The following is a 57,671-nucleotide window of genomic DNA, read 5'->3' as shown; positions in this document are numbered from 1 at the left end:
ATTGATTTTCAAATTCTCATTATAGAAATCTTTGTAGACACCAACTAGGGTATAGTGGCGCCTTTCTGTCGTTTCAAAGCTTTCTTCAGCGGTATAGGTCGACCGGGCATCGATCGCCTCCCCGTCTACCTGACGCTCCCCTAGCTCGATGGCTAGTTCATCGCCTAGGGAAAGGGCTTCCTGCTTAACCAGAGATTCATTCAAAACAATCTCATCCGCCGACTCAGGAAAGCGCCCAGCCAACAAATAAGACTCTTCCCGCATCTGTTTGACCTGAACATCCTGTCCCACCATGGAGATGAGATGGTCCTTGTATTTAGCGCTGTGGGCCCTGGCAGAAGTCCCTCCCGCCAGCTCAATGGCTTCAACTTGGTTGAGTTTCTCGATTTCCTCCTGGGACAGGTCTTCTGACAAGCGGGCATCGTAGAAATTTGTTGCCTTCAGCTGGCGGTTACTTAACGAAATATTGGTATAGCCATAGTAAAAAATCACTGTGAAAAAGAGACTAACAATCAGGAGTGAAATGAAAATCGGTAAATTCTTTTTATTCATTGGGGTCATCTCCTACAATAGCCCCGTCGACCATGGTAATGATCCGCTGGGTCTGAAGAGCCAGGTTTTCATCGTGGGTAATGATCAAGATAGTCTGCTTGAGGGTCTGGTTGAAGTACTTCAAGAGGTCAATGATCTCCTGAGAGTTCTTCCGGTCCAGGTTCCCGGTCGGTTCATCCGCTAAGATGATGGAAGGCCGGTAGATCAGGCTACGGGCCACGGCCACACGCTGCTCCTGACCTCCCGATAGCTCACTCGGAAAGGCCTGCAACTTATCGGATAAGCCCAGCTTAGTCACCAAATCATTAAAGAAGGAGTCATCCACCTGGAGGCCATCTAACTTCAAGGGCAGTTTAATATTATGTGCCACGGTCAGATTGGGGATGAGGTTGTAGAACTGGTAGATCAGCCCCACCTTGCGCCGCCGGAACAGGGCCATTTCCTTAGACGAATAGCTGGCAATATCGGACCCTTCAATGAGTATCTTTCCCTCATTGGGCCGGTCCACCCCGCCAAGCATGTGGAGTAGGGTAGACTTACCCGACCCACTTGGCCCGACAATGGCGATAAGCTCTCTCCGGTTGACGGACAGACTCACCCCATCGACAGCCCGGACTTGCTTCTCTCCTTGGCCATAAATTTTAGTCAAATTGTCAACGCGAAGTATTTCCATAAGATCTCCTCCTAGTTTGACTATAGCCGATGAAAATGACAAGTCGGTGATAAAGCGGATAAAAAGAGAAGAAATGCTCTCCGCGATTACTTCCCCCTCACTTATAGAATTGCAGGATAAATTCTGCCCCTCGGTCGGTATTTCGGCAGCTAATTTGCCCCTGGTGTTTCTCGACAATGCGTTTGGCCATAGCGAGGCCAATCCCAAAGCCCTTAGAATCAGGATCCTTATAGAAACGCTGAAAAATTTTCTTTTGCTTGTCTTTGGCAATCCCTCCGCCATCATCACGTATGGACAGCTCCAGATAAATGGGGTTCTCTCGCGCTGTTAACCAGATTCGATGCGTGCCTTCCTGGTTGATGGCATTCTTCAGGATATTAATGACAGCCTCGCTCAACCAGTTGAAGTGGCCGAGCATAACCGCCTCCCCTATATTGATATCGACAACAATTCCATGGTTCTCAATCTCATCACTTAAGATATCTAAGGCGTAATCCACCACTTCACTTAAGTGGACTGTCGACAGCTTGAAACCCTCAAGGTTATTATCCAGACTGGCCAACTTCAAGAGAGCATTGGACAAGTCATTGAGGCGGTTTAATTGCTGGGAGAAAGTCGCCGGATCCGTCTTATCATTTTCCAAGGCAAAGAGCATGCCCGTAATCGGCGTCTTAATTTGGTAGGCAATGTCTTCGATATTTTGACTCTGACTTTGGGACAAACGATGGACCTTTTCTTTCTCTTCGACCAGCTCAATAAATAACTTATAGATCTGGTCTTCCAACTGGGAGAAATCATCCTGCTTCATGGGAATCTGATAATCTTGCTGGTAGAGTTGGTCGATCAGATCCGTCAGCTCTTGAATCCGCCGGCGCTGGCGGAACTTCAACCAGCAGACTACAGCAAGTATGCTTAGAAGCCACAATATATAAATCATAGCTTCAAGCGGTAGCCGATGCCACGGACGGTTTCAATCAGGTCTTTGGAGGTCTTGTCGCGGATCCGCTTAATGGTGGCGGTCAAGGTATTGTCATTAACATAAGCCTGCCGGGCATCCCAGAAGCGATCCAACAATTGGTCCCGGGTCAAAAGTTGGCCCCGGTGGCGGATAAAATGGGCCAAGAGCCGAAATTCCAAGGCCGTCAAAGCAACCGCCTGCCCCTGATAATAAATCATCCCCTGGTCTTCTTTAAGGACTAAATCGCTGTCCTCTTCCATATGCCCAAAGTCCCTCAAGCAAGCCGCAATCCGGGCCCGCAGGATATTCAAATTAAAGGGCTTAGTGAGATAGTCCGACGCTCCAGCATCGAGAGCCTCCGCAATAAAATCCACATCAGCAACCACAGTAGTAATAATCACTTGGATATTATTCTCTAAAAAGCGCGCCAAAAGATCAAAACCATTCCCATCCGGCAAATTTAAATCGAGAATAGCCAGATCGTAGGATTGCCTAGCTGCTGCTTGTCCTTCAGTGAAATTCCTCGCCAAGCCCACATCAAAACCATGCTTGGTCAAAAAGTCAATAATCTCTTGGCCAATCACGGGATCATCTTCAACTAAAAGCAGAGAATTCATGTCAAACCTCCTCAATTGTTGACAGTCCTTCATATCTTCTTATCCTTCATTCTTATTCTATCAGATAATGGTGTTTTTTCTAACAAACAAGAACGAGCATCTGACACTACAAGAATTGTCAGATGCTCGTTCTTAGCTTTAGCTTTGAAATAAACAATACCTTAATCATACTGGGATAGCAGGAAAATGATGATGAAAAATTCTAAAACACAGGAATGATTTCGAACAAACTACTCTCAACAAGTTTACGCTAGTCTGAATTACTTCAACTTACGCCAAATCTATAGAAAGTGCTTTAATTAGCTAAAAGTGTTGGAAATTACTGTAAGATGCTCCGAACTACTCTTCAACGTTTACACTCACTTAAGAGAGTGTAATATTGTCTAGGATCTCGCTTTGAATTTCCATGCCAACAAAGAACTTCTTTATCAACTAAAGCTCTTAAAAGCTTACGAGCTGTTACATCACTCATTGTTCCAATAACTTGGATTGGCCTAAATAGTCATTGGGATAGCTTGCTAAGAGCCTTCTCGCTGCCTCAGCCAGCTGGTCCTGCTCCACTTGCCCCTCCCGGTATGCCGACAACAAGTTCATAAAATCAACCTTCTCTTGGTCGGTTGCCAACTTTTTAAAGTAGCCCCAGACATGCTGGTAGGCATTGACGACCTGGCCAGGGTCTTCGGGCAAGGCTTTTGCCTCTTCAATATAGGCTTCCAGCACAGCTAATTCTGGCTGGTCGCTTTTTAAATACTCTCGAATTTCTCGGTAGATCTTCTGTGACTTGCTCAATACCAGGTACTTATTTTGTGCCCACAGCTTTTGGCAGGCTTGGACTTGCTTGGTCATTTTTCCCCCTCCTATCAGTCTTTTAAGCCTATGATAAAACAAATACTTGAACTTGTCTTTTAATTTCTTGCATCGCTTTTGGAGGACATAGGGATTCTAGTCAACTTTTTAGGCGCAAGCTATTTATCATTACTACTATATTTTGCGGCGAACCCCCTCATAGAATTGAATAGGATTCTTTTCGAGCAATTGGGCCTTCAAGAGGTCTTCTACTGTGTTTAAGGTCAAGGGGCCGCCTACTTGTTTGAGTAGGTCACGGCTATCGACTTTCTCTTGGATATAGACAAGATCTGGATCTTCAAGGCCTAGGTGTTTAGCTAGAGCCTCCACGCAGTCATTCAGAGAGCCAATCTCATCGACTAGGCCTTTGTGGAAGGCCTGCTGTCCCAGGTAAACTCGGCCGCCAGCTAAGGGCTCCAAGTCGTCTGCCGCTATCTTTCGCGCAGCCGATACCCGGTCCTTAAACTCAGCGTAGACAGCTTCCATACTAGCAACGTAACGGTCTTTCGATTCATCAGACAGGGGCTCGAAGGGGTTCAAAAAATCGGTCCCTTGCCCCTTGCTGACGCTTTCCAGATGGAGATCTAATTTCTCTATGGTCCCAGTAAATTCTGGAAGCATGGCCACCACGCCAATCGACCCTGTTAAGCTATTTCGATTAGCGAATAAGCGCTCTCCTGCACAAGCAATGTAATAGCCCCCACTGGCACAATAATCGCCCATCGAGACATAGGTCGGTAAGTCTAAATGCTTGAATAGTTGATAGATCTTCTCTGCCTCAAGGGCTTCCCCACCTGGACTATCAAGTCGAATCACCAGGCCGCGCACATGGTCCATCTTCTTAATCTGGTCGACCTTATTCTTAACATTCTCGTAAGAAATATGTGTTTTTTGGCCAGGCTTGGATTGAATCGTCCCCGAGAGACAGATAAGGGCTAGCTCGTCTTGGTCGGCCGAGCGACTGGTCCATTTTTTGAGCGGCTTTAGGCCAAGGTGACTTTCCTTATCGCTCAGACACTCATAAGTATCGAATGAAACGGTATGCTCTGAGTCGTGGATATCTAAGTCGTCGTAGCCCAGGTAGCCATCGACCAAGCCCAATGCTAGGGCCTGTTGGCGGTTAGCCAGAACAAGGTCTCCTGCTAAGAGTGCTTCCTCAATATCTAGCCCGCGCTTTTCTTTAAGCAAATCAATGAAATAGGCCAAAGACTCGTGCCCTAGGGCTTGCAGGGATTCTCGCCTCGCTGGACTCATCTGATTATGGTGGTAGGCTTCACCAGCTAGCTTATAGTCTCCAATTGATAAGACATGCATTTTAAGGCCAAACTTAGCCAAGAAATCTTTGAGATAAAGGTCATAATAAGCATAGCCCCGCAACCACAAGCTCGCATTATTGGTATCCAACATATAAATCTTGGGCGCTAATAAGGCCATTTGATAAGTCTGCTGGTCATAAGTTGTGCCATAAGCAAGGACTTCCTTGTGCTTGGCCATTTCTTCGAATAAGGGACGGACTTCTTCAATTTGGGCTAAGCTTAAGTCCATACGGTCAACATTCAGGTAGACCCGCTCGATCTGTGGATCGTCCACTAAGTCTTCTAACTTAGCTAGGAAAGTATAATACGAGTCGTCTGCCTCCCTGGATATCAAAGAACTTGTCTGGTCTTCTTTCAAATCGTCTGTATCAATTACCACTTGTCTGACTGCCTTGGTCATCACTTCCTTAGTCGGTGAAGATTTAGCCTTCAGCTTCTTGTAAACGATCCCAGACAAGATTCCTAGTAAGGCAATAAAAATCACAGCCACTAGCAAACCTTCGATCAAGGCGCGAACAATAAACATGTCATCAGTCCTTTTTTACTTTAAAATTTACCACACCCTTCTCTGCAGCGATGAGGTGGATAGATTCATTGTATAACAGCTAGAAGGCAAAGGGAATATGATAGTTTTTTGTTATATTCTTATAGTTAAAGCTTTGGCCTAGTTAGCTTCTCCCTCAAACAGAAAAGAAGCTCCATCAATGGAACTTCTTCCTTATCTATATCCTACTTCATTGCTTAAACACATTATTCAACAGAAGTCGCAACCTCTCAAGAAGCTCGCTGTAATGCTATTTATGCTCTTTCTCCAACAAGGCCACTGCCTCCACATGCTGGGTATGGGGAAATTGGTCGACGAGTTGAATCTTAGCGAGTTCATAGCCATAGTCTCTGAGCCAGGCCATATCAGTGGCCAGGGTCTTGGGATTGCAGGAGACGTAGATAATCTTATCGGTGCCCAAGCGGCCAATCCGGCGCATGACCTTGCCCCCTGCCCCATTGCGGGGTGGGTCGAGAAGCAAGAGGTCGGCTTGACCCCAATCGTCTTCAATCTCGGTCAAGCCGCGCCGGGCATCGCGGGCCATGAAGTAGGTATTGTCAATCCCATTCTCCCGGGCATTACGCTTGGCGGATTCGATGGACTGGTCGACAATTTCAATACCTGCCAACGCCTTGGCCTGCTTGGCTAAGGGCAGGCTGAAGGTCCCCACCCCGCAGAAGAGGTCGATGACCAGGCTCTGGTCGCTTAGGTCTGCCCAATCAAGAACGAGGTCAATCATCCGCTGGGCCTGGCTAGGGTTGGGCTGGAAGAAGGTATCGAAGTAGAGGCGATAGTGGAAGCCGGCTAGTTCATCACGGATGTAGTCACGGCCAGCTAAGACAGTCACCTGGTCAGCCCCCATCTTATCGGCAATTTCAGTATTTTTAATCCACATCAGGCTCTTAACATCGGTGTAGGCCCCCATCCGCCAGATTAGGTCCGCTACAGCTTCGGGATACTGGCTGCTATCTTCCTTGGCGAATAAGGCCAGCATCACTTCCCCAGTCTTCTGGCCTTGGCGCAGAAGAAGTTGGCGGAGGAGCCCCTGCTTGGACTTCTTATCATAACCCGCTAGTCCCCAATGCTTCTGCCAAGCCTGGATTTCTTCCTTGAGTTGCATAAAGATTTCAGGAGCCAGGATGTTGTCCTGCCAGTCCACAATCTGGTACTGGTCGCCCTGGGCAAAAAATCCCAACGCTCCTTCCTTGGAAAAGCTCAGCTCGATCTTATTGCGGTAGTGGTAGGGATCGTCCATGCCCCAGACCTCCCCCACAAGGTCTGGATCAAAGCCTTGGTCTGCTAGATAGGTCTGGGCCATGGCCTGCTTAAAGGCCAATTGGTCCTCATAGGCCATAAATTCTAACGGCGCTCCACCCACTTGGGCCTGGTCAAGTTCATAGCCGCCAATTCGGCTCGGCGCAGCTTCCAGGATCCGGTCATAAGTTAAGCAAGCCCGGCGCCGTCCCCGAGCATTGGGAACGCTAATCAGGAGCCGGTCTCCGGGCAGGGCCTTGGGGATGCGGAGCTTTAACTTGCGTCCCTTGCCTTCATCTGTATCAGGAAAGCGATAAGTCGCCAGGCCCATCCCTTTATCATCCAGGGCCTTTACTTCCACTTCCAGTTGTTCAGTCGGATAATTTTTCTTAGTCATTAACAACCACCTTCTTTGCGCGTATTATAGAATAATTTTCTTCCAGTTAAGCATATTAAAAGTCTGGGTGCAAGGTTTTTCGCCAGCTTATAAGAGCTTATGCGTGGTTCTAGGCTATACTTATGATAGAATAGTCTTAACGATTATTTAAGAGATAGCCAATTTTCTTGGTAATTGACCATTAGCTAGGTTAAGGAGTTGATTTGATGGCAGCACATTTTGGTTGGAGTCTCCGCATTTTGAGGCGTGTCGTCCGCCTCTTCCTGCCTAAGTATCAGTTTAATTGCGAAGATTTACCGAACCTTGATCAACCGACCATCTTCGTTTCCCACCACGAGAACCTCAAGGGCCCCCTGCGTCTGATGATCTGGACGCCAGTTTTCATGCGGCCTTGGGTCTTCGCCAAACTGACCCAATTCAAAAGCTGCTACAAGCACTTCAGCTCCTACACCTTCTATAAACGTTTTGGCCTGCCCCAAGTCCTAGCCAAATGCGTGGCCTGGCCTGCTGCCCGAATCAGCGTCTTCTTCCTCAAGAGCGCCCGGTCCATCCCTGTCTACCGGCAGAGTAAGAAGATCCGTCTGACTTTCAGAGAATCCGTGGCCAGTCTCCAAGCCGGCCAGCCCATCGCGATCTTCCCCGACATCGACTATCAAAATAGCGACCAAAGCATCGGGGAACTCTATGAGGGTTTCCTAACCATCGACCAGCTCTACTTTAAAAAGTATGGTCAGCGTATCCAATTCATCCCTCTAGTCGCCAATAAGCACAAGCAAGAATTTGAAATCGGCCGCCCCTTGCGCTTCACTGGTCGGATGAAGTTTCGCAAGGAGCGAGAACTGATGGCCCAGGCCCTCCAGGACGAACTCAATCGACTGGCTGATCCTTCCCTTGAACAGCTTGAAGAAAACGAAAGCCAACTCTCCGTAAAATAGGAGTTGGCTTTTTTAGTCTCTAAGTTTCTAAGGAGGAAGCCTGGAAGTGGTCGGGGAGGAAGAAGGCGCAGCGGTCGCTTGCTTGGGCGAGCTCCTTGAGACTCAGCTGGTAAGGCAAGGGATTGGTCCCGGAACGAACAGTTAGGGTCTGGCTCTGGCTGGCATAGACAGAACTATAGCGGGTAAAAGTTCCCTCATTTCGATTACCTGGTCGGATAAAGCCACGGGGGAGGGTCAAGGCAGACAGAACATCAAAGGCAGCTGCTTGTGCCTGGCCCTCTTCCTGGTTTGGAGGCGTCATCGCCTTTAGATAATAGGCCTTAATAAAGCGTGACTTGGGGTCATAGCCCCCTGGTAGGTCCTTGGCAGCATTGAAAGCTCGCAAGTCATCTACTGCTAAAGTCTTTTCTAAGGCCTTAAAATGCTTATCAATATCAGGTGAATTGGTCATTACCCCGTAAGGATTGACAGTCGCTTTTAAACGGCCACGATCAGGTTCTAAGACCAGGCAAGCCTGGCTGTCATCTGTGAACATATAATGGAAGTCGGGGCAGATGACCGCCTGTCCTTCTCGATCATGGTTGGCTAGGCAGAGCTGGTCCAGGTCGTCTAGGATTTCTGCAAGGGAGGCATAGTTGGCCAGGGCATAAGTCAAGAAGTGATAGCTCGACAGGTTCTTCTTGTCCGGCTGGGGAAGTTTAGAGAAGCGCGGCTTGGGACCTACAAATTCATTGGTGATGCCGATAAGTCCCTGGTCATTGACGCCTTCTTTTAGAGGATCCAAATCCCTAAAGCCAATCCCCAAACGGCGATAAGGCCCACAGTAAGTCCCTCCCTGGTAGAGGTCATCGGCAGCAGGATAGTCAGCTGGCTGGTAGATGATATTCCAAGGCACCGGCCCTTCCACATCCATGGTCCGGCCGAGCACCACCCCTTGGTCATAAGTCATCTGAATCCCTGTACACATCATAAGCCCCTCCCATCATTTTAGCTCTAAGCTATCATGAATCCCAGGTCGACTCAATCCATATGCTCATGCTTGACTCGGTCAATGAAGCGATAGAGGTCACTCTCCTTACGATAAATTAAGTAGCTGACAATCATCTGGATCCCCTGAACGATAAAGGCCAAAGCGAGGAGGTCAGGAAGGTAAAGGCTAAAATCCGGATGACCGACGAGGAGTAAGCCCAAAAGAATTCCCGCCAGAGATAAAAGGCTCCCCCAGATTGGAACCGGTGAGTCTTCGTAGCGAAGGCGGAAGAATTGGTAAGCACGGACCAAGCCCATTCCAAGCATCCAGCCCCCTAGGACATAGGGAAAAATTTGTTGGCTACCCTGGATATAGTCATAGATCCCCCAAATACAGGTCAAAATAGAAAAACACCCCGTCAGTAAGTTGCCATAATGGAGGTGCTTGCGGCCCGCCTGATAGAAATGGCGGAGGTCCCAAATGCCTGATAGGGCCGTTCCTAAGAGAAAGGCCACAGCAAAGATATGCAGGTCCTTATCCGGTTCTAAAAAGAGAAAAACGCCCATCATCATTAAGACACAGCCAATCAAAACACTAGCCAAAGACTGGTCCCTATTGAGTCGGTTGAGCCGTAAGTGGACCTCAGCTGAAAGTGACAGGGACTTATGCCGACTTTGAACTTGGTAGAGGCGGTCCTGGTGGAGGTCCTCCCAAATGAGTAACAAATCATTGATAGCTTTCACCATAAAACGGCGCTCCTCTGGTTCTAATTTTCGAGCCTCCGAATAGAGCCGGTTGATAAAGGTGCGGAAGTGTTCCGAAATATCGGTGAGGCGGAGGACCCCCGTATTATAGAGGGCATCGAATAAAAGCGTCAGCAACAATTCAATTTCCTCTGGCCCGTGCCATTTCATCCAGATATTAAGGGTTTCTTGGCTGAGCTGACTGGTCACAGTGGTCGATTCCACCCTTTTAAACTGGTCTCCCTCGATCTCCCAGAGTTGGAGGAGGTGTTGGAGGAGAGAAATTCCTCCGCTCTTAATAATCGTTGGTGCAGTCGCTGTGTGGAGGATAATCCCAATCAAGGAATCTTCCGGCAGGTACTCATAGACCTTAGACTGAATCCGCTTAAAACCTGCTTGCTCAAAAGTTTCCTCGTAGAAACCAGGCGAGTCCAAGACATATATTCCTTCAATCAATCCCTGGTCTGAAGCTGATTGTTGGATAGCAGCCGCCAAGGCCAGGTTACCACCTTTGGAATGCCCGGCTATGATGACCTGATCTTGATCGCCCTGGTCCATAACTTCTGTCAAGTAGCGGCCAGCTGCCTTTTGGGAGGGCATGGTCTTCTTATAGGCCAGCATGAAATTCTCCTGCCAGCCAACAATATGATTATCCGTCCCACGAAAGATGACTAATTTCTTATAGCCTGGTATCTCGACCATTAGAGCCGCAAACTGTACGGCCTTCTCTTGGTCTAAGAGACTTCGAAAGCCATAAAGGCGGACTTGGCGGAAGCGTTCGGTTTCCACCAAGGCATCAAGAACAGCATGACGCCCCTGGCTAATGAAATGCCAAATATCTCGGGTATTCGCTTGGTAGTTTTTGGCTAACCAAGCTTGGACCTGGCTTAAAGACACCCAGGCCTCCCCCGTCAAGTCAGCCGGCACCAAGTCATCCAGCTCTAAATTGGACAGCTCCGTTAAGGCTGCAATATCAACTTCATTGAGGGGCATGTCATCGAAAGTCTGGCTACTATGGGCCGCAATATAATCCACTAAACGCATTCAGACACCTCCTTAAAGCTTGGCTCTATTATAGCACGGGCCGGGCGAGACAAGAGGCACTCACACTCAGATACCATTAAAACTAAAGCTTTTCTTTAACCCTTGCCTCTTAACTAAAAAAGCCATGCCAAGACAAGGCTCCAGATCTCGACTAGACATGGATTTGCCTCACTTGGCATGGTAATTGATTGTATTAAGCTTTTTCAGCGCGCAATTCTTTAACAAAGTTTTCAATCTTATCCATCGCCCGCTCCAGCTCTTTAATGGAATAAGCATAGGAAATCCGCAAGAAGCCGTCGCCTGATTCACCGAAGGCAGAACCAGGAACTACTGCGACTTTCTCTCGATCCAAGAGTTCTAGGGCAAATTCTTCACTGGTCAAGCCGAATTCGCGAATGTCTGGGAAGGTGTAGAAGGCCCCTTCTGGTACGAAGCAAGGTAGGCCCATTTCACGATAGCGACTCATAAGGAAGTTACGCCGCTCCAAGTAATCATCCCGCATATCGGCAACCTCATCATCGCACTCCTTGAGAGCGGTAATCCCCGCATATTGTGAAGTGGTTGGTGCTGCCATGATGGTGTATTGGTGGACCTTAAGCATCTGTTCCGTGATTTCTTTAGGAGCGCAGACATAGCCCAAGCGCCAACCGGTCATAGAGAAGGCCTTAGCAAAACCATTGATATAGACGGTCCGCTCCTTCATACCCGGAATCGAGGCGATCGAGGTATAAGGCTCATCGGCATACCAAATTTCAGAATAGATTTCATCGGTAATGCAGTAAAGATCGTGATCCTTAATCACCTGAGCCAGGGCTTCAATGTCCTCTCTTAAGCAGACCGCCCCAGTCGGATTATTCGGATAATTTAAGATAATGGCCTTGGTCTTATCCGTAATGGCTGCTTCGAGTTGTTCGGCTTGCATGACGAACTTGTCCTCTGCCTTCAAGCGGACGGGAACAGGCACCCCACCAGCCAGTTGAACCGAAGGCAGGTAGGAGACATAGCTAGGGTCCATCACGATGACCTCATCACCTGGATTAATCAGAACCCGGCAGGCCAAGTCAATGGCTTCACTCCCACCAATCGTGACAATCTGTTCCTCCTCTGGGTCATAGTGGAGGCCGTAGTGGCGGTCAATGTATTTGGCAATTTCTTTGCGCAGTTCGATCAGACCCGCATTAGCCGTATAGAAGGTCCGACCTTGGCGCAGGCTCTTAATGGCCGCTTGGCGGACCGTCCAAGGCGTATCGAAGTCTGGCTCCCCAACACCTAGTGAAATGACCCCTGGCACTTCATTCGCGACGTTGAAGAAGCGACGAATACCAGAAGGTGCCATATCAAGGACGGTTTGGTTGAGGCTTTTTGTCATTGAGAGATCACCAACCGTTCCCCATCTTTTAACTTACTCTCAAAAATGGTGCCGTGGTCCTTGTAGCGGTTCATCACGATATGGGTCGCCGTACCGGAAACCTCATCGATTGAGGCTAACTTATTAACAAAACGTGAAATTTGTTGCATAGGCGCCCGCTTGGTTAAGAGCATATAATCGTAGGCCCCGCTAGTTAAGTAGAGGGCTTCCACTTCCTTGAAGCGGTACATCATTTCCGCCACTTCTTCATAAGAGGCTCCCTTGTGTAAGTTAACCGAAACTTCAATCATCGCTGAAACATAGTCACTCTCTGTAGCATCCCAGTTAATCATGGTCTTATAGCCAGAAATAATGCCTAACTCTTCTAATTCCGCAATGGTAGCTGATACAGTTTCCACATCTTCTTCCAGCGCATTGGCGAGTGCCTTATGAGAAATATGGGCATCATCTTCAATATAACGAAGAAGACGGTATTGCTTCTTGTGATCCATGTGCAGACTTCCTCCTTTATGGTATGATAGACTTACAATTCGGATGGTCAGTTTGGCCATCTCTTATTGGATACCTACATTTTACCACACTTTGATCCGGCTTTTACTCGAATCAAGTTGGAATATGCTCTGGAGGAGAAAATTTATGAAAAAACGAAACTTTTTGGCCCTGCTGGCTCTCCTAGCCCTCTGCCTCTTCGGTTGCAAGCAGGAAAGCGAAGCAGAAACGGACCAACCTTATGCCAAGAACGAGGCCCAAACGGAAAGGCAGGCCCCAAAATACTATATCGATCCCACCACCTACAGCGTCCGCCCTATTGGCGATGCCGACCCCAATGTTGTCCTCTTGACCTTTGACGATGTCCCCCGTCCCCTTCCGACCAGTAATGCGCCAACCATTGCCAAGCACTTGGAAGATGCCGGCGTAAAAGGCCTCTTCTTCGCTAACGGCATGTACCTGGAAGACCAAGAAGGACGCGATATTATGAAAGCTATTGCGGATAAGGGCCATGTGGTGGGGAACCACACCCAAACCCATGCCAATCTCAACGACCTGACAGCCGAACAGACCCGTGAAGAAATCCAGGCGACCAACCAAGCTGTCGAAGAGGCTACAGGACAAAAAGTCCACTTCTTCCGCCCGCCCTTTGGCTCCACCAATGCTGCGGTCGATGGCCTCATGGAAGAATTCGGCATGCTGCCCATGAACTGGTCCTTTGGCTACGACTGGGTGGCCGACTACCAGGACGCTGAGGCTCTCACCAAGCAAACCTTAGAATCAGAATTCTTACAGCCGGGCGCTAATATCCTCATGCACGATACTCAATGGACAGCTGAAGCCCTGCCCGCCATCATCCAGGGTTTGAAGGACCAAGGCTATCAAATCGTTGACCCTAATGAGATTGCCCGTCCAGAAGAGATGAAGGACTTAGGCCTTTAGACTTTTTTAGGAAGAATTTAAGCAAAAGCTAAAAGCACCAACCGCTAAACGTGCTATAATGTAGTCAAAATTGTGAAAGTAGGTTATACAAATGAAAGCATTATTGAAGAAATTGGCCCTCGGCGCAAGCCTGGCTGTACTCAGCTTGAACTTGGTGCCCACTGTACTTGCTGATAAGATCCAAATTAACCCCATGTTTACCTATGGGGAGAGCTTAAACCAAAGCCAATACCAAGAAACTAAGCAGGCCCTGGGTGTCCAAGATGGGGCCAAAGAAATTCAAGTGAATATTAATGAATTGAATGGTCTCCTACAAGACAACTACCCTTATCGCCAGGTTTACTCTTCGGCTTATATCACCCCAGCCAAGAACAATGGGGATGTTACCGTCGAAATTGTCACCCCCAAAACTATTACGGCCATTACCCCAATCCAGTATGAGAATGCGGCCCTAACAGCCGGAGCTGTTGATGTGGATATCAAGGTAGCTTCAGCTGTTCCCGTTGATGGGTCGGGTGCCCTAGCTGGTGTTTACAAGGCCTTCCAGGACGCTGGTTACCAATTAAACGACCAGGCTGTCAGCGTCGCCCAAGATGAGTTAACCACTACTTCCAAGATCAACGAAGAAAACCAAGGCAAGGAAGGCTTCTCTGACGAGGCTATGAATGCTGCCATTGCTGAAATCAAGACTGAGATCCAAAAAGCTAAGGATGAAAACAATGGCCAAATAGACAGTCAACAAATCCAAGTGATCGTCAACAATATTATCAACAACTATAATTTAAATGAAGTTATTTCGGAAGAGAATAAGCAATCCATCATTAACCTGATGCAACAATTTAGCCAGATTGAACTGACCCAGGAACAAAAGGATGCCATCAATCAATTTGGCCAGGACCTCTTGAAGAACGGGGACCAAATTATCCAAAATGCCAAGTCTGCTTGGGATAATGCGGATAAGGAACAATTAGCCCAGGATGCTCAAAGTATCTGGGACCAGATTGTTGCCTTTGTTAAGAGCTTCTTCTCTAATTCGGAAGAAGCCCCAGCAAGCGCTGACCAACAAAATTAAGCAAACTCAAAAAGCTCGTTTCTCTTTTTTGAGAGACGAGCTTTTCTTGTGTTGAGCTTTATTTATGGTAGGGCTGTTGGTTTTGGATGCGGAAGCTGCGGTAAATTTGTTCCACCAAGACCAAACGCATGAGTTGGTGGGGCAGGGTTAAACGGCCGAAGCTGAGGTTTAAATCGGCTCGGCGGCGGACGGCTTGGCTAGTCCCAACTGATCCTCCAATTACATAAACAAAGCTGCTCTTGCCATGGGTCATGGCATTCTGTAATTTCTTTGCCAAGCCTTCCGAATCCAATAAGTCGCCGTCGAGAGCCAAATGGACCACATAGTCATCGGCTTTGATCTTGGCTAGGATGCGCTCTCCTTCCTTATTGCGAACTAGGTCGAGCTCAGCTTCTGAACCTTCTTCTGGGGTCGCTTCATCCTTAACTTCGATCACCTCGAACTTACAATAAGCCTGGAGACGTTTGGCATATTCCGCAATCCCCTGCTTGAGGTATTTTTCCTTTAATTTACCAACAACAATCAATTTTACTTGCATGCTAATCCATCCATTCTATGCAAAATCAGTCAGTGAATAGGTCATTTTTATCTTTTAGCTAAACTTTACTTTATTTTTCTGTCTAAAGCCGCTAATATAATATCATTTCCGCCAAGCTTTTGGCTATTCTCAATGCTTAAAAGGAGTAACATATCTTATGCTTCAATTCTTGAATAAGCTCGGCAGTTCGCAAAAAATTGCTTTGAGCTTCTTAGTGGTGATCCTTATTGGCTCGGTCTTGTTGAGCCTGCCGATCTGCCAAACAGCGAGTTCCCAAGCGACTTATTGGGACAACCTCTTTATTTCGGTTTCAGCCGTCTGTGTAACGGGGCTCTGGACCCAATCCATCCACGATTCCTACAATCTACTCGGACAAATCGTCATGATGGGCCTCATTCAAACAGGGGGGCTGGGGCTCATGACACTCATCAGTATCGTCTACCACCGTCTCGGTCAACGCTTAGATATCCGCAACCAGATGGCGACGGGCGATGCCCTCAACCACTCGGAACTGGATGATCTTTCCGCCTTCCTGAGTCGGATTCTCAAGTACAGCCTCGTCATCGAAGGCATCGGAGCTCTTTTGCTCACAAGCTTCTTCGTTCCCCGCTTTGGTCTAGCTAGGGGGCTCTTCCACAGTCTCTTCACAGCCGTTTCGGCCTTCTGTAATGCTGGCTTCGACCTGATGGGGAATAACAGCCTGCTCGACTATCAAACCGCCCCCGTCTTGAATCTGACCATTATGGCTCTGATCATCCTAGGTGGCATCGGCTTTAGCGTCTGGTTCGATGTCAGCCAGCAGCTCCGACGCTTCTACCATGAGAAGAAGCGGATTAAGTTCTCCTACTTCATCAAGCACCTCCGTCCCCATACGAAATTAGTGCTGGGCCTGACTGTCCTCCTTATCGTCCTTGGCACCCTGCTCTTCCTCCTGGTTGAGTGGTCCAACCCAAATACCTTGGGGCCCTTAAATCCCTTGGACAAGCTCTTGGTTTCCAGCTTTCAAACGGTAACTATGCGGACGGCGGGCTTCGCTAGCGTAGACTACAGCCAAAGCCATCCGGTCAGCTTGCTTATCTTTGTCCTGACCATGTTTATCGGGGGTGGCGCTGGCGGGACAGCTGGTGGTTTGAAGGTCACTACCTTCGCCTTAACCCTCATGCTCGCTTTGAAAGAAATTCGCCAGTCTAAGTATGTGAGCTTCGACCACCATACCATTCCAGATTCCACTGTGCGTAAGGCCTTTGCCATTGCCTTAATGTATGCGGCCCTCCTCTTCACAGGAAGCGCCTTACTCTTAACTTTTGACCCTCAAGTACCCTATCTCCATCTGCTTTTTGAAGCCATTTCGGCCCTAGCAACGGTCGGTGTCTCCTGTAACTTGACCCCTAGCCTGTCCATGGCTAGCCAGGGCACCCTCATGTTCTTAATGTATATCGGACGGATCGGCCCCATGACCCTCTTCTTAGTCTTACTAGGACGCAAACGTCAGAAAATAGATATTCAGTACGCAAAAACAAATATTATTATAGGATAGGTGAATATAATGAGTAAAAAAAATCGTGTTATCGGCATCCTGGGCCTGGGTCTTTTCGGCTCTGCCCTTGCCAAGTCTCTCTCCCACAATGGCATTGATATTATTGCCTGTGACCGGGATGAAAAAATTGTTAATGCCCTGGAAAATGACCTGGCTATCGCTTCAATTGGCGACTTTACCGACTTAGACTTTATGCGCGAAAGCGGCTTTGGCAATTGCGATGTGATTGTCATTGCCACAGGGAGCGATTTAGAGTCCTGTGTTCTCGGTGTGATCAATGCCCGTGAACTCGGCATTGAAACCATCATCTGTAAGGCCAAAAACCAATCCGCCGCTAAGGTCCTCGACGCCCTGAAGGTCAACCGGGTGGTCCTGCCTGAGATTGAATCCGGCGAGCATATCGCCGATGTCTTGAGCCGCAATTCCCTAGAAGACATGATCAAGCTCGACAGCGAAACAGCCATCGTTGAATTCCGGGTCCCACAAAAGTGGTTGGGACATACGGTCGATGAGCTCGACCTCCGCCGCCACTATGATATCAATATCATCGGTTTGCGTAAACAGATCAAAGAAACCCTGAATACCAAGTTCGATCCCGATTACCACTTTGGCCCCGATGACTTAGTCGTCGCCGTCGTCAACCGCGACCGCTTCGAACAAATCGACTACTTGGAGAAGCTTTAAAAACTTTTCTTGACTATCCCTACACCTGCGGACACTGCTTAAGCAGTTTCTGCAGGTGTTTTTGTTTTTATTATAACAGTTCCTTGGAACAGACCAACTTATCCACAACCTTATCAACAATTCCACAAGGCAAAAGCCTAATTTCTCCCCATTCTGAATCATCCTAGCTCCTTTGGCTGTTATATTTTTATTTTTTCTACACAATACAATTCACAAGTATATCCCCATAACGGATGGTTTTCCACTGCTTTCACCCTATCTATACACAGGCCTGTGCATAACTTTCCCACATCTTTATACACAAGTTCCCAATTTAGGACAGAAAAAAACCTTAAACAACAGCTTTAGCCTGTGTTTAAGGTTTAATCATTAACTTGGTGTTTCATTGGAAGACTGGGCTTCGAGTTGAACTTTAACTTCCACTGGCCGACCTTCGCGGTAGACTTCTACAGTTACAGTAGCCGTTGGGTCCGTGCTGTAAAGTTTTTGACGGAGTTCGACCGTAGAATTAACCGCTTCACCATTGAATTTAGTAATCACATCATAAGGCTTGAGCCCTGCCTTGGAAGCTGGTGTGTTGGAAATAACATCCATAATCACGACACCGTTTTCAACTTCTTTTGGTAGCTTGAGCAGGTTTTCTTGTTGGTCTAATGGGATCCGACGCAGGTCGGTCATTTGTACCCCAAATTTAGGGCGAATGACCTTCCCATTTTCTTCTAACTGGGCGATAATTTCTTGGACTTCATGGCTTGGAATAGCGAAGCCCATGCCTTCAACATTGGCAGTAGAAATCTTCATGGAATTGATCCCGATAAGTTGGCCAGCTGAATTAACTAGGGCCCCACCCGAGTTCCCAGGATTGATAGCGGCATCCGTCTGAATGGCATTGACCTGCCAATCAGCACTCCCATCTTGGTCCAAGTCCACAGGTACCTGGCGGTCAAGACCTGAAATAATACCGTAAGTCACCGTTGAGGCAAAATCTGAGCCGAGTGGAGAACCGATGGCAATGGCTGGTTCCCCTACCGATAGGGCGCGTGAATCTCCAAATTGTGCGACTGTATGCGCATATTCAGCTGGAATCGACAAGACAGCTAAGTCGGTAAACTTATCGGCCCCGACTAATTTAGCTGGAACTTGCTCCCCTTCACTGGTAATAATTTCAATCGCATCCTGGCCATCGATGACATGGTTATTGGTCACGATATAAGCTCGATCGCCTTCCACTTTATAGATGACCCCTGAGCCCTCAGAGGCTGTCGTATACTGTTCTTCGGGAGTTTGGGCGGATTGGCTACCTGGATTCTTAAAACCAAAAAGATCATAAAGTTCACTATTTGAAGTATCCGCCAGATTAACGACAGAAACAACAGAACCTTTGACCTTGTCGACAATAGCGGAAACATCGGTCGTTATATTGACTGACGCTTCTTCTTGGGTCCCACTTGCTTTACTGGCTTGTCCCTGATCTTTCTTAGCTAATTCCTTATGAACAATCTCTTCTACCTCGTCCTGTGAAGTCACTTGATTGAAGGCGCCACTCGCATAGCCGACACCTCCGACTAAGCTTGCGCCAATTAAGCCTCCCACGATAGCTGGTGTCCATATTTTCTTAAGTGATGATTTATTTTGACTTTCCTCAGGCATTTAGCTACCCCCCTAACTCTCATTTTTTGCTTCATTGTAGGTGATAATTATGAAATCTTTGTGAAATTTATTATGGCTATTTTATAAAGTCAATAAGTCGCTTGCCTCATCGGGATGGGTATTGTGGATGAGGAATTGGTCATTGACCCCCAAATCATGGTCCCTTAGAACAGAAGTCACTGTCTGCATGGCCAGTTCGGGTAAGTTATTATCCTTGGAAAGATGGCCTAGGTAAACATGCTGGGTCTTATCCCCGATCATTTCGGACAAGGCTTCAGCTCCCGCTTCATTAGACAAGTGGCCACTATCGCTTAAGATCCGCTGTTTCAAATGCCAAGGATAGCGTCCCATCCTCAGCATATCGGTATCGTGGTTACTCTCCATCAGATAAGCATCGCAATTCCGCAAGAAGCCGCGTTGGCGGTCGCTGACATAGCCAAGGTCAGTCATCATCGCAAATTGCTTATTGTCCTTCTGGAAGGCATAGAATTGGGCCTGGGCCGCATCATGACTCACCCCAAAGCTCGCCACATCCAAATCCCCGAAAGTCAAAAGCTCCCCTGGCTCCATCACGAAGCGCTGCTCGAGAGGAATCTTCCCACACTTGTCGCCAATGGCTAGCCAGGTCTCTTCATTAGCATAGATCGCCAGCTTATAGCGGCGGGCTAAGACCCCCAGCCCCTTGATATGATCACTGTGCTCATGGGTCACAAAGATCGCATCTATATTATGCATGGACCGGCCGATACTGGCCATTAATTGTTCAATCTTCTTCCCGCTCAGACCGGCATCAACGAGAATTTCACGCTGGGGAGTCTGGACATAGGTCACGTTCCCGGAGCTGCCACTGGCTAACATCGAAATCCGCATTGAAAAATCTTCTGAACTCATCATAACATCCCTTCTCAGTGATAATGACTAAGTAAGCCCTATAAAAAAGTCAGGGCAGACGTCAGTTTTAAGGAGTGCTTATGGTCCCGCTCTCCTCCACTCGGTCTCCCCTGAATGGTTCTCGCTTTATTTCCAAATCATATCACTTAATTTTTTATCGTACAAGACGTCCGGCCAGTTCTGAAGCTGGCGCGGTAAACGTCCGCTAGCTACTAGTTTATTATAGTACAAAGCATTGGTCCCTGTAAACCAAGAGAGCAAGTAAAGCTGGCTTAGCTCTCTTTCGGATCGATTAATCTCTTGGTCAGTCCATTCCTTTTGGGTTAAATAATGGACTAATTTTTTGATGGCGCGCCGCTTAGAGAGAGCCTGGGGTGTATAGATCGGCAAAGCGCGCCGGTAGAAAACCAGGGCCAAGACCAGACAAAGGCCGTAGACGATGAGGGCCCCATAAGAGGTATCCATCTCCAACATCAAGAGCAGGGCAGCTAGTGTTGCTGCCATAGCTAAGATTAAATAGCCCACAAGCAGGAGCCGGTACCACTTATTGCGGCGAGAGACGGGGAAAGACTTGGCTTTTACTCTCTTAAAGGCTTTAGTCTGGGCTTTGGCCAAGGAGCCTTTAAGGGACTTGTCAGCTAATAAATCGGAAACATAAAAGCTTTGCCCCTCACCTAACTTTTGCCCTGCAGTCAACAAGGCCTGGTCCTGGCCCCTGGCGGCCTGGTCAGCTTGGCGAACAACTAATAAGTCCACTTTTTTCTTGCCAGATGGAGCTTGGGCCACTAGATCTATCAAGCCATCCTGGTACAAGCTAAAGAGGCTGCCATAAAAGCGCGCCTTAGACCTTGCTTTAGTGTTCAAAGCCAAGACTTGGTAGGGATGGACCTGGTCTAAAGCCAAATGGCTAGCCGGTGCTGTTTGGGCTAAACGGTGCTTATCCCGGCCTAGGAAATAAGCTAGAATAATTAAGAGGATGGCCAAGAGAGCTGCCATACCCCAAATAAAGACTGACTGGCGTCTGAGCTTGCTGGCTCTTTGCGCGGCTTCTTGGTCCATCTCTTGAACAATAGACTGGCCCTTGCTTTCAGGGCCAACTGTCGGATTGTTGGCCAAGACTTGAGAAGGAATATAGGCTTCCAGAAGAATGCTATCGCCCGCTCCCTTATCCCGGACTTGGATCTCTAACTCCTGGTCATTGACCCAGCGCCAGTGGGTCTTCTGCTGGGGAGTCGTTAAGATCTGAGCATCCTGGGTCTTGATGGGCTTAGGAAATTTCAAGCGGATACGGGCTTCGTCCACAGTCCCAGGTGCTGATAGGAGGGGCAAGCTCAAGATCGCATAGTTGCCATAGTTCGTCCAAGTTCGGTTGATGGTGGACTGGTAGCGGGCAATCTGCTGACTGTCGCTCATCTTGTTGAAGACATTGACCTGGAGCATGCTATCATCCTGTTGGGCAAAGAAGGTGCCAACCTCGTGGGAATCGCTCAAAGCAAAGGGAAAGGCGGACTTGGCATCGGCACTCCGCATGTCAATCTTCAAAGTCTCCACTTCCCCCACATCGCCTAGGGCAATTTGGTGGCGGAGCTGGTCCACTTGACCTTGGATATCATAAGTGATTACTTCATTTTGTTTAATCACGCCATGTTCATCCGTTGCCAGTTCGACTTGATAATCTGTAATTTTCAGCTCCTTAGCTTGAGCGGGGCCAGCCAGGAAGAGCCCTAAGCATAAAACTAAGAAGCTAAAGCCTATTTTGAGATAAGTTTTGATCATGGCTGCTCCTTCCTAGGTCCCGGTATTGGTGGTCTGCGGTTGAATAATTGTTCCATTGATACCATCCACATATTCTGTTTCAATTTCATCATCATTGTGTCTAATATAGATAGTCCAAATGGGTTTGTACATATGAAGCTGGTCTAAGGCTAAGCTGGTCCGGTAGCCAATCTTAACCTTAACTACCGTTGCCTTATTGGGAATCTCATCATTGAGGTAGAGGTTCTCAATGGCTTGCTTCTCAGAAATTAAGGGGCGGTCTTCGCCCTGGACTTGGGTCTCCCCAGCATAACTCTGCTCATAGGCGTCGACTTCCTGCTTGTCATTAAGGTGGAAGATCAAGTCCCCGGTCCCATCAATAATACCGTGACCGTCATAGGCTTCTTGGTAGTAGGTAATGGTCGACTTGCGGGGATTATAATAGGCGAACTGGTAATCTTTGCCATTTAAAAGCTGCGAGCTGTCCTTAAAGTCATTGATTTCTTTAAAATCACTGACAGACCAGGAATCTTCTGCCGTTCCTTTTTGGAGACTAGCGACCGGAATAGGCCGGTCTAATTTACTAAAGAGCCGGCCCTTGGAATCCACCGTGACTTCCTGGTCCGTTAACTTCTCAGCCTCTTCCTGCCAGGCTTCTAAGTCTAATTGGCCAGCAACGAAAGGCAATTCTCCCGTCTCATCTGATACCGAGGTTTCTGTTAGCTCTTCCAGATTCATTTCCTTCTGCACGCTAGGGGCTGTGGACCGGTTATAGTCATTGAGAAAGTAAACGGAATTCTTTCCCACAAAGATATTCAATAAGAAAAGATCTAAAATTAAGAAAGCCACAATGAGTATGTACTGTATACGTCTAAAATCCATGACTTTCCTCCTAATCTTCTTGTTCTTGATCAAGCGAAATATCTTCAGATTCTTCGCCATTTTCGCGGTCCTTGTGATCGGTGAGTCCCTGCATATTGATATTTTCTTTAGTGTCTAGGTGGATGGTCTGGAGGTCCTTGTACTTGGACATATCCACCAAGTTATCCAACATATGCCAGCGCCCCTTCAGCTTGACATGCCAGCTAGGCACCAGTTCCACCAGGGCGTTGGACTTATCGCTTCTCACCCAGCGGTAGCCGAGTTGGATCATATCAATCTCCTGGGTCGAATAGTTATTCTCTGCCAGTATTCTAACAACATCCTTGCCGCTCATTAGGCGGACGGGTGCCGACAAGTGCGTCACAGGCGTTTGAATAGTCAAAGCTGACAAGTTCAGTCCTAGTAAGCCCTGGTCAGAGATCTTCAGCTTGATCTTCGACACATTGTGGGGCCCGAAGACAGGGAGGCCCGCAATAAATTTACGGAAGACGATCTGCTGGCTTTGCCCACTAAAGTCCGTAAACTTCCAAGAATCATAGGCAGGTTGGAAGTCTTTTAGCAAGTTAAAGCTCTCTTGGATGGCTTCATCCTGCTGGAGGGCTTCCCCATCGCTACCGTCACTCGCATAGACCAATTCCAGGGTATTATTGTCCAGAAGCAGGCTCTTACCATCGGAAAAATAGCGGGAATAGTTAGCATCACTATAATCATGAATATTCTCCGGTGAAGGAAAGAGCTTGTTCAAGTAAAAATTAATCGGTTGCCGCTCAACCATATAAGTCAGGATATCCAATTCTTGAGCTTCCTTGCTTAAATAGATGCGCCCTTCTCGGCACTCAAAGGGTTGGACGGCATAAAAAGTCGACTTATCTTGGTTGAGCTGGTCTTGAATAGTTTGAATGGGGCCTTCTTCTTGGGCTTCCACAGTAAAAGCTTTGTCGTTTTTTTCACTCAATAAATAAATTTTGGGATCGTCGACTGTCATAATAATCCGGTCAAAGACATAATCGCGGTGGGATTTATCGAGTTCGGGCGCCCCTTTAAGCAAGAAGGCCATGGGGATTTCATCCGAGAATTCAAATTCCACAAAATTTTTCTTATCGATGGCTTGGCGGAGGTCTTCCGACTCTTCTTTGATCTTCCCAGCATCAATGGTCTTCGACAAATCAAAGAGGGGCTGGGTCAGTTGCTTAATCAGGTCGGGATTGAAAGATTTCACATAGCCTTCTTCCTTGTCGTGACGCACCACAGACTTAGGCGAGAAGACAACCTGTAAGGGAGCTGAACTGGGCTGGGTCACATTGAGTGTCCCAGTAGCCACTTGCTGTTGGTCTTGGTCTTTATTTTGCCCAAAGCCTGGGAAGGCATTGAAGACCCGAAAAGTCGGACTAAAGATAGCAAAAGTTGCTAAGAGGCTAAAGGCAACGAGCAAGATCAAAATGATATTAACAAAACGTCCCCAATGTTTTCTCATTCGCCCCACTCATCCTCTCCATAGAATTCAACATAAGGGAGACTGACAAAGAAGGTCGACCCCTTATTCTCAATACTGTTGACCCAAATGCGGCCATGGTGCATCTCAATCACTTCCTTGGCGATGGCTAAGCCCAGACCAGTCCCACCTTGGGCCCTAGACCTGGCCTTATCTACCCGGTAGAAGCGGTCAAAAAGATGAGGAATGCTCTTCTGTGGCACGCCCAAACCTTGGTCCTGGACACTGAGGGTGACTTCATTGTGGGTCGACATCAGTCGGACCGTAATCGTTCCGCCATCCGGTGAATACTTAATGGCATTATTAATAATATTATCAATGACCTGAGTCATTCGGTCCTGGTCAATCTCGACAAAGTAATCATCCCCTGCCAATTCACGGACAATGGTAAAGGAACGGTCAGTCCCAAATTGCCCAGACTGCATCATCATATCGAAACGGTCGAGGACATGGGAGACCAGGGCCGTAAAAGAAACCAGTTCAAAGTTCAACTGTTCCTTACCCGAATCCATATTAGATAGGTGGAGGAGGTCGCCAATCATCCGGATCATTCGGTCGGTTTCGTTTTGGATAACGCCCAAAAATTCTACCGCCAGGTCTTGGTCAGCTATCGCCCCATCTGCCAATGCTTCACTATAAGACCGCACACTGGTCAAAGGTGTTCGCAATTCATGGGAAACATTAGAAACAAATTGCCGTCGGTCACGCTCAATCTTTTCCCCTTCGGTAACATCTGTCAAAACCCAGACTAGGCCAGAGATAAAGCCACTGTCTCGCTGGATGATCGAATACTCACCCTTGATCACCGATTCTTGGTCAGGGGTGGACATATCGATTAGAATCTCGTCATTACTATCAAAGAGTTCACGGAAAGTATAGCGGTCCTGTAATTTGAGGACTTCCATAATGGAGTGACCCATCACTTCCTCTTCTGAGGCTGAGATAAAGTCCAGGGCCTTACGGTTGGTTAGGATAATTCGCCCCCGCCGGTCCGTTGCCATTACCCCATCGGTCATGTGCTTGAGCACCGAATCCAGACGCTGACGCTCCGACTCAGTAGACTCTTGAGCTTCCTTAACGCGGACAGACAGGTAGTTGATGGACTCCGCAAGATTGCCGATTTCATCATCACTATAAACTTGTACTTGACCATTGAAGTCCCCATCCGCAATTTTTTCGGCTTGGTCCTTCATGGCCTTGAGCGGGCGGGTAATCCCAGTTGAAATCAAGAAGGCCAAGACAATAGTAAATAAGAGGGAAACAGCCGATGAGGTCAAATAGATGATAATAATGTTTTGAATTTGCCGGTAAACGCTCTCAATATTAACCCGCAGATTTAATACGCCGACCAATTGCCCTGAGGAATCCGAAGATAGGATAGGCGCCACATACTGTTTCACCCGGATATTCTGCTCGGTATCATAAATTTCACGCGAAGAAGCTGTATTATTGTAGAGAGTCTGGTCGATATCCTCCCTGGTCACCCGTTGACCCAAGTGCGCCTGACTGTTGGGGCTGGAGCTCGCCACCAAAAAACCATTGCGATCCAAAATCTGAGACTCCAGGATATTATTAGAATTGAAGCGGTGAAAGATCGTATTTAGACGGTCCGCCTTCTCCTGGTTATCCAAGTTGTCATCATCCAATATGGGCCGGGCAGATTCCTCCAAGAAGCTCATCTGCACACTAACCTGCTCATCAAAAGAAGCTAGCATTTCAGATTCGAGCTGCTTGATAAAATAAGCCCCAATAATTTGGAGCGAGAGGAGCACCACAAGGATAAAGATCATCGGAATCTTAAAGAGGACCGATTTATAAAATGGGATGCCTTTCTTCGCCATGGCCTACTCCTGATTGAGGTCTTGGATGAAGTAACCGACGCCCCGTCTAGTCATCAAAATTTCAGGATGGGAAGGTGACGTTTCAATTTTTTCCCGGAGTCGGCGGACTGTAACATCCACGGTGCGCACATCCCCGAAGTAGTCATAGCCCCAAACAGTTTGCAGGAGGTGCTCCCGGGTCATCACTTGACCAATATGGCGAGCTAAGTAGTGGAGAAGTTCGAATTCACGGTGGGTCAGCTCAATATCTTCCCCATTCTTAGACACCATATAGGCCTCTTCATGGATGACCAAGTCACCTACTTCAATATTGTGGGTCTTCTCCTCCTTAGCTTCCGGTTCAGCTGCAATAGCTGAACGACGTAGGTTAGCCTTGACACGGGCAGAAAGCTCCCGGTTGGAGAAGGGTTTAGTCACATAGTCATCCGCGCCCATCTCAAGTCCTAGCACCTTGTCAATTTCATCGCTCTTAGCCGTCAGCATAATGATAGGGACTTGGCTCTCCTTGCGAATTTCCCGGCAAACCTCAATCCCATCTTTCTTAGGTAGCATGAGGTCCAATAAGATCAGGTCTGGTTCACATTCTTCAAAGTAATCCAAAGCCATCTCACCATCTGAGGCGACATAGGTCTCATAGCCTTCTTTTTCTAAATTATATTTGATGATATCAGAAATGGCTTTTTCATCATCAACGATTAACACCTTTTTCATGTTTGCACTCCTTTAATTCATGAATTAACAGACGATTCAAGCGCTTTTTTCATTAATCTATTATACCTTGAGCCCAGCTAAAGTTCAATTCTTCACCTGGAGCCAAGGACTCTCCTCCCATGATAGCACAAAAAAAAGTCCATCGGGTTACTTGGCAGATGCCAGCCGATGGACTATATATAGAAAAAAGTCGAGCGGGGTAGGTCTCGACTTTTTTGATTTAAATCTTATTGATAAGCTTGCATGCTTACTGCGAAATGTGGCGCAAAGTATTGAACGTTAGATTCTGTTACAGTTTGGCCTGGAGCAGGTGCGTGGATGTAGCCCCCTTGGCTGTCAGTAGCAAGCGCTACGTGGTAACTAGAACCATGGTTCCCCCAGAAGTAAAGGTCGCCAGCTTGAGCTTGGCTAACAGCGATAGTTGGACCAGCTGATTCTTGAGGAACTGTCCAGCCACCAATGTCTTGGCCAGTTGCTTCACGGTAAACATAGTTAGTGAAACCTGAGCAGTCAAAGCCATTAGGTGTCTTACCGCCCCATACATAAGGAACACCAGTGTATTGACGAGCAGTTGCTACGACATTTTGGTTCCCTTGCTTATTTTGTTGGGCTTGTTGTTGCTGTTGTTGTTGAGCTTGAGCAGCTTCCTGTTGACGTTGAGCTTCAGCTTGTTGAGCCTCTTGTTGACGTTGAGCTTCGGCTGCTTGAGCTTCTTGTTGACGCTGAGCTTCAGCCGCTTGAGCTTCTTGTTGGCGTTGAGCTTCAGCTGCTTGGGCTTCTTGTTGGCGTTGAGCTTCGGCTGCTTGGGCTTCTTCTTGGGCCTTAGCTTCAGCTACTTGAGCTTCAGTTTGAGCCTTTTCTTGGTTATGGCTTGCTGGTTGGGCAACTACTTCTTCTTGAGCTACTTGGTTAGCAGGTTGAGCCACAACTTCTTCTTTAGCAGGTTGAGCGATCACAATTTCTTCAGCGTCTTCTGGAGCAGTTTGGTAAGCGGCTACTGGATCTTCTTCTGCTTCAGGATAAAGTACAAGAACTTGGCCAGCGTAAATAAAGTCGCTAGATAAACCATTTAAGGCACGCAAGTTTTCAACGCTTGTTCCTGCAGCTTGAGCAATTGCTGGAAGGGTATCCCCTGCCTTAACAGTATAGGTATTGCCGTTAATTGTAATCACATGAGCTTCTTTTTCAACAACAGGAGCTTCTGTAGCTACTGTGTCAGCCACTACTTTACCGTTTTCTGCTTGGTCAGCTTGGGTATTTTGAGCTGCTTCAACTTGACCCTTAACCTTTAATTGCTGACCAACTAAGATGAGGTCCCCGCTGATTTGGTTTAATTGACGGAGAGCGTCAGCTGTTGTATTAAACTTAGCTGCGATTTGGTTTAAGGTGTCACCAGCTTGAACGTGGTAAACAGCATCGGCAGCTTGACTAGCTTGGGTGTCGATTTTAACCGTTTCAGTTGGGATATTGAATTGTTGGCCCACTAAGATATGGTTAACATCTTTAATATTGTTTTCTTTAGCAATAGCATCAACGCTTGTTCCGAAGCTGTTTGCAATAGCTGACAAGGTGTCGCCAGCATTTACTTTATATAATTCATCAGCAGACGCGGTCTGTGCGAAAGCTAGTAAAGCTGTGGTCGTTGCTAATGAAGTTCCTACCATAGTTTTCAATTTACTCATTTAAATTTTACCCCCTGAGTTTTACTCAAAATTTAATTCTCTATTATTATAACCATCTTTTCCCCAAATTGGGATAACAGTTAGATTACAAATTATTTCACTTTGTTGCAAAAAAAGTCTTGACGGCTTTTAAATAATATGCGGACAAAGCTGATGACAGCCTCTTTTCCCTGGTCTGAGCTTTTAAAAGTCTTTATTTACTTTTACAAATTCTTGCTAAAAGCTTTGAAATTCAAAGAAAATTCACTTTTTTGTAACACAACTGTAAACTTAGCCCCTAATTTTTTGCTTGTCTAGGCTTTAATGGGACCGAAAAATGACTTAGCCCCGGGCTTGCCAGAAGATGGTCGCGAGAACGAGGATAATGAAAACTGCTAGGAAGAATTTAGGATATCGTTTCTGCATGGTGCATCCTTTCTATAAGTCGACTTCGAGATAAATTGGCGTGTGGTCCTGACGGTCACCAGAATGAATCATTTCCGATTTTTGAACCTGGTCTCTGAGGCGATCGCTGGTCAAGAAGTAATCGATCCTCCAACCAGAGTTATTGATTTTACTGGTTTTGACACGTTGGGCCCACCAAGAGTAGACCCCTTCCACATCGCCATGGAGGTAGCGGAAGGTATCCGTAAAGCCGCGGTCTAGCAAGTGCGTAAAGCCTTGGCGTTCTTCATCTGTAAAACCAGCTGAACGTCGGTTGTTCTCAGGATGGGCCAGGTCAATTTCCTGGTGGGCAACATTATAATCTCCCGTCGCAATCACCGGCTTGTCTTCATCCAAGCTAGCTAGGTAGTCGGCATATTTTTGATCCCAAACTTGACGGTCCGCTAGACGTTTGAGGCCATTCCCTGCATTTGGGGTATAGACTTGGTTGAAATAAAAATCTTCAAATTCTAGGGTAATCAGCCGGCCTTCCTGGTCCATGGTATCCGGTGCTTGGATTTCGGGATAGCTAATGATAGGATCAAAAGCTTCCTTAAAGAGGACCATATTGCCAGCATAGGACTTGCGGGCAGGCTCAACCGACGAAACCCAGGCATAGCGATAACCAGGGAACCAGTCAGCCAAGGCTTCCTGGTGCTTCTTGGTCGGTCCCTTGCTCGATAGCTTGGTCTCCTGAATGGCAATAACATCTGCCTCATAAGTCTGGATCGTCGCTAAGACATCCCGGGACATTTGAGCGCGGTTCGAATCACTCGTCAGTGCTGCATTCAGCGAATCAATATTCCAAGAAATAAATTTCATCATTTAAATAACTCCTTCGTCTAATCGTGCATCCAGTTTAACATAAAATTCTCCACCCCTTCTAATTAAAGCTCGGACAGAACTATGTTAAACTATCTACAAAGGAGGGCGTTTGAGATGCGACTCTGGCACCAGGACCTGATTCCAGCCTTACCCCGCCAACAGCTCCCAGGCCAGCACCGAGAGTGTGCGGCCTTGCGCGGAGGCGGCTGGGGGAAGAAACACGCGACGGTCGACTATGTTTTTAACTATTCCCCCTACCGGCTCTATGCCTACCACCAGCTCGTTATCGATGAAATGAAGGCTCGGGGCTACCATCCTGATCCGGCTTGGGAAGATAAGAATTATCGGGGCAAGAAGTGTGCGCCCTACTCTAATTTAGAAGCAGTTCCTATCAGCCAGCCCATCTATCCCGAACACGATGTGGCTTATATGGACGAGTGACTAGCTAATTTAAAGAGTAAGGAAATCACCCTATAGTTTTTTCATATAGTTAGTATTTTAATTCAACTAAGGAGGAGACCATGACAGACCAAAGAAAGCAAGTTAAAGACTATTACAGCCAAATCACGACTGAGCAAGAAGGCGAGATGGCTACACAGATCTGTTCACTAGCCGGACAAGACCTGCCTCGGGAAATTAAGCGCATTCGCTCCAAAATTCCTAAAGAAATTAAGGAGCGCTTCTATGGGTGTGGGTCCCCTATCCCCGACCTGCTCGAAGGACTCACTGTGCTCGACCTAGGCTGTGGAACCGGGCTCGACGTCTATACCCTCTCCTATCTCGTCGGCGAAAAGGGTCGAGTAATTGGAGTAGATATGAACCCTGACCAACTAGCTATTGCCCAAAAATACCAAGATAAGATGGCCCGCAAATTCGGCTATCAATCATCCAATGTTAGCTTTAAGCAGGGTTATATTGAAGATCTAAAGGCTCTAGGCATTGATGATGACTCGATTGATATCGTCGTCTCAAACTGTGTGATTAATCTTTCACCCGACAAGGAGAAAGTCTTTAGCGAAATCTGGCGGGTACTTAAGCCCTCCGGTGAACTTTATTTTTCTGATATCTTTGCAGACCGCCGTTTACCCGAAGAGCTCAGCCAAAACACTGTCCTGCTCGGTGAATGTTTAGCCGGTGCCATGTACCAAGCCGACTTCCGACGTTTAATGCAAAAACTTGGTTGGCTAGACTTCCGCTACACGGCTAATGTCCCAGCTCCTATTGGTAATGGCCGGATTGAAAAGCTGATTGGCAACATTGGCTTTGTCTCTGCCACCGTCCGGGCCTTTAAATTGCCTAACCTCCTTGAAGATGCCTGCGAAGAATATGGACAGATTGCCATCTACCAAGGTGGCGTACCAGGCCATGAAGACCGCTTTTACCTGGACTTAGACCACCCCTTCGACAAGGGCCTGCCAGCCAAGGTCTGTGGAAATACCTGCGCTATGCTAGAGCACAGCCGTTTTGCCCCTTATTTTAAAATCATCGGCGACCGCAGCCAACACTTCGGTGCCTTCGACTGCCAAGGGGGAAGCGCAAGGACCCCAGTAAGTGAAGACCGGAGTACTTCTTCCTGCTGCTGCTAGGCAAGCAGTCAGCTAAACTTAATTCTGAATATACTAAAAATAGCAGCCTAGAATAGGAAAAACTTGTTCTAGGTTGCTATTTTCATCTTTAAAATAAGGACTATGTCGAAAATCTACTGATCGCCATCTTCACCAAATTCTTCTTGACCAATTTCAGTCACTTCATCATATAGTTCCTTATTATCCACACGCGATTCGTCGTAAAGGTCGCGCATCTGGGCAGCGTCTTCCCGGTCAAAGTCATAGTCCTCCGATAAGCGCCGCTCCTCATGTTCCAGTAAACGATCGCGAATCCCGCTTTCTTTATGAATGTGACGGTAGCGGAGGGCCCATTGGGTGATTAATAAGGCAATCACGAAGAAGCCACAATAGCCAATAAAGGGGAAGAGATAGGCCACTAAGGTTTCAAATCCGATAAAGGAAAGGACAAAACCAACCGCTACTAAAAAAATCATATTGCGGCTGAATTTTTCTGGATGGGCCCGCGATACTCGCTTGGCTAGGGCATAGTAGGTTCCGATGGCTGTATTGTAAATCATACCAAAGATAATCAGCGCCATGACCAAGCCCAGCCTTGGATTAATAACGTTGAAGAGGGCTAAGAGGGGCATGGATGACCCTGCCACCTGGTCGATATTCAAGCTAATGGAGAAAAAGGAAGCGAAGAGGAGGGCTCCAACCAAGAGGCCTCCGAAGAGCCCGCCAAAACCTGCCTGCTTGGGACTGTACTGTTCCCCACCAATCACAACTGCCATGGACAAGGCTAGCATCAAGGCCAGGCAGGAATAATTCAGAGTCGAAATCAACCAATTCGGCAGAGTCGTCGGTTGACTAGCTGATAGTGCCATCGCTTCGTCAAAGGTCAGAGGCTGTTGGATCAGGGTATGGATAAGGATCCCAATCAGAAAAGCAATGACAAAAGGCGTAATGGCACCAATCAAAGTCGTCACCCGGTCCACATCCATATAGGCAGTGACAATTACCATGCCCGACAAGATCAAGGCTCCCATCCAGATGGGTAAGCCGAACTGCTGGTTGAGATTAGTCCCCGCTCCTGCAATCATAATAAAGCCCGTACAGAAGAGATTCATATTAATAATAAAATCAATAATTTTTGACACCAGGGGCGAAGAAATATGGTTGAAAAGTTCGCTGTGCTCCTGGGCCTTGTAGTAAGAACCAAACTGGAGGAGGATGATCCCCCCAATAATAAAGAGGCATGCCGACAGGGCCACACCCCAAATTCCCTCTTTGCCAAAACTAACAAAGTACTGCAGCATCTCCTTACCACTCGCAAATCCAGCCCCAATGATGACACCCAAGTAGGCCAGTCCGATGTGGAACATATTTTTTATTTTAGCATCCATAGTAAGCCCTTTCCCTTCCTTAACATTAACGTTTTCTTAACTTTAATTATAATGGCAATTTCTTTTAATGCCAGTAATAAGGGCAAGACGCTCTTTGGAAAAACTGTTCGACCTATTATTTAGAGAGCCCCATTAGCGAGCCAGCTATCGCTTAATAGACAGGACAGCCGATTTGAAAATGAAGCAAAAAAAGAAGCTGGGACAAATGTTCCAGCCTCTTTTTAAATAGCGAACTTTTTTTCAAAAACATGCTCCAAAAGTCAGGCCTGATCGACTTTTGTCACCCTCTCCTATTTGAATCAGACTTAACGTTTATCTAATTCTTCTTTAAGCAGTTGGTTGACAACTTGTGGGTTGGCTTGACCACGTGTTTCCTTCATAATCTGACCAACTAAGAAGCCCATTGCTTTCTTCTTACCAGCTTGGTAGTCTTCCAAGGATTGAGGGTTAGCATCAATGACGTCGTTAATCATTGGGACTAATTGTTCAGGATCAGAGATTTGAACCAGTCCTGCTGATTCAACATATGCCTTAGCAGACCCGCCCTCTTCAGCGAGGTGCTTGAAGACTTTCTTCCCGATCTTGCTAGAAATCGTCCCGTCTTGGATAAGTTGGATCATTTCGGCTAAGTTATCAGGTGTTAAGCCGATTTCATCAAGCCGCTTAGCATTATCGTTTAGATAAGCAGAGACTTCGCCCATTAACCAGTTCGAAGCTTGCTTCGGATCAGCGCCTGCAGCTACCGCGGCGTCGAAGAACTCAGACATTTCACGGGTCAAGGTTAAGACTTTGGCGTCGTATTCTGGCAGACCGAATTCTTCAATGTAACGTTTACGGCGTTGGTCTGGCATCTCAGGCATGTCAGCCTTGATTTGGTCTAATTCTTCCTGGCTGACTGTAAATGGAGGTAGGTCAGGTTCTGGGAAGTAACGGTAGTCCGCTTCTCCTTCCTTAACACGCATCAAGACTGTCTTGTTATTGGCATCGTCCCAACGCAGGGTAGATTGTAAGATTTGGTCACCACTGTTAAGAACTTGAGCTTGGCGTTTCTCTTCATAAGCCAGGCCGCGACGCACATTGTTAAAGGAGTTCAAGTTCTTAATTTCGGTCTTAGTTCCGAAAGCTTCTTGCCCATAAGGACGGAGGGAAATATTCGCATCGCAACGCATGGACCCTTCTTCCATCTTCACATCGGAAACATTGATAAACATCATGATTTCACGAATCTTTTCAAGATAGGCATAGGCTTCTTCAGGCGAGCGCATATCTGCTTCAGAAACAATTTCAACAAGGGGTGTCCCTTGGCGGTTTAAGTCAACCAGAGAGCCTTGGCCAGAGTGGATACTCTTCCCGGCATCTTCTTCCAAGTGGATCCGTTCGATCCCGATCCGCTTGGTCTCTCCATTGACTTCAATATCGACATAACCATGTTCACCTAGTGGCTTGTCTAATTGAGAAATTTGATAAGCTTTAGGGTTATCTGGGTAGAAGTAGTTCTTCCGGTCAAAGTATTGACGAGGGTTCACTTGGCAGTTTAAGGCCGTCGCAGCTCTTAAGCCATAATGAACAGCCTTTTTATTAGTGAAAGGCAGGACGCCTGGATAGCCCCAGTCCACCACATTGGTATTCTCATTTGGGGCAGCTCCGAAACTGGTAGGAGCACTAGAAAAAACTTTAGACTTGGTCTTTAATTCAACATGGACTTCCAGACCAATGACTGTTTCATAATTCACGCTGTTTCCTCCTATTCTGGGTGTTTACTTTGGTAGTCAGTTGCTTGTTCGAAGGCATAAGCCGTCTTGTAGAGCGTGGATTCATCGAAGTAGTTACCAATTAATTGGAGACCAATTGGCAAGCCATCTTCATCAAATCCGGCTGGAACCGACATGCCTGGCAGGCCAGCTAGATTGACCGGCACGGTTAAGAGGTCAGCCATGTACATTTGTAGCGGATCATCGACACGCTCACCCAACTTATAAGCGGGTGTTGTGGAAACAGGTCCTGCAATGACATCGTATTTTTCAAAGACAGAAGCCAGCTCTTGACGGAGTAGGTAACGCACCTTGCCTGCCTTGTTGAAGTAGGCATCGAAGTAACCGGATGATAAGGCGAAAGTCCCCAACATAATACGCATCTTAACTTCTGATCCGAAACCTTCAGACCGTGTGCGCACATAGAGATCTTCCAAGTCCTTAACATTTTCTGCCCGGTAGCCGTAGCGAACACCGTCAAAACGTTGGAGGTTAGAAGAAGCTTCTGATGAAGCAAGGATATAGTAAGCAGGAATGCCGTATTTTAAGTGGGGAATGCTGACTTCTTCAACAATAGCCCCTAATTCTTCTAATTTAGCAATGGCTTGACGGACATTTTCTTGTACCTTTTCATCGACGCCTTCAGCGAAGAATTCTTTTGGTACAGCGACCTTGAGTCCTTCAATACCGTCATCAAGGTTTTGGCTGTATTTAGGTACTGTCAAGTCAGCTGTCGTTGAGTCGTGGTCATCATGGCCAGCAATGGCTTCGAGAATAATGGCATTATCTTCCACAGTCCGGGTCATTGGCCCAATCTGGTCAAAAGAGCTCCCGAAGGCAATTAGCCCCCAACGAGAAACCAGGCCATAAGTTGGTTTTAGACCAACAATCCCTGTAAAAGCAGCCGGTTGGCGGATAGACCCCCCAGTATCAGAACCTAGAGCAGCAACGACTTCGCCCCCAGCGACAGCCGCAGCTGAACCACCGGAAGAGCCACCAGGAACTCGGTCGGTATCCCATGGGTTGCGGGTTTGACCGAAATAAGAAGTTTCCGTAGACCCGCCCATAGCGAATTCGTCCATATTTAGCTTACCGATAATAATAGCCCCAGCAGCTTCTAAGCGGTCGCAGACCGTTGAATTATAGACTGGAACAAAATTTTCCAACATCCGGGAAGCGGCTGTTGTCCGCAAGTTTTCCGTCACGATGTTGTCCTTAATCCCCAAAGGAATCCCTTGTAGGGGACGGTCGGTGCTGTAGCCCGCTTCATCACTCGCCTTAGCGGCTTCGAGTGCCGCTTCTTCATTCAGAGTGATAAAAGCATTGTAAGTTTCATCTAAATCTTTGATGCGAGCGATGGTCTCTTCAACTAGTTCAACAGCTGTAATGTCGCCATCGACTAATTGTTGGTTCAGGCCACGGATTGTTTCCTCAAATCTCTTACTCATTAGGCATTGTCCTCACTTTCATCGATAACTGTTGGTACACCAATAAAACCATCACGAGGGGTTTGCGCATTCTTCAAGAGCACGTCAGCGCCAGGGCCTGGTACAGGCTCATCTTCGCGCAAGACATTTTCCAGGTCAATCCCCCAGGTCATAATCGGCGTATCCGTTGTATCCACTTCCTCTAACTGGTCTACCATGTGGATAATATTTTCGAATTTGTCGGTAATTTTATCAATTTCCTCATCCGTAAAGGATAATTTTGCTAATTTTGCAACATGCTGAATTAAATCTTTGTTTACTTCCATGTTGTCGCCTCCTTAGTCGCTTACTTTATAACATTACATTTAGGTCAAAATTTGAATGAGCTGGTTGAGCAAAAGATGGTGGTTCAAGGCCACATCTTAACTGGAAAAACTCCAGCAAAGACTGTCATCCTTCTTATTTTATCATAATCAGAAAGGGGTCACAACGGCAAGGATCCTACAAGTCTTTAGGAGATCATTTCATAAGTGAAATTATTCTCGCCCGCTTGCCTTTCCATAATGGCACGTACGCCACTCGGTCCTTCCACGCGGATGCTAATACTTCCTCGATTGTTCCTAAAGATTGTATTGGCCGTGTTCATGGTATGTTGGACCAGGGCAACGAGCTCTGAATAGCTATCGAACTGGGTATTGATTTCAATATCAATCTGGCTCAAGCGTCCTTCTTCATATGTTCCTACCCCAGATATCCCACTCAGGCGAGGGAAGAAATCTTCAACTTCGGAAGTGAAACGTGCGAAGGCTACATTATCCTCTTCAGCCGCTGCATCATCAACGCCGAAGACCAAGTGCTGGGTGTCATAGTTCTCCCAGTCCGAGAAGGCCGTCCCGGCTACCGAAACCACTTCGGAAGCATAAGATCCTCCGGCTAAACTATCGGTAGGACCATTGTAGAAGAGGGCCACTTGAATAGGAAGTTTGGCATATTTTTTATCCTTGCGAATCCGTGCCACCACTTCTTCTGCAATCTGCTTGCCATGTTCCAAGGCTTGGTCCTTGTCGATACTTATTTTTTCCTGGCTTTCTCCATTGCTGAAGGTATCTTCTGAATTGAGAGCTAAACCAATAGTGACTCCTTCAAGCTGATAGTTATCTTCATCGTCTTTTTTCATAAAATTATATTCTAGAATACTGTTGAGATACTTAGGCTGGTAATCTTCTCGCTTATCCGAAGCACTGCCTTCGGGGTTGAGCCCCTCTGGATTGTCTTTAGTCTTAGCCCCTAACCACTGGTTGGCCATTTCTCGTGTAATCAACTGACCTTCTTGGAAATAATATTCTTCCGTCGAGAATTGCCCCTCTGCGATCCGGTAGAGGCCCTCTTCAAAGTTGCGTAGGTTGGCTTCTGAACTTGGCCGGGCCATCAAGCCCCGACTCTCACTCATCTTATAATGGCCATCTTCAATCGCAGCTGGGTAATGGTTAATGGAAAGAGCCGGGACATCTTGTTCTTCAGCTTGCGAGGCTTGCCCACTGTTCTCCTGGGCCTGACCTTCCTCGACTTGGTCTGGGCCCTGGCAGCCCGCGAGAGCCAGGGCCAGACAGGCGAGCAAGCCCAATTTATGGTGTAATCGTTTCATGACTCATTTTTCCCCTTATTCTAAAAACTAGTTTCTCTTATTTTAGCATAATTCTCTGGCCAGGTCTTTAATCGAGACGGTCAACCATATCGCCTTCTGTAAAAATCGTCACATCCAAATCCTGAGCCTTAGTCAGCTTACTCCCTGCATCAGCGCCAGCAACGAGAATATCCGTATTCTTAGAGACAGATCCGGTCACCTTGCCACCCAAGGCTTCAATGGCTGCCTTAGCTTCCTGGCGCGTATACTGGTCTAGCTTACCTGTCAGTACCACTGTCTTCCCTTGCCAGAAGGAATCCTGGTCGGCGACGCTTTCCGGGCTAGCACCTAAATAAGTCATATTAAGGCCACTTGCGCGCAAGCGTTCAATCAAGGCTAGGACCTCATCATTAGCGAAGAATTCTTCGAGTGAGTCAGCGATAATTTCACCGATCCCATCAACGCTTAAGTAGGAGGCCTTGTCAGCTGCAATCAGTTCTTCCATACTAGGAAGATGAGCGGCCAGGTCTTTAGCGGCCTTAGCTCCGACATGGCGGATACCGAGTGCAAAGAGCAAGCGTTCCAGAGAATTCGCCTTGGACGCTTCAATGGCCGTCAAGATATTGTCAGCAGATTTATCGCCTACCTTATCGAGATCGAGTAAGCTTTCCTTGTCTAATTGGTAAAGGTCTGAAGGGTCGCCGACTAGGTCACGGTCATAAAGCTGTTCTAGTAAGCGGGGGCCTACCCCACTGATATCCATAGCATTGCGGGATACAAAATGGTAGAGCTTCTCCTTGGCCTGGGCCGGACAAGCTAGATTCACACAGCGCAGGGCAACCTCATCCTCTAAATGGATCAAATCACTGCCGCAAACGGGGCAAGTTTCGGGAATTGCATAGGGCTGACTATCAGCTGGCCGTTCGTCTTCTAAGACACGGACCACTTCGGGGATGATATCCCCTGCCTTATGGATAATGATTTGGTCGCCCAAACGCAAGTCCTTGTCCTGGATCAAGTCAGCATTGTGGAGGCTGGCACGCTGCACCGTTGAACCAGCTAAGAGAACAGGCGTCATCACCGCTGTTGGAGTGACGACCCCAGTCCGACCTACCGTCCACTCAATATCCTTTAATTCGGTCTGAGCTTGTTCGGCTGGGAACTTATAAGCAATGGCCCAGCGCGGTGCCTTGACGGTATAACCTAGAGCTTCCTGGTCTTCAAAACGGTCCACCTTAATCACAATGCCATCGATTTCATAGGCGAGCTCATGACGTTTCTCTTGGACCTCATCCACATAAGCCCAAACTTCTTCAGCTGTCTGACAGATCCGGTAATTAGGATTAACCCGCAAACCCAGCTCGGGCAAGCGGGCTAGGAGTTCAGACTGGCTAGACACACCCAGTGACTCATCAAAGACGCCGCTGTAAAGAAAGACATTCAGTTTTCTTTGGGCCGTGACCTTAGGATCGAGTTGGCGGACCGAACCAGCTGCCGAATTACGAGGATTAGCAAAGGTAGCCTGTCCCGCCTCTTCACGCTGTTCATTCAACTGTTTGAAAGAAGCTTTGGGCATATAGATCTCCCCGCGCACTTCCAGGTCTTGATCCTCCCGCAAGCGCATCGGCACGGCCGAGATCGTCTTCACATTCGCCGTAATATCTTCGCCTACCGTCCCATCGCCCCGGGTAGCCGCCCCTTGATAGGCGCCCGCTTGGTAGCGAATCGAAACCGACAGACCATCAATCTTCATTTCACAAACAAAGCGGGGCATAAAACCTAAACCCCGTTCCACGGAAGCCATGAAGTCTTCTAATTCCTGACGATCGAAAACATCTCCCAAAGATAACATCGGCGTGGGGTGTTGGACTTTCTCGAAACGATTATCTAACTTATCCCCAACGCGTTGGGTAGGTGAATCAGCCTGAATATAATCTGGATAACGAGCCTCCAAGTCCTCTAAACGTCGGTAGGCTTGGTCGTAGTCCGCATCAGTCACGCTCGGTTGGTCTAAGACATAGTACTCATAGGCATAGTGGTTCAATTGCTCGGTCAATTTTCGAATTTCTTCTTTAGCATCCACTGGCTTTTGACCCCTCCTTCTTAAACTTTCTCAATCGGCGCAAAGGCTGCTAACAAGCGTTTGATTCCCTGCGCTTTAAAGGCAATATCTAATTCTTGGTCATTCCCCTCGCCGGTCACTTTGACAACGGTGCCTAGGCCCCACTTCTTATGCTGGGCCTTGTCGCCAACCCGCCAGGCGGTTTCTTGTTCCGACGACTCGCTTTGACTTTGCGGCTTGTCAAAGACGGAGCGCTTGGCTTCCTTAGCTTGTCGGTCGTAATAAGTCTGGGCCCCTGCCCGTTCCTGGCGCTTGCCTTTGAGGTAATTGCGGTAGGACCCAGCTGTCGTAGCTTGACCTTGACCAAAATCGAAGGAAAAGCTGGTCGCTTGCTTAGCAGATTGGTCGAGATGTTCGGCATCGATCTCTTCAATAAAGCGTGAGGGAGCATGGGCTTCACGCTTACCATAGAGCATGCGACTGTAACTATTGCTGAGGTAGAGTTTCTCTTCAGCACGGGTAATTCCAACATAGGCCAAGCGCCGCTCCTCCTCTAATTCATCTGGGTCTTGAGCTGCCCGGGACAAGGGGAAGAGACCTTCTTCCATACCGATCATAAAAACAATAGGAAATTCCAATCCCTTAGCCGCATGGAGGGTCATCAGGGTCACCTGGCCGCTAGTGCTTTCTTCCTCTTCGCCTGTATCTGCTACCAGGGAGAGGTCGGTGAGAAAGGCTAGTAAGCGGTCTTCCTCAAGTTCAGGGGCCATTAAATCTTCCTCATCCAATAAGCGGTCCAAGGTGTCATCGCCAAAGAGACTGATTGCCTCTTGCTTTTGAGCAGATGGCCCAGGACCTTCTGGCAATTGGATAGCTTCCACTTGGACCGGCTGGCCTTGGTCATCTGCCTCCGCTGCGACTTGCCGGTTGCCCGCTTCCTCCTGACAACGCTTATCAAATTCATCCGCAACGGAAAGGAATTCCTGGATATTCTCCAAGCGCGTCTGGGCTTCCAGAGTCTTCTGATTTTCTAGGTCTTCCTGGTAGCCAGATTGGTCTAAAACCTTCTCTGTTAGTTGGCGGATGCTGAGCTCAGCCCGTTCCTGGTTAAGGTCAGCTAGCATCTGCGCAAAATTTTTCAGCGATTTAGCGGCCTTACCAGAAATCGGTGCATAATCAACATGACCTGCTGCCTGCAAGAGGGTCAAGCCCTGGTCACTGGCAAATTGGCGCAATTTATCCAAGCTGCCTGGCCCTACGCCTCGCTTAGGTACATTCACTACCCGGGTAAAGCTGAGATTGTCTTGGGGATTAGCCAGTAAGCGTAAATACGCTAGGATATCTTTAATTTCTTTACGGTCATAGAATTTCAAGCCCCCGACAATGCGGTAAGGCAGGTTAGCCTTAACCAGGTTTTCTTCGACCACCCGTGACTGAGCATTGGTCCGGTAGAGGACGGCTATATCCTTGTACTGGTAGTTTTTTTGGAGGGCCTTTTTAATTTCTTCAATAACAAAGTAACTCTCATCCTGCTCAGTTTGTGCCCGGTAATAATGGATCTTCTCGCCTTGGTCATTGTCTGTCCAGAGGTCTTTTTCTTTGCGCTTCTGGTTGCGACCGATCACATCGTTAGCTGCAGCCAGGATCGTCTTAGTAGACCGATAATTCTGTTCCAAGAGAACGACTTTGGCTTCGGGATAATCCTCTTCAAAATTTAGGATATTCTCCATATTAGCCCCCCGCCAGCCATAGATGGACTGGTCGGCGTCTCCCACCACACAGATATTCTTGAAGTAATCGGCCAATAGCTTGACTAGGCGGTACTGGGCTTCATTAGTATCCTGATATTCGTCTACATGGATATATTGGAATTTCTGCTGGTAGTAGCGCAAAACTTCCTTCTGTTCTTCAAATAAGCGTACCGTATACATGATTAAATCATCAAAGTCCAAGGATTGGGCCGCCAATAATTGTTTCTGATAGGCTGCATAGCACTTAGCCACGATATCTTCAATCAGGCCAGAATGCCTATCTGCATACTGGTCAGGCGTCTGCAAATTATTCTTAGCATCCGAAATCTTGCCCAAGATCATCCGTGGCTTGAACTTAGTCGTGTCAATGTTGAGGTCTTTCATCACTTGTTTAATTAAGGTCTGCTGCTCAGCTGGATCAGCAATGGTGAAGGAGCGCGAAAGGCCGATTGCTTCTGCTTCCCGTCTGAGGATACGGACACACATGGAGTGGAAGGTTGCCACCCACATAGCCTCTGCACCTTGACCAATCAACTGGTCCACCCGCTCGCGCATTTCTTTTGCAGCCTTATTGGTAAAGGTAATCGCCAGTAGATTCCAAGGGCGAACATCCTTCTCGCTTAAAATATAGGCCATCCGATGGGTCAAGACCCGGGTTTTACCCGAGCCTGCCCCAGCCATAATCAAGAGCGGGCCTTCGGTACACTGCACAGCTTCTTTTTGTTTATCGTTGAGTCCTTGAATTAAATCTTCCCTGCTTGCCATCTTAGTCTCCCTTCACTAAATACTTCTCAAGTCTATCATTTATCCCTCGCCCCTTCAATCACCAGGGGCCTATCAAGACAAGAAAAAAGGCCTGATCAAAGGCCTTCTTTTGGGGTAGCTTTACTTTAGTTGGGTTCGAGGATGCAGATAGGGCTCCTCTTCATAAAAGTTCGTCGAAGGCTCATAGCCTTCTCTTGCCTTTTACTCCAGAGGTCCCTTTCTCCCGCATCCTCTCACACCCTGCTTAGTTGGGTTCGAGGATGCAGAAAGGGCTCCTCTTCATAAAAGTCCGTCGAAGGCCTTCAGCCTTCTCTGGCTTTTGCCTCCAGTCATTCCTTTCTGAACGCCTCTGCTCACACCCTATAGTCGGGTTCGGGCGCGCAGAAGTGGCTCCTCTTCTAACAGCGCTCCCTCACACCCTCCGTTAACTATTGATTTGGTTGAGTATGAGTTGGTTCATCCAGATTCTTACTTGTTTGCGGGCGTTGGGATAGTCTGCTTCTTCTATGGCACGGATGAATTCGGGATAAACGTCCGAGGTTTCATTCCGTTCTTTTGCGAAATTCCGTTGGTCTGCTTTGACATTTTTTAAGTAAAGTTCATGCAAGGTGGCAATGGTACTTAAGCCAATTTGACGGAAGTAGGAGTTGGAATGATAGAAGGCTAAAAAGCGAAAGAGCTTGAACTCTGCCGCATAATAAGTTGCATCATCTTCCGACTCTCGTCCCCGTTCCATTTCTTCAACTATCTCATGCAATTCTTCCTTGTCTACATGAATATCCTTATTTTGCATGTGTTGGAATAAGTGCATAGCCATCAGCTCAACAAACTGTAGCCGCTCGACAATAGCCGTTGAAGTTAAAGAAGATTTGATTACAACCGCTCCCTTATAAGGTTCAATCTTAACATAACCTTCTTCTTCAAGTTGGGCCATTGCACGACGTACAGGCGTCCGGCTCATCCCTAACTTGTTGGCGATTTCAACTTCCTTCAAGTGGGTATCAGGCAACAAAATATTATTATCTATACGTTCTTTAAGATACTCATAAGCAGTATCTTTATAGCTTTGCGTCTTGGCCACCAAATTCCCCTCCAATCGACTGTTAGTTGATTTTAACTTACTTTTAATATAGCACAAAGAATTAAAAATGCAAAGTTTAAAATATTGTATTTTTATCTAAGTTATCATATTTTGTTAAACCATAGCTTTCGATGATTTCAATTAATTTTTCTGCATAGTGAGGATCTGTTGCATAACCTGCTTCCTGCAAGGCGTAAGCCGCTGTCTTGTAATCTTCAGCTTGACGCACTGGCAGGTAGAGGTCTGGGTTCCAATCGGTTCCCTCCTGCATCAAACGCCCATGGTCAGTTACTGCTGCCTTCCAAGAAGGGTAGACCTTAAAGGGGGCCTCCACCGTCTCATAACCAGCCGCCGTATATTCCTGGGTTGGCAAGTTGACCGCCCGCTCACTCCCATAAGCCTTCCGCCCAAAAAGGTTATTATAGTCGCGGGCGAGCTGGCTACGGCCAAAGTCCGACTCAATCGCTGCTTGAGCCACAACCAAGCTAGGTAGGACGCCCGACTTGTCGGCATTGGCAGCCGCATACTGACCAATCTCATCCAAAAATTCCTCTGTCGTCTGATCTTCCTCATGACTCTCTAATCTTATAGATGGCCAAATTAGGAGCCCTAGCGCAAAGACAAAAAGCGCCCCTAGGAGGATTTTCTGCCTCCGCGAGCGAGCTGGCTGCTTCCATAATTTAATTCTTTTTAATCGAGACTTTTTGCGCTTTGCCATAGCATTCCTCCTTCCCTTCTATTTTACACAATTGAACAAGAAAAAGAAACTTTACTCCCCCACCCATCAAGTAAAAAACTGCACCCTTTACCCAGGCAGAATGCCTGCAAGGATGCAGTGAATGGGAGGATTGCTAGCCGCCCAGATAGGCTTTTTGGACTTCTTCTGAATCTAAGAGTTCGCTACCGCGACCTTCTGCCGTAATCCGGCCGACTTCAAGCACATAGGCATAGTCAGAGATCTCCAAGGCAGACTTGGCATTCTGTTCAATCAAAAGCACGGTTGTCCCTTCTTCTTTGTGGATCTTTTGGATAATCTCAAAGATTTGTTGGATAATAATCGGCGCAAGCCCCATAGAAGGCTCATCGAGCAAGAGTAACCTTGGCTTGGCCATCAGAGCTCGGGCCATAGCTAGCATCTGCTGTTCCCCACCGGAAAGGGTCGCCGCATCTTGGTTCAAGCGCTCCTTTAGAATGGGGAAGAATTCAAACATATGTTCAATATCTTCAATGATTTGTAAACGGTCGGTCCGTGAATAAGCGCCCATCAAGAGGTTTTCATAGACGGTCATCTTAGGGAAGACATGACGGCCTTCTGGTACCTGTAAAATTCCATTGCGGACGATTTGAATGGTCGACATCTTCTGTAAGGGCTTGCCTTCAAATAGGATTTCCCCTGTTGTGGGCCGCAAGAGACCTGAGATGGTCTTGAGTGTCGTCGTCTTACCCGCCCCATTCGAACCAATCAAGGAAACAATCTGTCCTTCTTCAACTTTGAGGTCAATTCCTTTGAGAGCCTCAATCATGCCGTATGAGACATGGATATCTCGGATATCTAACATTTTAATCGACACCTCCTAGGTATGCTTTAATCACGCGGTCATCCGATTGAATTTCTTCTGGGTTCCCTTCTGCAATCACCTTACCGTATTCTAGAACATAGATACGTTCGCAAATATTCATAACCAAGGACATGTCATGCTCAATCAAGACTACTGTAATCCCCAATTCATCCTTGATGCGGTGGATTAATTCGGTTAATTCTGCCGTTTCACGCGGATTCATCCCGGCAGCTGGTTCATCCAGGAAGAGTAACTTCGGTTCAGTTGCCAAGGCCCGCACAATTTCCAAACGCCGCTGCTGCCCATAAGCGAGGTTCTTAGCCTTCTCATTAGCTAGATCTTCTAGGTTAAAGACTTCGAGCAGTTCGATGGCCCGGCGGTAGAGCTGGTTGCGATTCCGGTAGTAAGCGGGTAAACGCAAGACACTAGTTAAGAAGCCAGCCCCATGTTCTGTATGGAGGGCAATCAATACATTCTCTAAAACCGTTAGATTAGCAAAGAGTCGAATATTCTGGAAGGTCCGGCCGATACCTGCCTGGTTAATCTTCTCAGGTTTCGCTCCGGAGATATCTTGGCCAGCCAATTCAATATTGCCGCTGGTCGGTTCGTAAACCCCAGTAATCAGGTTAAAGAGTGTGGTCTTCCCAGCCCCGTTTGGACCGATCAAACCAATTAGTTCATTACTCTCGATTTCTAAATTGACGTCGGAGACAGCCGTCAGACCACCAAATGTTTTGGTCAATTGATTTACTTTTAGCAAAGTCATCTTAATCCTCCTTTTTCAATTTAGAATATTGTTTCTTCTGTTTAAAGAAAGGTGAAAAACGCAGTTCAAATTCTCCCATCAGGCCAGATGGTTTAAAGATCATAATGGCAATAATGGCTAGGGAATAAACAATCATCCGCAACTGACCGTAAGGCGCTAGGATAACGTTCAGTAGCTCTAAGAGAATGGCAGCCGCGAAGCTCCCCGTGATCGAACCAATTCCCCCGAAAACAACAATAATTAAGATATCAATAGATTTTTGGAAGGTAAATTGGCCCGGTGTAATCACGCCAAAGTAAGAAGCATAGAGAGTCCCAGCAATACTTGCAGTCAAAGCCCCTAAGACAAAGGCAATGGTCTTATAGCGGGTCGTCTGTAGGCCAACTGATTCCGCGGCAATCTCATCTTCACGGACGGCAATCATTGCCCGCCCTGGACTGGAGTGGATAAAGTTCACAATAATCAAAGTCGTAATGACAACAAAGACATAGAGGGTGATCCAGTTAACATTTTGTGGGATCCCAGCAATCCCGGCTGCCCCATTAGTAATCTCGAGGTTCATAATGGTAATCCGGATAATTTCCGCAATCCCCAAAGTAGCAATAGCCAGGTAGTCCCCACGCAAGCGCAGGGTGGGAATCCCAACCACTAGGGCGAGGACAAAAGTAATCACGAGGCCTAGGCCCATGCCTAGGAACATCCCTTGGACACCTGGGATAGCCTTGGAAACTAGGGCGGCACTGTAAGCCCCGATTGCCATAAATCCGGCGTGTCCCAAGGAGAACTGACCAGCATAGCCGACAATCAAGTTCAGTCCCACCGCAAGAATAATATTAATACCAATCTTCATCAGGATATTCTGTGTAAAGGCAGTGACTTGTCCCGTCCAATAAGAGGCTAAGATAAAGGCAAAGACCCCAACAATAAGACCTATCCATGACAGACTCGACTTAGTAAAGAAATTTTTAGCCCAACTGTTCGTTCTCATAAAACCACCTACACTTTCTCTTTAACTGTCTTACCGAAGATTCCGGTTGGTTTCATCAGTAAGATAACAATTAATACGCCATAAACTACGGCATCCTTCCAGGTTGACAAGCCGATCATGGAGACCATGGTTTCAATACAGCCGATCAAAAGGCCGCCTACCATGGCACCTGGAATCGAGCCGATCCCACCAAGCACCGCCGCAACGAAGGCCTTGATCCCTGGGGTAAGCCCCATCAGCGGTGAAATAGAGTTGTAGTAAATCCCAACTAAGACCCCACCAGCACCAGCCAAGGCAGAACCCAAGGCGAAGGTAAAGGAAATCACATGGTCGACATTAATCCCCATCAAACGGGCAGCTGTCTCATCAACGGAAACCGCCCGCATCGCCTGGCCCATTTTGGTTTTTTGAACGGTAAATTGGAGGCCTGCCATCAGGATAATAGTAACGATTAAAATTAAAAGCTGTTGAGTACTCACGGCGACAGAGCCAATCTGTAAACTGTAGTTGGGCAAGTTAGTCGGGAAAGCCCGAACTTCAGGCCCCACCAAATAAATCATGACATTCTGTAAGAGATAAGAAACACCGATTGCTGTGATCAAGGCTGAAATCCGAGCTTGACCACGCAGGGGCTTATAAGCCAGACGTTCGACAATCATCCCCAAAATTGCTGTAAAAATCATGGCAATTAAGATACTTGGCAAAACTCCGAGACCTGTCTGTGTTACCAAACTAAAGCCAACGAAAGCCCCCACCATATAAATATCCCCGTGGGCAAAGTTAATTAGCCCAATAATGCCGTATACCATGGTATAGCCCAAAGCCATCAGGGCGTAGATGCTCCCGAGCGATACCCCATTAATTAATTGTTGAAAGAAATTAGCCACTTTGATCCGTCCTCCTTTTATAACTGATCAGTTTACGACCACTCACTATCAAAGAGAGAAGACAGTTCACCTGGAAAGCACGCGTCTCTCTTTGGTGTCCTGTCCACTTGGTCTCATGAACTTGTCTTATTCTGGATCAATCGCTGTTGAATCAACGACCTTTCCATCCTTAGCCTCTAGGATAAAGGCTGTCTTCACTGTATTATGCTTGTCGTCAATTGAGAAGGTCCCAGTAATCCCTTCAAAATCTTTGGTTTCTTCCAGAGCTTGACGCACATCTTCCCGCTTGTCTGAACCGGCACGCTCCATGGCGTCAAAGGCAAGGTAAGCGGCATCGTAAGCGAGAGCCGCGAACATATCAGGCTCTGTCCCGTATTTGGCCTTGTAATTATTCATGAAGTCCTTGGTCCGCTGGGGTGAATTCTCGTCGGCAACAAAGTGGGCTGCATAGTAAATATCGGTAAAATTCTTCTTACCAGCCAAGTTTACAATTTCTTCATTACCAAAACCATCAGGCCCTAGGATTGCAGCTTGAATGCCCATTTCCCGGGCTTGCTTAATCAAGGGACCCGCTTCTTCATAATAACCTGCCACGAAGATCACATCCGCATTCTGGCGCTTCACATTGGTCAAGATGGCGCTAAAGTCCGTCTCCTTGGTCACATAACTTTCATCCGCTACAATTTCACCCTTATAGGTATTTTTGAATTCATCGGCTAAGTTTTGGCCATAATCTGAGCCATTATCTTTAATAATTGCTGCTTTTTGGAAGCCTTTTTGGTTGGCGAAGGCTCCTAAGGCGGCCCCTTGGAAAGAGTCTTGAAAGCAGGTCCGGAAGACTTCTGGCAGGGTCTTGTCTTCGTTATCTAGGGTGATGGTATCCCCCGTCGCAGTCGGGGTAATCATTGGGGTTTGGCTCTGCAGGGCAATTGGAATCTGAGCCTCAACACTCCCCGTCGTTGCCGGCCCTAAGAGGACAGCAACATCTTCTAAGTCAACCAAGCGAGCAGCCCCCGTGGTCACTTCTTCTGGAGCAGACTTATTGTCATACTCTTCATATTCGATTTGTTTGCCGTTAACCCCACCTTGAGCGTTCTTCTCATCGACGGCTAGTTTAATGGCGTTATTTTGAACAATCCCGTAGGCCGACACCCCACCTGATAATTCCAGATTTCCTCCAATTTTAATGGTGTCGTATTCTTCTTGCTCCCCACTAGCTGGTTGGGTTGCTCGAGTGGAGCAGGCTCCCAACGTCAGGGCGCTCATCATTATTAAAATAAATTTCTTGATTGACATGCCTGAACCTCCTTGTGTTTTTGCTATGAGATATAGTTTAGAATTTTCAGACAATTAAGTCAAGCTTTTTTTAAGAAATCAATCAGAATTTTATCATCTTTCTTATCTTTTTAATAGAATGTTTCTATTAAAAATAAAAAAGCAGCCGCTGGTGCTGCTTTTCTATTTATCTACTTATTAGTATCGGTGACGGATAATTAAATCTTATTCCACCCCTTTGAGGGCTTCAACCATATCTACCTGCTTCAATTTATGGTGCATGATTGCCATAACGATAAGTGAGAAGATTAAGGTTAGAAGGCTGGCATAAAGATAGGATAAGCCTTGGATTTGTGCCGGGAAGATCATGATATCCACTTCGACTGTCTGTAAGATATAAGTGGTCAAAATTTGTCCCATAGCAAGTCCGGCTAGGATACCTCCCACTGTCAACAAGAGGGTTTCCCGATAGATATAGAGGGTGACCTCGAATGGATAGGCGCCCAGTACCTTGATAGTTGATAATTCTCGGATCCGTTCCGAGACATTAATATTGGTCAGGCTATAGAGCACAATAAAAGCGAGGATAGCTGCCGCGATAATCAAGACCAGGGTCACTAGATTCAAAGTTTCCAAGGTTTCATTGAACATATTCCGGAATTGGTCAATGTTAACGACCGTGACAATCCCCTCTTCTGCCATCAAATCATCGATGACCTGGCCCTTCTTCTCAGGCGCATTATCCTTTAATTTTATTTCCACCTGGTTTTGACTAGGCAGGCTACCGATTAAATCTTCGTAGACCGACTGGCTCATAAAGACATCGTGCATGATGTAGCTTTCAAAGACCCCCTTAACTGGCAAGTCCACCACTTGACCATCAGGATCTTCCAAGCTGATAGAATCACCTGCTTTGATATCCAGAAGTTTAGCTAGTTTGTGGTTGATAAGAACCCCATCTTCAGGCAGGGGCATTCTGTCCCCTGTCGCCACATCTGCGAGAGCATAGAAGTCCTGGTAGTTAGAATCAGGGTCCAAAGCATGGAGGGAAACGGTCTGTTGGTTGACCCGGTCGTCTGTTGTTTGGTAGCTAGCCGTATAGAGAGGTAGGGCATCTGCCACCTGGTCGTGCTGGTGGACGGTCTCATTCAAGTCAGCCACTTCTTCTTCTGACAACTTAGGCTGATATTGAACAATAGCTTGGGCATGCTCGAGATCGATGAATTGACGATCAGCCAAGCCAGATATGGAGTCCGATATCCCAAAGCCCGTCAGCAGGAGGGCAGTTGACCCAGCCACCCCAATCAGGGTCATGGCATTACGGCCCTTGTAGCGGAAGAGGTTACGCAAGCTGATCTTATTATTGAAGCTAAGTTTTTGCCAGAAGCAGGTCCAACGTTCCAAGAGAATCCGCTGGCCTTCTTTAGGGGGCTTAGGCCGCATCAGAACGGCCGCTGGTTCGGTTAGCGAATTGCGGGTCACCAACCAGGCCGGTCCAACGGTTGTCAGGAGGGAGATGCTGAGGGCAAGGAGGAAGTCCTTCCAGTAGAAGCCATAGTAGACTTCCTGACCTAAATCGTAGAGCATCCCGTAGGCGTTGACAATAATATTGGGCAAGAGATAATTGCCCACTGCCACTCCCAACAAGGTCCCAATGACGCTAGCCAGTCCAGCATATAAAAGAAACTTAATGGCGATTTCGGAAGACCGGTAGCCTAAAGCCTTGAGCGTCCCCAATTGGATTCGCTGTTCATCGACCATCCGCGTCATAGTTGTGAAGCTCACCAAGGCAGCCACTAGGAAAAAGATGACTGGAAAGACCCGGGCAATGGCGGCAATCCGGTCTGCATTGTCCTCATACTCACTGTAACCGCTCAATTGGCTGCGGTCATTGACTTGGTAGTTAGGAGCCTCCATTTCATCCTTATAAGTCTTGGCCTGGTTGAGTTTTTCCTGGCCTTCTGCTAAGTCTTTTTCTTTAGCTTGGATATCCTCTTCGGCTTGCTTAAGGGCTTCCTTGCCTTGGTCTAATTGTTCTCTAGCTTGGGCGAATTGAGGTAAGTTAGCAGCTCCTTCTCCTAGGCCAGCAGTCACTTGCTTCAATTGGTCTTCTTGACTCTGCAAACTTTCCTTCTGCGCCTCAACCTGATCCTTGGCCTTTTGAATAGCTTCTTGGCCTGGTTTCAAGTCCTCCTCCGCCGCTTGGATATCTTCGTCTAAATCTTTTTGTTGTTCTTGATAGCGTTCCTCTGGCCGACCATCCAAGGCCGCTTCGATATCCGCCTTAGCCTGGTCAACTTTTTCTTCATAAGCGTCGCTATAAGCTGGATAATCTTCTAGGCCATCGACTTTGAAGGCCAGCTGGCTGTACAAGTCCCCGGTAAAGACCTCGGGCTGAACGACCGCAAAGCCATCGATAGTTCCCTTGCCGATAGGGCTATTCCCCCGGGCACTCTGGTCAATATACATCGGTGAGGTCACAAAGCCCACCACCTTGAAGCGGTTGGAGGCTAGGCCTGGGGCTTGGTCATCGCCTTCCTGGTCAGGATCAGCTAGTTCGATTTCATCCCCGATTTGATAGTTGAAGCCCCCTTCTTCAGCTAAGCGGGCATCCAGAGCCACTTCATCCTTATTTTCAGGGAGACGGCCAGACCGTAACTTGTACTGGTTAACCTCGCCCATCTGGTTAAAGTTCGGCAAGAAGCGTAAAAGAGTCTCTTGTTTTTTTTCTTCTCGGTCGACACTGCGGTAGGGATAGGCCTGGATGCCTTCCAAGTCATCCACCCGGTCAATATCTTCATCTGTAAGTCCCCAGTCAGCTTGCAGGCTCAGGTCCTGTAAGTGCTGGTCTTGGAAGTAAAGATTAGCGGTCTGACGCATATTTGGAGCTGCTGCTCGGATCCCTACAAAAAAGCCTGCCCCTAAGAAGATAATTCCCAGTAAGGCAATGAAGCGAGAAAAACTATTTTTAATCTCGCGTAAACTATCTTTCCATAAAGCTGTTCTCTTCATAGCCACCCCTACCATTCAATCTCTGCAACGGTCTTGGGCTCTGTTTGTAGATAGCTATCTGCCACCTGGCCGTTCTTGATCTCAATAACACGGTCAGCCATCGGGGCAATGGCACGGTTATGGGTAATCACGATGACTGTTGTCTCCTCTTCACGAGACTGCTTCTGTAAGAGGGCGAGGACTTGCTGACCTGTTTCATTATCCAAGGCCCCTGTCGGCTCGTCGCAGAGAAGGAGCTTAGGATTTTTGGCTAGGGCTCGAGCTATGGAAACCCGCTGCTGCTCGCCCCCAGACAATTGGGCAGGAAAGTTATTCTGCCGGTCCGTTAAGCCTACTGCTGCCAAAGCCTGATCAGCAGCAATGGCTTGTTGGGCAATCTGCTCACTTAATTCAATGTTTTCCCGGGCGGTCAGGTTGGGAATGAGATTATAGAATTGGAAGACAAAACCAACATTATCCCGACGAAACTTAGTCAATTGCCGGTCGTTAAACTGGCCAATTTCCTGGCCATCTACCCAGATTTCACCCGATGTGGGCTTGTCCATTCCCCCTAGAATATTTAAGGTTGTCGATTTACCAGCTCCTGATGGTCCCAGAATGACGACAAATTCTCCCGCTTCAATTTCAAAGCTCATATGGTCATTTGCCTTCACCTGGGACCGGCCTTCACCATAGGATTTAACGACATCTTTGAATTCGATATATGCCATAGTTGACCATTCCCTTTCTTCATACAATATGTTACTTTGTTAGTATATCAATAGAAAAAACTAGCTGAAAATAAAAGCAATTAAAATAAATAAATTTAAGGAGTTCTTTATGATTTACGACGTGATTGTCATTGGTGGAGGGACTAGCGGTCTCATGGCAGCTTGTGCCGCAGCTCAAGTTGGTGCCCAAGTCCTCCTCTTAGAAAAAAATCCCAACCTAGGCAAAAAGCTCTTGCTCACTGGAGGGACCCGGTGTAATGTCACCAATAAACGTCCCGCCCGCTATATTATCGACCATATTCCAGGCAATGGCAAGTTTCTCTACAGTGCCTTCTCGCGTTTCGATAACAGCGATATTATGGCCTTCTTCGAAGAGCGTGGCGTCGCCCTTAAAGAAGAAGACCACGGCCGCATGTTCCCTGTCTCAGACTCAGCCAAGACTATCCTGCAGACTTTTATAGATGAATTGAAGCATCTAAAAGTGGACATTATCTGCCAGGCCAAATTGAAAGAGCTAGAGATCCAAGGCGATGAAGTGACGGTCCACTTAGAAGACCAGCGGCAATTTCAGGGGCGAACAGTGGTTTTAGCTATGGGGGGCCGGGCCCACCCGCGAACAGGATCGACAGGAGATGCCTACCCTATCTTAGAAGGTCTGGGCCACACCATCCAAGCTATCTATCCCACCGAAGTTCCCCTAACCTCTTCAGATCCCTTTATCAAGAAGAAAAGGCTCCATGGCCTCTCCCTGCGCGATGTCAAGCTGACCGTCCTAGATGCCCAAGAAAAGCCAGTCGTTAGCCATAAAATGGATATGATCTTTACCCATTTTGGGGTCAGTGGGCCAGCCGTCCTGCGCTGTTCCATGTTCGTTCAAAACTTACTCCGCCAAGGCCAGCAAAAAACTGTCCATATGAAACTCGATGTCCTACCTGGCCGCAGTAAGGAAGAGCTCATCCAAGCCTATGCTGACCTCCAAGCGGACTATAAGGCCAAGGCTATCCGCAATGTCCTCAAAGAAGTCGTCCCCGAGCGTTATGCCGAGTTTCTCTGCCAGAGAGCCAAGGTCCCTGCCCTGACCCCCTGCCAAGACCTATCCAAGAAGCAGTGGGCCGCCTTAGTCCATGAGCTCAAGGGCTTTAGCTTTGAAGTCGATGGCAGCTTATCGATCGATAAAGCCTTCGTCACAGGAGGCGGGCTCACGCTAGATGAGGTCGACCCCTACTCTATGCAGAGCAAGTTCCATCCCCAAGTCTTTATCTGCGGCGAACTTCTCGACCTCAACGGCTACACAGGCGGGTATAATATCACCGCCGCCTTCGTCACAGGCCACGCAGCCGGCGAAAGCGCCGCCTACCAAGCCTTCAGCATGGCCTAATCAAATAAAGACAGCACCGCCTAAACTCGAACGTTCAAGCGGTGCTGTTTTTTAGTCGGCCCGGTAAATCAATACCTTCAAATAATCACTTTCCGGACTGTGAGCTGGCACAGGGAAATCCCCGGGCAATTTAAATTCTTGAATAAGACGTAAAGAGCGCTGGGCTTTCTTAGCGCCCTTTTCAATATCAGATTTAAAAGCAGCCAGGCTATAATTGGAAGCATTGGTGCTGCAAACCAAGTCCCCCTGACTGGATAGGATTCCTAAAGCCTCCGCCACTAATTTAGGATAGTCTTTGTTCACTTTGAAAACTTTTTTCTTATTCCGGGCAAAGCTCGGCGGGTCCATAATGATCAAGTCATAAAACTTGTCATGGCGCCGGGCATACTTATAGTAATCGAAGGTATCCATGACGTAAATTTCCTGGTCGGCTAAGGGGATACCATTAGCCGCAAATTGTTCTTCTGTCAAGTCACGACTGCGGTTGGCTAGGTCGACACTGCAGGTTTGGCTGGCCCCAGCTAGAGCTGCTGCCACTGAGAAGGCGCCGGTATAGGAGAAGGTGTTGAGGACTCGGCGACCTACTGCTAGTTCGCTCTGAAGATAGGTTCTCACCTCGCGTTGGTCCAAGAAAATCCCCGTCATCCAATGGTCATTAAGTCGAACCACATAGCGACGACCCTCCTCCAGGACTGTAAAATGCTCAGGCGCTTCCTCTCCAGCCAACCATTCACTGGCTAAGTGATCCTGACTTTGGAAGCGGTTCTTCCCCACAATCCCCCGACAAGCTGGCAGGACTTCCTTAAGGGCTTCAACGATGCTTGCCCGATAGGCATAAATACCTAACGAATACCATTGAATCAGTAGGTAGTCCCCATAGACATCGACACTTAGCCCACCCAAGCCATCGCCTTCCCCATTAAAGAAACGAAAGGCTGTTGTTAGCTCATCATCGAATAGGTCTTGACGTTTAGCCTTGGCTCGGCTAAAAATTTGCTTGAAAAAGGACGGGGCGAGAACCTGGTCTCTTTGGTAACTATAGACCCAACCCAAGCCCTTATTCTGCTTAGCCAAGTAAGCCATAGCGAGAAAGTCTCCCTTGGAATCGGTCAAATAAACCTGGTCACCTTCATTAAAGAAGACTTCCTCCATAAAATCATCTGCCTGCAAGAGAGGCCTCCCCTGGCGCAGGGCTTGAGCTGCTTCTTGTTTTAATTTAACGGTCATCTTGATTGTCACAATCTTCCTCCTTTGCTTTAGGAAAAGTCAGGATAAAACGGGTCCCTTGGCCAGGCCTACTCTCAACCTCCACCTGGGCACCATGGGCATGGATCAGTTCATGAACAATAGCCAAACCGAGTCCTGACTCCCCATAGGCCGATGACTTACGTGATTCATCTGCCTTGTAGAAGCGTTCCCAAATATTGGCTAATTCCTCTTCCGTCATCCCAATCCCCGTATCGATAATTTGAATTTCTGTCGCTTCACTCGTCTCGCGGGCTTGCAGCTTAACATGGCCTTGGTCCGTGAATTGGATCGCATTTTGAGTAATATTAAAGAGGATTTGCCGGAGCCGGTCCCAGTCCGCATAAACTTCTGTCTCATCCGAACAATCGATCAGAATTTGGTCTTCCTTGGACTTAGCTGCCTCATCCAGTTGAAGGGCCAGGTCTTCCAGCATTTGCCGCAGCTTGAAGGTCATCGGCATAAGGAAAATTTCCTGCGAGCGGATCTTTTCATAGTCCAGGTTTTGGTTAACGAGCCGCGTTAAACGCTGGGTCTCATTGTGGACCAGTTCGATACTTCGGTCGAAATGTTTTTCTGGGATTAGGCCATAGCGCAAGCCTTCTAAGAGGCCGTTCATGGTGGTTAGTGGCGTCCGCATTTCGTGCGCCACGTCTAACATAAATTGCCGGCGAATATTTTCCTGGCGGTTAATCTCCTCAATCGAACCTTCAAGAGACGCCGCCATCCGGTTAAAGTCCCGGCTGAGGTCACCAATTTCATCATCATAGTCTTGGGGCAAGCGGACAGCATAATTACCATCCGCTACTTCCTTAGTTGCCTGGCGGATGCGGCCAATCCGCTGGTTCAAGAAGTAAGAAATCCCCAGGGCAATGACTAAAGCAGCCCCACCCACTAAGAGAGCCGCAACAAGAGTATCCATGCGCTTGCCTAAGAGGCGGTGGCCAAATTCAAAGTTATTCTTGCCAATAGCCACAAAGCCCTGGTAGCGATCGCCGTCGAAACGGGGCACAAAAGTGGCTAAGGCATCCCCATCTTCCTTAGAAAAGCCCATATCAAAGGCACGCATGGGCTGACGTGTCCCGCTCTTTAAACTGGCCAAATCTTGTTGGTCGAGATAGTTAGAGACAGGCTCTGTTCCCTGGCCTTCCGTCTTAGGATAGACGAGCTGGGCATCTTGGTCATAGAGAAAAACCTTAATGCCCGTGCTCTCTAAGAGCTCTTGCTTGTCTGCTAAGTAATCCGGGTTGACTGATGTTTCTTCAAAATAATCGGCCATTGAATCCAATTGTTGGGCCGTTTGATTTTGAAAACGTTCTTCCGGGATACGGATCATGACATAGGACAAGCCGGATAGGGTAAACAAAATCACAACAATAAAAGCTAACAAGAGTTGGTAAAAGTAACGCAAACTAATCCCCCTCAGTCTCGTCGAACTTGTAACCGACACCCCAGACAGTCTGGATCACCTGGGGCCCTAGAGCTTCCATCTTATGGCGGAGCTTCTTAATATGGGCATCAACCGTTCGCTCATCCCCGTAAAAGGGCTCTTCCCAGAGGCTGCTGAGCAGGTTTTCTCGGGTAAAGACTTGTTTAGGATGAGAAGCAAGAAGGGCTAAGATATCAAATTCTTTAGGCGTTAAATTCTTAATTTCTTGGTCATTATAATAAGCTTCCCGGGTCTTAGTATTAATCCGAATCGATTGGGTGGACACAATATGGTCTTGGTCCTGCTTTGCTCCCTTATCTTGGTCCTGGTCAACAGCCGCTAACTGGTCCTGTTCTTCCTGATAGCGGCGGTAGAGGGCCTTCATTCGGGCAATCAAGGTAATCGCGCTGAAGGGTTTAGTGACATAGTCGTCCGCCCCTAAACCCAGACCTAGGATCTGGTCACTCTCAGAATCACGAGCTGTGAGCATAATAATTGGTACCATCTTATTGCGCGCGCGGATTCGCTTACAGATTTCCTTGCCATTTAAAGAAGGCAGGTTTAAATCTAAAATAATCATTTCAATTTCTTCTTCATGGTTAAGAAAATACTCCCAACCCTCTTGACCATCAGCAATAAAAATGGCTGACCAGTCCTCTTCTGGTTCAAAGTACATGCCTAGCATTTCAGAAATCGAGGCATCATCTTCAATCATTAGTATACGCATTCAAGGTCCCCACTTTCTTTATCGTTCACAAAAATAAGTATTTTCTATGTGAGCCTTCAAAACTATTGTACCCTATTTAAATTAGCTTTGAAGTAAAAAATCTTAAAATTCTTTCGTGAATTTCAGCTTTTTTCGTTTATATATCTAATAGGAGGTGAGAATAAATGAATCAAGTTGCTTGTATCGGTCGTTTAGTCGTTGATGTTGAAATTAAAGAGTTTGCAAATGGCAATGCCGTCCTAAATAATCTCATTGCGATTAACCGACGCAATAGTCAAAAACAAGAAGCAGACTTTATTCCTATTGTCGCTTGGAACGGTACCGCCCGCCTAATCGCCAAATACCTTGAAAAGGGTGATGAACTAGGCCTAGTTGGTCGGATCCAAAGCCGGCGTTATGAGAATAAAGCAGGACACAATCAAACAGCGATTGAAATTGTGATCAGCGATGTCACTTTCTTACGTAAAAAAGTAAGCGACGCAGACAAGGTCATGACTATCCAAGTCGCTAAAGACTAATTAGAAAAATCCCTCCCCTAATAAAAACAGGCTGCGAAAAGGCAGCCTGTTGCTTTTTTATACTTTCAAATGGAGGAGGCGAGGATACAGAAACTTCTGCTCACACCCTTAGTCGGGTTCGCAAAGGCAGA

General features: G+C 47.4%; 49 protein-coding genes (1 of these 49 running past the window's edge). 9 read left to right on the top strand and 40 right to left on the bottom strand.

Annotated features, from left to right (window positions below; translation table 11 throughout):
- The 7 genes from HMPREF2626_RS00620 to rlmD all read right to left on the bottom strand — a co-directional run.
- A protein-coding gene (locus HMPREF2626_RS00620) for an ABC transporter permease (RefSeq protein ID WP_070616588.1) crosses the window boundary here: on the bottom strand, window positions 1–552 show its beginning. It extends 1,884 nt beyond the left edge of the window; the window shows 552 of its 2,436 coding nt (coding positions 1–552); the start codon lies at window positions 550–552; its stop codon lies off the left edge, out of view.
- Window positions 545–1,225 (bottom strand): ABC transporter ATP-binding protein, encoded by a 681-nt coding sequence (locus tag HMPREF2626_RS00615; protein ID WP_070616586.1) that lies wholly within the window; start codon window positions 1,223–1,225, stop codon window positions 545–547. Before HMPREF2626_RS00615 ends, HMPREF2626_RS00620 begins: the two co-directional genes overlap by 8 nt.
- Window positions 1,226–1,322: 97 nt before the next feature.
- The gene (locus tag HMPREF2626_RS00610; RefSeq protein ID WP_070616584.1) at window positions 1,323–2,162 is read right to left on the bottom strand and encodes a sensor histidine kinase; all 840 of its coding nucleotides are present in this window, start codon (window positions 2,160–2,162) and stop codon (window positions 1,323–1,325) included.
- Window positions 2,159–2,800 (bottom strand): response regulator transcription factor, encoded by a 642-nt coding sequence (locus tag HMPREF2626_RS00605; protein ID WP_070616582.1) that lies wholly within the window; start codon window positions 2,798–2,800, stop codon window positions 2,159–2,161. Before HMPREF2626_RS00605 ends, HMPREF2626_RS00610 begins: the two co-directional genes overlap by 4 nt.
- Window positions 2,801–3,268: 468 nt before the next feature.
- The gene (locus HMPREF2626_RS00600; RefSeq protein WP_070616580.1) at window positions 3,269–3,646 is read right to left on the bottom strand and encodes a YbgA family protein; all 378 of its coding nucleotides are present in this window, start codon (window positions 3,644–3,646) and stop codon (window positions 3,269–3,271) included.
- A 135-nt stretch (window positions 3,647–3,781) separates the two neighbouring features.
- Window positions 3,782–5,488 carry a signal peptide peptidase SppA gene (gene sppA, locus HMPREF2626_RS00595; protein ID WP_070616578.1) on the bottom strand — a complete coding sequence of 569 codons (1,707 nt, stop codon included), beginning with the start codon at window positions 5,486–5,488 and terminating at the stop codon, window positions 3,782–3,784.
- 268 nt (window positions 5,489–5,756) lie between these two features.
- Entirely contained in the window at window positions 5,757–7,157 is a 1,401-nt protein-coding gene (gene rlmD, locus HMPREF2626_RS00590; protein WP_070616576.1) for a 23S rRNA (uracil(1939)-C(5))-methyltransferase RlmD, read from the bottom strand.
- Between the two features lie 206 nt (window positions 7,158–7,363).
- Here rlmD and HMPREF2626_RS00585 point away from each other — a divergent pair, with 206 nt between their 5' ends.
- Window positions 7,364–8,092: a lysophospholipid acyltransferase family protein gene (locus tag HMPREF2626_RS00585; protein ID WP_070616574.1), complete on the top strand. Its 729-nt coding sequence runs from the start codon at window positions 7,364–7,366 to the stop codon at window positions 8,090–8,092.
- Between the two features lie 19 nt (window positions 8,093–8,111).
- Here HMPREF2626_RS00585 and HMPREF2626_RS00580 read toward each other — a convergent pair whose 3' ends face one another.
- From HMPREF2626_RS00580 to HMPREF2626_RS00565, 4 genes are all read right to left on the bottom strand, one after another.
- Entirely contained in the window at window positions 8,112–9,059 is a 948-nt protein-coding gene (locus HMPREF2626_RS00580) for a linear amide C-N hydrolase (protein WP_070616572.1), read from the bottom strand.
- A gap of 53 nt (window positions 9,060–9,112) precedes the next feature.
- Entirely contained in the window at window positions 9,113–10,849 is a 1,737-nt protein-coding gene (locus tag HMPREF2626_RS00575; RefSeq protein ID WP_070616570.1) for an Mbeg1-like protein, read from the bottom strand.
- Window positions 10,850–11,042: 193 nt separating this feature from the next.
- Entirely contained in the window at window positions 11,043–12,218 is a 1,176-nt protein-coding gene (locus HMPREF2626_RS00570) for an aminotransferase class I/II-fold pyridoxal phosphate-dependent enzyme (protein WP_070616568.1), read from the bottom strand.
- Window positions 12,215–12,709, bottom strand: coding sequence for an Lrp/AsnC family transcriptional regulator (locus HMPREF2626_RS00565; protein ID WP_067974828.1), 495 nt, complete (start codon window positions 12,707–12,709; stop codon window positions 12,215–12,217). Before HMPREF2626_RS00565 ends, HMPREF2626_RS00570 begins: the two co-directional genes overlap by 4 nt.
- A 145-nt stretch (window positions 12,710–12,854) precedes the next feature.
- Between HMPREF2626_RS00565 and HMPREF2626_RS00560 the strand changes: the two genes are divergently transcribed.
- Together HMPREF2626_RS00560 and HMPREF2626_RS00555 are read left to right on the top strand one after the other, a co-directional pair.
- Entirely contained in the window at window positions 12,855–13,649 is a 795-nt protein-coding gene (locus HMPREF2626_RS00560; RefSeq protein WP_070616567.1) for a polysaccharide deacetylase family protein, read from the top strand.
- A 91-nt stretch (window positions 13,650–13,740) separates the two neighbouring features.
- Window positions 13,741–14,721 carry a DUF1002 domain-containing protein gene (locus HMPREF2626_RS00555; RefSeq protein ID WP_070616564.1) on the top strand — a complete coding sequence of 327 codons (981 nt, stop codon included), beginning with the start codon at window positions 13,741–13,743 and terminating at the stop codon, window positions 14,719–14,721.
- Between the two features lie 58 nt (window positions 14,722–14,779).
- Here the strand turns inward: HMPREF2626_RS00555 and rlmH are convergent, their stop codons facing one another.
- Window positions 14,780–15,259 carry a 23S rRNA (pseudouridine(1915)-N(3))-methyltransferase RlmH gene (rlmH, locus tag HMPREF2626_RS00550; protein WP_070616562.1) on the bottom strand — a complete coding sequence of 160 codons (480 nt, stop codon included), beginning with the start codon at window positions 15,257–15,259 and terminating at the stop codon, window positions 14,780–14,782.
- Between the two features lie 157 nt (window positions 15,260–15,416).
- On the opposite strand from rlmH, the gene HMPREF2626_RS00545 reads away from it, so the two are divergent.
- Entirely contained in the window at window positions 15,417–16,796 is a 1,380-nt protein-coding gene (locus HMPREF2626_RS00545; RefSeq protein ID WP_083294267.1) for a TrkH family potassium uptake protein, read from the top strand.
- Window positions 16,797–16,805: 9 nt separating this feature from the next.
- The gene (locus HMPREF2626_RS00540; RefSeq protein WP_070616560.1) at window positions 16,806–17,480 is read left to right on the top strand and encodes a potassium channel family protein; all 675 of its coding nucleotides are present in this window, start codon (window positions 16,806–16,808) and stop codon (window positions 17,478–17,480) included.
- A 369-nt stretch (window positions 17,481–17,849) separates the two neighbouring features.
- On the opposite strand, the gene HMPREF2626_RS00535 is transcribed toward HMPREF2626_RS00540, so the two are convergent.
- The 9 genes from HMPREF2626_RS00535 to HMPREF2626_RS00495 all read right to left on the bottom strand — a co-directional run bounded on the left by HMPREF2626_RS00535 (window position 17,850) and on the right by HMPREF2626_RS00495 (window position 29,629).
- Entirely contained in the window at window positions 17,850–19,130 is a 1,281-nt protein-coding gene (locus HMPREF2626_RS00535) for a S1C family serine protease (RefSeq protein WP_141744547.1), read from the bottom strand.
- Between the two features lie 81 nt (window positions 19,131–19,211).
- Window positions 19,212–20,024: an MBL fold metallo-hydrolase gene (locus HMPREF2626_RS00530; protein WP_070616558.1), complete on the bottom strand. Its 813-nt coding sequence runs from the start codon at window positions 20,022–20,024 to the stop codon at window positions 19,212–19,214.
- A 123-nt stretch (window positions 20,025–20,147) separates the two neighbouring features.
- Window positions 20,148–21,797 (bottom strand): DUF2207 family protein, encoded by a 1,650-nt coding sequence (locus HMPREF2626_RS00525; RefSeq protein WP_070616556.1) that lies wholly within the window; start codon window positions 21,795–21,797, stop codon window positions 20,148–20,150.
- A gap of 12 nt (window positions 21,798–21,809) precedes the next feature.
- A complete protein-coding gene (locus tag HMPREF2626_RS00520; RefSeq protein WP_070616554.1) occupies window positions 21,810–22,658 on the bottom strand; it encodes a two-component system regulatory protein YycI in 849 nt (282 codons plus the stop codon).
- 10 nt (window positions 22,659–22,668) lie between these two features.
- The gene (locus tag HMPREF2626_RS00515) at window positions 22,669–24,132 is read right to left on the bottom strand and encodes a YycH family regulatory protein (RefSeq protein WP_070616552.1); all 1,464 of its coding nucleotides are present in this window, start codon (window positions 24,130–24,132) and stop codon (window positions 22,669–22,671) included.
- The gene (gene walK / locus HMPREF2626_RS00510; RefSeq protein WP_070616550.1) at window positions 24,129–25,991 is read right to left on the bottom strand and encodes a cell wall metabolism sensor histidine kinase WalK; all 1,863 of its coding nucleotides are present in this window, start codon (window positions 25,989–25,991) and stop codon (window positions 24,129–24,131) included. The genes HMPREF2626_RS00515 and walK overlap by 4 nt, the downstream gene beginning before the upstream one ends.
- A 3-nt stretch (window positions 25,992–25,994) precedes the next feature.
- Window positions 25,995–26,702: a response regulator YycF gene (gene yycF / locus HMPREF2626_RS00505; RefSeq protein ID WP_070616548.1), complete on the bottom strand. Its 708-nt coding sequence runs from the start codon at window positions 26,700–26,702 to the stop codon at window positions 25,995–25,997.
- 227 nt (window positions 26,703–26,929) lie between these two features.
- Window positions 26,930–28,384, bottom strand: a complete 1,455-nt coding sequence (locus tag HMPREF2626_RS00500; RefSeq protein ID WP_070616546.1) for a C40 family peptidase — start codon at window positions 28,382–28,384, stop codon at window positions 26,930–26,932.
- A gap of 417 nt (window positions 28,385–28,801) precedes the next feature.
- A complete protein-coding gene (locus HMPREF2626_RS00495; RefSeq protein ID WP_070616661.1) occupies window positions 28,802–29,629 on the bottom strand; it encodes an exodeoxyribonuclease III in 828 nt (275 codons plus the stop codon).
- 117 nt (window positions 29,630–29,746) lie between these two features.
- On the opposite strand from HMPREF2626_RS00495, the gene HMPREF2626_RS00490 reads away from it, so the two are divergent.
- Both HMPREF2626_RS00490 and HMPREF2626_RS00485 read left to right on the top strand, forming a co-directional pair.
- Window positions 29,747–30,073 carry a TIGR02328 family protein gene (locus HMPREF2626_RS00490; RefSeq protein WP_070616544.1) on the top strand — a complete coding sequence of 109 codons (327 nt, stop codon included), beginning with the start codon at window positions 29,747–29,749 and terminating at the stop codon, window positions 30,071–30,073.
- An 80-nt stretch (window positions 30,074–30,153) separates the two neighbouring features.
- Window positions 30,154–31,218: a methyltransferase domain-containing protein gene (locus HMPREF2626_RS00485; RefSeq protein ID WP_070616542.1), complete on the top strand. Its 1,065-nt coding sequence runs from the start codon at window positions 30,154–30,156 to the stop codon at window positions 31,216–31,218.
- Window positions 31,219–31,331: 113 nt separating this feature from the next.
- On the opposite strand, the gene HMPREF2626_RS00480 is transcribed toward HMPREF2626_RS00485, so the two are convergent.
- From HMPREF2626_RS00480 to HMPREF2626_RS00405, 16 genes are all read right to left on the bottom strand, one after another.
- A complete protein-coding gene (locus HMPREF2626_RS00480; protein ID WP_083294265.1) occupies window positions 31,332–32,585 on the bottom strand; it encodes a YkvI family membrane protein in 1,254 nt (417 codons plus the stop codon).
- Window positions 32,586–32,890: 305 nt separating this feature from the next.
- The gene (gene gatB / locus HMPREF2626_RS00475; RefSeq protein ID WP_070616539.1) at window positions 32,891–34,318 is read right to left on the bottom strand and encodes an Asp-tRNA(Asn)/Glu-tRNA(Gln) amidotransferase subunit GatB; all 1,428 of its coding nucleotides are present in this window, start codon (window positions 34,316–34,318) and stop codon (window positions 32,891–32,893) included.
- A gap of 11 nt (window positions 34,319–34,329) precedes the next feature.
- On the bottom strand, window positions 34,330–35,784 hold the full coding sequence (gatA, locus tag HMPREF2626_RS00470; protein WP_070616538.1) for an Asp-tRNA(Asn)/Glu-tRNA(Gln) amidotransferase subunit GatA: 1,455 nt from the start codon (window positions 35,782–35,784) through the stop codon (window positions 34,330–34,332).
- Window positions 35,784–36,089, bottom strand: a complete 306-nt coding sequence (gene gatC / locus HMPREF2626_RS00465; RefSeq protein ID WP_067974773.1) for an Asp-tRNA(Asn)/Glu-tRNA(Gln) amidotransferase subunit GatC — start codon at window positions 36,087–36,089, stop codon at window positions 35,784–35,786. Before gatC ends, gatA begins: the two co-directional genes overlap by 1 nt.
- A gap of 185 nt (window positions 36,090–36,274) precedes the next feature.
- Window positions 36,275–37,408 (bottom strand): CamS family sex pheromone protein, encoded by a 1,134-nt coding sequence (locus HMPREF2626_RS00460; RefSeq protein WP_070616536.1) that lies wholly within the window; start codon window positions 37,406–37,408, stop codon window positions 36,275–36,277.
- Window positions 37,409–37,475: 67 nt separating this feature from the next.
- Window positions 37,476–39,470 (bottom strand): NAD-dependent DNA ligase LigA, encoded by a 1,995-nt coding sequence (ligA, locus tag HMPREF2626_RS00455; protein ID WP_070616534.1) that lies wholly within the window; start codon window positions 39,468–39,470, stop codon window positions 37,476–37,478.
- Window positions 39,471–39,490: 20 nt separating this feature from the next.
- Complete coding sequence (locus HMPREF2626_RS00450) at window positions 39,491–41,965, bottom strand: UvrD-helicase domain-containing protein (protein WP_070616532.1); 2,475 nt, start codon at window positions 41,963–41,965, stop codon at window positions 39,491–39,493.
- Window positions 41,966–42,389: 424 nt separating this feature from the next.
- Window positions 42,390–43,046 carry a GntR family transcriptional regulator gene (locus HMPREF2626_RS00445; RefSeq protein ID WP_070616530.1) on the bottom strand — a complete coding sequence of 219 codons (657 nt, stop codon included), beginning with the start codon at window positions 43,044–43,046 and terminating at the stop codon, window positions 42,390–42,392.
- A 76-nt stretch (window positions 43,047–43,122) separates the two neighbouring features.
- A complete protein-coding gene (locus HMPREF2626_RS00440) occupies window positions 43,123–43,764 on the bottom strand; it encodes a glycoside hydrolase family 73 protein (RefSeq protein ID WP_070616528.1) in 642 nt (213 codons plus the stop codon).
- 133 nt (window positions 43,765–43,897) lie between these two features.
- Entirely contained in the window at window positions 43,898–44,605 is a 708-nt protein-coding gene (locus HMPREF2626_RS00435) for an ABC transporter ATP-binding protein (RefSeq protein ID WP_070616525.1), read from the bottom strand.
- 1 nt (window position 44,606) lies between these two features.
- A complete protein-coding gene (locus tag HMPREF2626_RS00430) occupies window positions 44,607–45,371 on the bottom strand; it encodes an ABC transporter ATP-binding protein (protein WP_070616523.1) in 765 nt (254 codons plus the stop codon).
- 1 nt (window position 45,372) lies between these two features.
- Window positions 45,373–46,359, bottom strand: coding sequence for a branched-chain amino acid ABC transporter permease (locus HMPREF2626_RS00425; RefSeq protein ID WP_070616521.1), 987 nt, complete (start codon window positions 46,357–46,359; stop codon window positions 45,373–45,375).
- 8 nt (window positions 46,360–46,367) lie between these two features.
- Entirely contained in the window at window positions 46,368–47,186 is an 819-nt protein-coding gene (locus tag HMPREF2626_RS00420; protein ID WP_070616657.1) for a branched-chain amino acid ABC transporter permease, read from the bottom strand.
- Window positions 47,187–47,372: 186 nt separating this feature from the next.
- A complete protein-coding gene (locus HMPREF2626_RS00415) occupies window positions 47,373–48,542 on the bottom strand; it encodes an ABC transporter substrate-binding protein (protein WP_070616519.1) in 1,170 nt (389 codons plus the stop codon).
- A gap of 204 nt (window positions 48,543–48,746) precedes the next feature.
- Window positions 48,747–51,533 (bottom strand): ABC transporter permease, encoded by a 2,787-nt coding sequence (locus HMPREF2626_RS00410; protein WP_070616517.1) that lies wholly within the window; start codon window positions 51,531–51,533, stop codon window positions 48,747–48,749.
- A gap of 8 nt (window positions 51,534–51,541) precedes the next feature.
- Window positions 51,542–52,243, bottom strand: a complete 702-nt coding sequence (locus HMPREF2626_RS00405) for an ABC transporter ATP-binding protein (RefSeq protein WP_070616515.1) — start codon at window positions 52,241–52,243, stop codon at window positions 51,542–51,544.
- 109 nt (window positions 52,244–52,352) lie between these two features.
- On the opposite strand from HMPREF2626_RS00405, the gene HMPREF2626_RS00400 reads away from it, so the two are divergent.
- Window positions 52,353–53,621 carry a BaiN/RdsA family NAD(P)/FAD-dependent oxidoreductase gene (locus HMPREF2626_RS00400; RefSeq protein ID WP_070616513.1) on the top strand — a complete coding sequence of 423 codons (1,269 nt, stop codon included), beginning with the start codon at window positions 52,353–52,355 and terminating at the stop codon, window positions 53,619–53,621.
- A gap of 51 nt (window positions 53,622–53,672) precedes the next feature.
- Here HMPREF2626_RS00400 and HMPREF2626_RS00395 read toward each other — a convergent pair whose 3' ends face one another.
- The 3 genes from HMPREF2626_RS00395 to HMPREF2626_RS00385 are packed head-to-tail and all read right to left on the bottom strand — an operon-like array spanning window position 53,673 to window position 57,022.
- A complete protein-coding gene (locus HMPREF2626_RS00395; protein ID WP_246818907.1) occupies window positions 53,673–54,860 on the bottom strand; it encodes a class I SAM-dependent rRNA methyltransferase in 1,188 nt (395 codons plus the stop codon).
- Window positions 54,838–56,277 carry a sensor histidine kinase gene (locus HMPREF2626_RS00390; protein WP_083294262.1) on the bottom strand — a complete coding sequence of 480 codons (1,440 nt, stop codon included), beginning with the start codon at window positions 56,275–56,277 and terminating at the stop codon, window positions 54,838–54,840. The genes HMPREF2626_RS00395 and HMPREF2626_RS00390 overlap by 23 nt, the downstream gene beginning before the upstream one ends.
- A gap of 1 nt (window position 56,278) precedes the next feature.
- The gene (locus tag HMPREF2626_RS00385; protein WP_070616511.1) at window positions 56,279–57,022 is read right to left on the bottom strand and encodes a response regulator transcription factor; all 744 of its coding nucleotides are present in this window, start codon (window positions 57,020–57,022) and stop codon (window positions 56,279–56,281) included.
- A 164-nt stretch (window positions 57,023–57,186) separates the two neighbouring features.
- On the opposite strand from HMPREF2626_RS00385, the gene HMPREF2626_RS00380 reads away from it, so the two are divergent.
- Window positions 57,187–57,540, top strand: coding sequence for a single-stranded DNA-binding protein (locus HMPREF2626_RS00380; RefSeq protein ID WP_070616509.1), 354 nt, complete (start codon window positions 57,187–57,189; stop codon window positions 57,538–57,540).
- The last annotated feature ends 131 nt before the right edge of the window (window positions 57,541–57,671 follow it).

It is taken from the genome of Aerococcus sp. HMSC062A02 (genome assembly GCF_001809535.1).
In the GTDB taxonomy this organism is placed as follows: Bacteria; Bacillota; Bacilli; order Lactobacillales; family Aerococcaceae; genus Aerococcus.
The sequence above is the reverse complement of the archived record's forward strand: the minus strand, read 5'-3'. Positions and strand labels throughout refer to the sequence as shown.

What these genes read in the sequence shown, in the direction of transcription:
- HMPREF2626_RS00560 (WP_070616567.1), top strand. Translation starts at nt 12,855, where the DNA reads ATGAAAAAACGAAACTTTTTGGCCCTGCTGGCTCTCCTAGCCCTCTGC.
- yycF (WP_070616548.1), bottom strand. Translation starts at nt 26,702, where the DNA reads ATGAAAAAGGTGTTAATCGTTGATGATGAAAAAGCCATTTCTGATATC.
- HMPREF2626_RS00380 (WP_070616509.1), top strand. Translation starts at nt 57,187, where the DNA reads ATGAATCAAGTTGCTTGTATCGGTCGTTTAGTCGTTGATGTTGAAATT.
- HMPREF2626_RS00565 (WP_067974828.1), bottom strand. Translation starts at nt 12,709, where the DNA reads ATGGATCACAAGAAGCAATACCGTCTTCTTCGTTATATTGAAGATGAT.
- HMPREF2626_RS00425 (WP_070616521.1), bottom strand. Translation starts at nt 46,359, where the DNA reads ATGAGAACGAACAGTTGGGCTAAAAATTTCTTTACTAAGTCGAGTCTG.
- HMPREF2626_RS00615 (WP_070616586.1), bottom strand. Translation starts at nt 1,225, where the DNA reads ATGGAAATACTTCGCGTTGACAATTTGACTAAAATTTATGGCCAAGGA.
- rlmH (WP_070616562.1), bottom strand. Translation starts at nt 15,259, where the DNA reads ATGCAAGTAAAATTGATTGTTGTTGGTAAATTAAAGGAAAAATACCTC.
- HMPREF2626_RS00415 (WP_070616519.1), bottom strand. Translation starts at nt 48,542, where the DNA reads ATGTCAATCAAGAAATTTATTTTAATAATGATGAGCGCCCTGACGTTG.
- HMPREF2626_RS00555 (WP_070616564.1), top strand. Translation starts at nt 13,741, where the DNA reads ATGAAAGCATTATTGAAGAAATTGGCCCTCGGCGCAAGCCTGGCTGTA.
- HMPREF2626_RS00525 (WP_070616556.1), bottom strand. Translation starts at nt 21,797, where the DNA reads ATGATCAAAACTTATCTCAAAATAGGCTTTAGCTTCTTAGTTTTATGC.
- HMPREF2626_RS00460 (WP_070616536.1), bottom strand. Translation starts at nt 37,408, where the DNA reads ATGAAACGATTACACCATAAATTGGGCTTGCTCGCCTGTCTGGCCCTG.
- HMPREF2626_RS00545 (WP_083294267.1), top strand. Translation starts at nt 15,417, where the DNA reads ATGCTTCAATTCTTGAATAAGCTCGGCAGTTCGCAAAAAATTGCTTTG.
- HMPREF2626_RS00580 (WP_070616572.1), bottom strand. Translation starts at nt 9,059, where the DNA reads ATGTGTACAGGGATTCAGATGACTTATGACCAAGGGGTGGTGCTCGGC.
- HMPREF2626_RS00450 (WP_070616532.1), bottom strand. Translation starts at nt 41,965, where the DNA reads ATGGCAAGCAGGGAAGATTTAATTCAAGGACTCAACGATAAACAAAAA.
- HMPREF2626_RS00490 (WP_070616544.1), top strand. Translation starts at nt 29,747, where the DNA reads ATGCGACTCTGGCACCAGGACCTGATTCCAGCCTTACCCCGCCAACAG.
- HMPREF2626_RS00495 (WP_070616661.1), bottom strand. Translation starts at nt 29,629, where the DNA reads ATGAAATTTATTTCTTGGAATATTGATTCGCTGAATGCAGCACTGACG.
- HMPREF2626_RS00535 (WP_141744547.1), bottom strand. Translation starts at nt 19,130, where the DNA reads ATGCCTGAGGAAAGTCAAAATAAATCATCACTTAAGAAAATATGGACA.
- HMPREF2626_RS00575 (WP_070616570.1), bottom strand. Translation starts at nt 10,849, where the DNA reads ATGCGTTTAGTGGATTATATTGCGGCCCATAGTAGCCAGACTTTCGAT.
- HMPREF2626_RS00540 (WP_070616560.1), top strand. Translation starts at nt 16,806, where the DNA reads ATGAGTAAAAAAAATCGTGTTATCGGCATCCTGGGCCTGGGTCTTTTC.
- HMPREF2626_RS00605 (WP_070616582.1), bottom strand. Translation starts at nt 2,800, where the DNA reads ATGAATTCTCTGCTTTTAGTTGAAGATGATCCCGTGATTGGCCAAGAG.
- sppA (WP_070616578.1), bottom strand. Translation starts at nt 5,488, where the DNA reads ATGTTTATTGTTCGCGCCTTGATCGAAGGTTTGCTAGTGGCTGTGATT.
- HMPREF2626_RS00435 (WP_070616525.1), bottom strand. Translation starts at nt 44,605, where the DNA reads ATGTTAGATATCCGAGATATCCATGTCTCATACGGCATGATTGAGGCT.
- HMPREF2626_RS00400 (WP_070616513.1), top strand. Translation starts at nt 52,353, where the DNA reads ATGATTTACGACGTGATTGTCATTGGTGGAGGGACTAGCGGTCTCATG.
- HMPREF2626_RS00485 (WP_070616542.1), top strand. Translation starts at nt 30,154, where the DNA reads ATGACAGACCAAAGAAAGCAAGTTAAAGACTATTACAGCCAAATCACG.
- rlmD (WP_070616576.1), bottom strand. Translation starts at nt 7,157, where the DNA reads ATGACTAAGAAAAATTATCCGACTGAACAACTGGAAGTGGAAGTAAAG.
- HMPREF2626_RS00405 (WP_070616515.1), bottom strand. Translation starts at nt 52,243, where the DNA reads ATGGCATATATCGAATTCAAAGATGTCGTTAAATCCTATGGTGAAGGC.
- HMPREF2626_RS00440 (WP_070616528.1), bottom strand. Translation starts at nt 43,764, where the DNA reads ATGGCAAAGCGCAAAAAGTCTCGATTAAAAAGAATTAAATTATGGAAG.
- HMPREF2626_RS00410 (WP_070616517.1), bottom strand. Translation starts at nt 51,533, where the DNA reads ATGAAGAGAACAGCTTTATGGAAAGATAGTTTACGCGAGATTAAAAAT.
- HMPREF2626_RS00515 (WP_070616552.1), bottom strand. Translation starts at nt 24,132, where the DNA reads ATGAGAAAACATTGGGGACGTTTTGTTAATATCATTTTGATCTTGCTC.
- HMPREF2626_RS00600 (WP_070616580.1), bottom strand. Translation starts at nt 3,646, where the DNA reads ATGACCAAGCAAGTCCAAGCCTGCCAAAAGCTGTGGGCACAAAATAAG.
- HMPREF2626_RS00530 (WP_070616558.1), bottom strand. Translation starts at nt 20,024, where the DNA reads ATGATGAGTTCAGAAGATTTTTCAATGCGGATTTCGATGTTAGCCAGT.
- HMPREF2626_RS00500 (WP_070616546.1), bottom strand. Translation starts at nt 28,384, where the DNA reads ATGAGTAAATTGAAAACTATGGTAGGAACTTCATTAGCAACGACCACA.
- HMPREF2626_RS00420 (WP_070616657.1), bottom strand. Translation starts at nt 47,186, where the DNA reads ATGGCTTTGGGCTATACCATGGTATACGGCATTATTGGGCTAATTAAC.
- HMPREF2626_RS00585 (WP_070616574.1), top strand. Translation starts at nt 7,364, where the DNA reads ATGGCAGCACATTTTGGTTGGAGTCTCCGCATTTTGAGGCGTGTCGTC.
- gatA (WP_070616538.1), bottom strand. Translation starts at nt 35,784, where the DNA reads ATGAGTAAGAGATTTGAGGAAACAATCCGTGGCCTGAACCAACAATTA.
- HMPREF2626_RS00430 (WP_070616523.1), bottom strand. Translation starts at nt 45,371, where the DNA reads ATGACTTTGCTAAAAGTAAATCAATTGACCAAAACATTTGGTGGTCTG.
- HMPREF2626_RS00385 (WP_070616511.1), bottom strand. Translation starts at nt 57,022, where the DNA reads ATGCGTATACTAATGATTGAAGATGATGCCTCGATTTCTGAAATGCTA.
- HMPREF2626_RS00520 (WP_070616554.1), bottom strand. Translation starts at nt 22,658, where the DNA reads ATGGATTTTAGACGTATACAGTACATACTCATTGTGGCTTTCTTAATT.
- HMPREF2626_RS00610 (WP_070616584.1), bottom strand. Translation starts at nt 2,162, where the DNA reads ATGATTTATATATTGTGGCTTCTAAGCATACTTGCTGTAGTCTGCTGG.
- gatC (WP_067974773.1), bottom strand. Translation starts at nt 36,089, where the DNA reads ATGGAAGTAAACAAAGATTTAATTCAGCATGTTGCAAAATTAGCAAAA.
- HMPREF2626_RS00570 (WP_070616568.1), bottom strand. Translation starts at nt 12,218, where the DNA reads ATGACAAAAAGCCTCAACCAAACCGTCCTTGATATGGCACCTTCTGGT.
- HMPREF2626_RS00480 (WP_083294265.1), bottom strand. Translation starts at nt 32,585, where the DNA reads ATGGATGCTAAAATAAAAAATATGTTCCACATCGGACTGGCCTACTTG.
- walK (WP_070616550.1), bottom strand. Translation starts at nt 25,991, where the DNA reads ATGGCGAAGAAAGGCATCCCATTTTATAAATCGGTCCTCTTTAAGATT.